Below are 47,324 nucleotides of genomic sequence, written 5' to 3'. Positions count from 1 at the left end.
GGACACCCGAGCGGGCACCGTCCGAACTCGCCGTCCCCAAGCTCCGGTCCCGGCAGTTACTTCCCGCACTGGCTGCTGGAACGCCGTCGGCGGGCGGGTTCGCAAACGGTCCACGCATTCCAAAGCCCCCGTCAGCCTTGGCGCCCGGGAGCCTGTGCGGCCTTCACGTCGGCCGCGTACCGGTCCACGTACTCCTGACCCGAGAGCCGCAGGATCGCGTACGTGATCTCGTCGGTGACGGCCCGCAGCACCGTCTCCTGGTACGTCGTCCTCGCAAAGCGCGCGAGAAGTCCAGAGGCTCCCCGAAACGGATCACGACCGGCGGGTGTCTCGGCCGGACACGTGCCCGGCCCCAGATCTGGTACGTCCCCACCGTTGCGGCCGGAATCACCGGAACGCGGGCGGCCAGAGCCATCACCGCCACCCCGACCTTGCCCCTGTACAGCCGGCCGTCGGGGGAGCGCGTGCCCTCCGGAAAGATCGCGAGCAGTTCTCCCTGCGCCAGTACCGCCTGCCCCTCGCTGAGGGCTGCCCGCCCTGCGGCCCTGCCCGACCTGTCCACCGGAATCTGCCCGGTACGGCGAAGGATCAGCGCGGTCAGCCGGCCCCTGAGGCCCGGCGTCGTGAAGTACTCCGCCTTGGCCAGGAACGTGATGCGCCGTTTCAGCACCGCGGCCATGAGGAGGGGGTCGGCGAAGGACAGGTGATTCCCGGCGACGATCGCCGCACCCTGCGCCGGAACATGCTCGAGACCCTCGACCCGCGGCCGCAACAGCAGCCTCAGCAACGGCCCGAGAAGGACGTACTTGAGCAGGTAATAGAACATCGGCTGCTTCTCACTGCCGAATCGGCTCCCGGACACGCCTGCACCGGGTCGGCGACTCGCATCCGCCTCCGGCCCGGGACCCGGGGAACGGTTCACGGCGCCTGGCGGCCTCGCGAATCCTCAGCAGCCACGCCCCTGTCTCCCCGGGCGGCCGGGCGGCGTGAAGAGGCCGGAGGCGGATGCGGCCACTCGCGAACAGGCCGTCCCGTACACCCATCGTACGAACGGCCACCCATGAAGATCGCCACCGGGCAGCATGTCCGTACGCCACACGAGTACGCCACACGAGGGAACCGACGCGTCGCGGGCGGCGCCATGGCACGACTGCCTGCGACGGGGATCGCCAGGTGGGCCGTGGGCGGACGCTCAGCCCCCTCGCGGCCTCCGGGGTCGGTCCTCCCAGCGCGTTTCCAGAAGTCCTGCGCGTCACGGCCAGGGGGCCGGTCCAGGCGTTCTCGAAGAGCATCGCCGGGCCGGCTCCTTACCGCGCGGCCCCGGGCAGGTTCGTGTCTCCCGGCCGGCTACCGGCAGAGCCTCCGGAAAGCCGCTCAGGTCTCAGAGCACGGTCATGGGAGACGATATGAGGGTGGAGGTGCACCGAGCCGACGACGGGGTGATCGCGGTCGAGGTGGTGGGGGACCCTGACGCGCCTGCGGTGCTGTTCTGCCACGGGTTCGCCGACTCCCGGCTGGCCGTGTACAGCCTCGCGGACGCGGCCCACGCGCTCGGCTTGCGCCTCATCGCCCCGGATCGCCCCGGCATTGGCGGCACGGACGCCCGTCGCCTGTCGCGGGTCGTGGACTGGGTTGCGGAGGCCACCCTGGTCCTGGACGCGTTGGACGTCGGCTCGGTGGCGCTGCTCGGTGTCTCGGGCGGCGGAGCGTTCGCGGCCGCGTGCGCGGCCGAGCTGCCTGACCGTGTCCGCAGCCTGATGCTCGTCGCGCCCCTCGGCCCGCCGGCCTGGCCCACCCGCGGGATGGCGGCCGGGCAACGCGTGTCCTTGCAGATCGCCCGGCATGCTCCGGCCTTCGGTGGCTGGTTCTTGGGCCGCCTGGCCACGCTGACGCGTCGGGCACCAGGGCTGTTCCTCCGCCTGGCGACCAGCGAGATGCCCGCCGGCGACCGGCAGGCTCTCGCCCAGCCGGACGCGCGAGCTGCCTTTCTGACCAACTACCTGCGAGCGTTCCACCGCGGGAGCGGTGGAGTCGGGCAGGATCTGCGCCTACTGACCCGACCCTGGGGTTTCGACCTCGCGTCGATCAGTGTGCCCACGTCGATCCACCACGGGGACGCGGACACCACCGTCCCGCTCCAGCACGCCCGCCGCTTCGCCGCGGCGATACCGGGCGCACGCCTTCACATCCATCCCGGCCAAGGCCACTACTCGATCCTCACCACACCCGAGCACACGCTCGCGCCACTCGCCCCGTAGCCGGTCGGTCACCGATCACGGCGAGGGCGCGTCCGGCGGACATCCGGGTCGCGTGGCGGCGGTGCACGACAACGCCCTCCGCCTCCGGCGGCCACCGTCCTGCGTTGAGCGCAGAACTTCTGGACACATGCTTCAGGGCAACCACGAGCCCGAATCGCCGGTCAGCGAAACCGGCGACGACGGGGAGTATTGATCACCCGTTCACCTGCGCGTGCGACGCGCCTGGTACGGCAACGGTGCTTGCCTCCGGCACCGAGTCGTCACCCGCAGATTTCGGGCGGGATCGCGCGCGCGTCGCGGTCAGCGGGGCTGGACCGGGAAGAGCATGCAGCTGCTGGTGGCGTGGGCCAGCAGCCGGTCCTCGGAGTCTCGGAGCTCCGCCTGCGCGAGGGCGGTGCGGCGCCCGGCGTTGAGGACGGTGCCGATGGCGCGGACCTTCCCGGTGTCGACGGTGACCGGGCGCAGGAACTTCAGGGTCAGATCGAGCGAGGTGTAACCCATGCCCTGCGGGAGCACGGTCTGCACCGCGCAGCCGGCCGCCGAGTCCAGGAGCGTGGCGTAGACGCCGCCGTGGACGCTGCCGATCGGGTTGTAGTGCTCCTCGCCCGGTACCAGTACGAAGACCGCGCGGCCGTGTTCGGCCTCCTCCAGGGTGAAGCCCAGGGTGGCGGCGATGGGCGGGGCGGGCAGCCGTCCGGCCAGGATCTCGCGGAGGAAGTCGAGACCGCTGTGGTGGGGGACGGCGTCGGCGGAGACCGTGGGATCTTCCCAGTCGACCGTCCGTGACCTGCGCATGCTCGCTCCCTGTCGCTCTGACTTCATATAGCGAAGCTAGATGGCCACGATCTGGCTGTCAACAGCGAAGCCAGCCTAGGATGGGCGCATGAGCTGGCTGGAGACGAGCACCGAGAACTGCACGGTCCAGCGGACGCTGGACCTGGTCGGCGAGAAGTGGTCGTTGCTGCTGCTTCGGGACGCCATGAACGGCGTCCGGCGCTTCGACGAATTCCGGCGGCACATCGGGCTCTCCGAGGCGGTACTGGCGGACCGGCTGCGCAAACTGGTGGCCGCCGGAATCCTGGAGACCGTCGCTTACCGCGAGCCGGGCAGCCGCACCCGGCGCGAGTACCGGCTCACACGCAAGGGCTGGGACCTGTGGCCGGCGATAATCGCGCTCAAGCAGTGGGGTGACCGGTACACCGCGGACCCCGAAGGCCCACCTCTGGAGGTTCTCCACGCGGACTGCGGCGAGCCGCTGCACGCAGTGATCGTCTGCGGGGACGACCACGGACCGCTGACGCCGCCGCAGGCCCGGACCCGCCCGGGTCCCTCGGCGCACCCTCACATCTGACCGGCGCGCCTCCTCCCGACGGCGCGCCGCCCGGCCCCGCCGGTCGCCCTCTCGGTCAGGGACTGTCCGGGCCGACGCGGACGAGACCCGGGCCGGCGTCGACGAACGATTCCTCGAACTGCACGTCGTGCCCCTCGTCGCAACGGAGCACGGCACGCACCTCGGCACCGCAGTCCTTGTGGCGCACCACGACCGGGGGCCCCTGCTCGTCGGAGGCCCAGGCATCGCCCCACTGCCGCAGCGCCACGAGCACCGGCAGGAAGTCGCGGCCCTTGTCGGTCAACTGATAGCCGTACCGGGTCCGCTGGCCGGGCTCCCGGTACGGGACGCGCTCCAGGAGTCCGGCGGCGGTCAGTTCCTTCAGGCGCGCCGCGGCAGCAGGGTCTCCGATGCCCACCCGCTTCGCGAAGTCGTCGAACCGGCGGGTGCCGAAGAACGCCTCGCGCATGATCAGCAGCGCCGTCCGGTTGCCGACGATCTCCAGAGTCCGGGCGATGGAGCAGTTGGTCATGGACCAGGTGTCCCGTTCCGACAGCAGATCGCTCATGTCTGCTCCCCCTCTCCCAGCTGACTTGCTTCAACCTTCGTCAGACTATACCGTCGAGCTGACTTAGAGAAACATAAGTCAGCCACTTCTTGTGCAAGCCGAAGGAGAAGTCATGAACATCAGCGCGGCAACCGCCCTGGTCACGGGCGCGAACCGGGGGCTCGGCAGGGCACTCGCCCAGGAACTGGCCGCACGGGGCGCCACCGTCTACGCGGCGGCCCGCCGGCCCGAGCACATCGATCTGCCCGGAGTGAAGGCGATCCAGCTGGACGTCACCGATCCCGCATCGATCGCCGCGGCCGCCGAGGCGGCGAACGACGTCAACCTGCTGATCAACAACGCGGGCAGCTCCACCGGGGCCGACCCGCTGAACGGCAGCTGGGACGCGCTCCAGCTGGAGATCGACACCCACTACCTGGGCACCCTGCGCGTGATCCGGTCCTTCGCCCCGGTGATGGAGGCACGGGGCGGCGGCTCGATCCTCAACATCCTGTCGGTGCTCTCGTGGATCAGCTTCCCGACCGTGGGCGCCTACTCCGCCGCCAAGTCCGCGGCCTGGAGCATGACCAACACCGTGCGCCAGCAGCTCGCGCCCCGCGGCATCACCGTGTCCGGGCTGCACGTCGGCTACATGGACACCGACATGGCCCGCCATGTCACCGAGCCCAAGACCGACCCGGCGGACGTCGCCCGTGCCGCCGTGGACGGCATCGCCGCCGGCACGCACGAGATCGTCGTCGACGACATCAGCCGCCACGTCCGGGCGAACCTCTCCGGCGGGGTCGCCGCCCTCTACCCGCAGCTCGGCTGAGGCGAGGACGCCGTGACCTCCACTCCCTCCCCCAGCGTCGTCCAGCGCGCGGGACGGTCGAACCCCACCGGCGGGCCGGCCGGCGATCACCCGCCTTCCCGGCTCACCGCGGCCGTCACGCTCACCGCGATGTGCCTGGGCGCCATGACGACCTTTCTGCTGATCACCGCGTCCGTGTCGGCGCTGTCGGCCATCCAGGACGACCTGCACGTCTCCCCGAGCGGGCTGGTCTGGATCCCCTCGGCCTACACGCTGCTCGTGGCCTGCCTGGTGATGTCCGCGGGCACGGTCGGCAACCTCTTCGGCCGCAAGCGCGTCTTCCTCACCGGCTCCGCGATCATGATCATCGGGTCGCTCACCGTCTACACCGCGACCTCGGTGACCGGCGTCATCGCCGGTCAGCTCGTCTCCGGCGTCGGCGGCGCGCTCATCCTGCCCAACAGTCTGGCCATCCTGGGGGCCGCCTTCCCCGACCCGCACCGGCGCACCGAAGTCGTCACCGCCTGGGCGGCCTCCTCCGGCATCGGACTCGCCGTCGGCCCCCTCATCGCGGGTGGACTGCTGGGCCACTTCCAGTGGCACACCGTCTTCCTGTCGACGGCCGTCCTGGCCGTGGTCACCATGGGCGTCGCCGCCTTCGTCGCCGAATCACGCAGCCCTGGCGGCAAGCTGGACATCCCCGGCCAGGTACTCGCCGTCGTGGGCATCGCCGCACTCGTCTACGCCCTCATCGAGGGCGGACACGCCGGCTACACCAGCCCCCGCATCCTCACCGCCTGGTTCGTCGCGGTCGCGGCGCTGACCGGCTTCGTCCTCGTCGAGCGCGCCGGCCGTACGCCCATGCTGGACATGACCCTGTTCCGCTCGAGATCCTTCAGCGCCGTCATGTTCATCGCGGCCGTCTCCCTCTTCGGGTTCACCGGCGTGGCCATCCTGTCGGTGCTCTTCTACGAGCGTGTCCAGCGGCTGTCCGCCCTGGACGTGGGGTGGCGCCTGCTGGCCCTCTTCGGCGTCTACGTCGTCGTCGCCTACGCGGCCGGCCGGCTGATCCGCCGCACCGGCTTCAAGCTCCCGCTGACGCTGGGCTTCCTCGTCGGAGCGGCCGCCGCCGCTGGGTTCCTCACCGTGGGACCCGACACCCCCTACTCCCAGGTGTGGTGGCTGTACGTCCTCTTCGGAGCCGCCTGCGGGATGGTGGCCGCGCCGAGCACCGCGGCGGCCCTGGTCAGCGTCTCCCACGAGCACGCCGGCATGGCCTCCGGAGCCGTCAACGCCTTCCGCCAGATCGGGTCCGTCACGGGCTCCTCGCTCCTCGGCGCGCTGCTCGCCAACCGGCTCCAGGCCCAGTTGCCGGCCCGGCTCGACGCCCACGATGTGCCCCGGGCGGCCTGGCCCGCCGTCGAGCACGCCGTCGCCACCGGCAGGGCCCACGGTGGCACTCCGCCGAGCGTGACGGCCGCGGTCGGCGACGCCTTCACCTCCGGGGTGCATGCGGGCATGGCCGTCGTCGCCGTCGTGTTCCTGTGCGCCGCACTGGCCTCCGCCCTTCTGGTGCACAACCGGCCGCACCACACGACCGCGACCGGCACGGTCCGGCCGTCACCGGTCGGCGCCGCCGGCCGCTGACGCCGGCACGGCGGCTCGGTCCGGTCCGGCCCTCGGGAGCAGCAGCCCATGGCGGTGCCCTCCCGCCGCTCACCACGGCGTGGGGTTCTTCGCGCCGCGGCGATCGGTCCGCCGCTTCCTGGCCGGCCGCCTTCCGGACCCGGCCACTTCGGCGGCACAGATGTGGGGCGCCGCCCGTCGGCTCCGTCCTTCTCCCGGGCAGCCAGCCCCCTTCATCCATAGAACAATCAATCACGAACCAGAGGTAATGCCATGACATCGAACAGCACTCTCAGGTACGAGGTCTTCGTCGCCGATCCGATCCCGCTGAACGTTCCCGAGCTCGTCCCCAACGGCGACCGGCGGATGTTCTCGCCCCTGTCGGTCACGCTGGTCCACGGCGAGCGCGACGCCGTGCTCGTCGACCCGCCGCTGACGTCCGCTCAGGCCGAGGCCGTCGGTGAGTGGATCGAGGCCACCGGCAAGAACCTCACCCACATCTTCGCCACGCACGGTCACGGCGACCACTGGTTCACGGCGGGCGTCCTGGCCGAGCGATTCGGCGCCCAGGTCGTCGCGAGCGCCGGCACGATCAAGCAGATGCACCACAACGTGGCCATCCGTGCGGGCTTCTGGGACATGTTCTTCCCCGGCCAGATCCCGGACGCGCCCGTCACGGCCGTCACCGTGCCCGACAACCGTTTCACGCTGGAGGGCCACGATCTGGTGATCGTCGAAGCCGGCCACAGCGACACCGACGACACAAGCGTCCTGCACGTCCCCGACCTCGACCTCGTGGTCGCGGGTGACGTGATCTACAACGGGGTGCACCAGTTCCTGGTCGAGGCCGGCAACGGCGGCCTGGACGCGTGGCGCCGAGCCATCGCCGTCGTCGAGGACCTCAGGCCCCGCCACATCGTCACCGGACACAAGAACAAGGAACTGGACGACGACGCCACCCGCTGCATCGACGAGACCCGCCAGTACCTCGACGCCGCCGAGGAGCTGCTCGCCCGGCACGACAACGCCCTCGACTTCTTCAACGCCATGCTGGAGCGGTTCCCCGAGCGCCTGAACCCGGGCGCCCTGTGGAACGGAGCCGCCGCGCTCTACTCCTGACCTCCGGAAAGGCCTCTCATGACTGACGAACACGCTGCGGCGCACGGCCCCACGCCCGCATCCGAGGGTGCGGCGGTCGCGACGGCCCACCCTCACTTCACCCCGGTCGAGCAGATCAAGGCGGGGCTGCTGGACGTCGGCTACGCCGAGCTGGGCCCCGCCCACGGCCCCGTCGTCATCCTGCTGCACGGCTGGCCCCACGACATTCACAGCTACGTCGATGTCGCGCCTGCCCTGGCGGCCGAGGGCTACCGCGTGATCGTGCCCTATCTGCGCGGCCACGGTACGACCCGGTTCCTCTCCTCCCGGACGTTCCGCAACGGCCAGCAGGCGGCGGTCGCTCTCGACATCATCGCGCTGATGGACGCCCTGGACATCGACCAGGCCGTTCTGGCCGGCTTCGACTGGGGCGCGCGAACCGCCGGTGTCATCGCGGCCCTGTGGCCCGACCGCTGCAGAGCCCTGGTCTCGGTGGGCGGATACCGCGTCACCGACCTGGAGGCCAACCGCCTCCAGCCCCTTCTTCCCGAGGTCGAGAGCAACTACTGGTACATGCTCTACTTCGGCACGGAGCGCGGACGGATCGCCATGGAGGACAGGACCCGACGCAAAGACCTGGCGCGGCACCTCTGGAACGTCATCTCGCCCACCTGGAACTTCGACGACGCCACTTTCGAACGCGCCGCCGCGGCCTTCGACAACCCCGACTACGCGTCCGTCGTGCTCCACTACTACCGCTGGCGGCTGGGCCTCGTCGACGGCGAGCGCCGCTATGACCGTTACGAGGAACAGCTTGCCGAGCGTCCGGTCATCACGGTTCCCACCATCGCCCTCGACGCCGGGAGCGACCCCTTCACGGAGCCCGGGTACGGCTCCTCGTACCGCGACCGGTTCACCGGCACGTACGCCTATCGCATGCTGGAGGGGGTCGGCCACAACCTGCCGCAAGAGGCTCCTGAGGCCTTCACGCAGGCCGTCATCGACGTCGACCGCTTCTGACGGAGTCCGGACTCTCCGGCCGGTCGCGTCCCGGAACACCAGCGGGGCGCGGCGACGCGACGCGGCGGCACCGGCGTTCACGCCGGCGCCGCCGCGCAGGACGCGTTCCGATCGGGAACGAGCTGCCTCGTCACCGTCGTCCACGACCGGTCCGACCGCGGCGACCACCTCACCCGGGCACCGCCCGGAGACTTCTCGGCACCGCCGCGGGCGGGTACGAAAAGTCGCGGGAGCGACGACCGCGCCGGTCGTCGTGGGCGGCCTCCAGGCGTACGGCCGGCGCGTGCGCGCTCAGAGGCCGCCGGGGGCGGCGAGGCCGGTCAGGGCGCCGACCGGGTCCAGGTCGGGGGTGCCCCGGGGCCACCAGTCGTCGCGGCCGGGCTCGGACTCGTACGCGTACCACAGACCGTCCCAGCCCAGGCGGAGCTGGAGGTGGCCGAGGGGATGGGTGAGCCGGTTGTGCGAGGGGCGGAAGGCCGGCAGGTCGGCGGCGAGGAGCAGCGGACGCGCCCGGTCGAAGCGGCCGGCCGGCGGGTCCCAGGGTTCCTCCAGGACGGCGAGTCCCTCCAGGCCGCCCTGCCGCCAGGCGGCCACCGCGCGCGCCAGGTCGGCAGCAGTGCGGCCGGTGACGGAGGCGAGGGAGGAGTACAGGGCGCGGGTGGCCGCGGTCAGCCCGGAGCCGGGGCGGGCCGCGGCGAGTCGTACCGCGTCCTCCCACAGCGTCAGACCGCCCACGGGATCCCGTCCGGTGGTGAGCAGCGCGTGGGCGCGCGCGGCGGCGTCGGTCGCGAGCTGGTCCAGGGCGAACGGGTCCGGGCCGCCCGGCGACGCCGGATACACCGGGGGCTGTTCGGGGTGCGGAGGCGGCGGCGGCGGAGGGGGCAGGGGCGGCAGCCGGCGGGGGGCGAGGGCGTCGACGGCGCGCACCCCCGGCAAGGGCTCCGGGGCGCGCTCGCGCGCGGCCCGGGCGGAGCGGGCGGCACTCAACCGGGAGAGGGCGTCCAGCAGTTCACGCTCGCCCCGGCCGCGGAGCAGGAGCAGGACGAACGGGTCGGCGTCCAGCAGCCGCGCGGTCTGGTAGCACAGGGCCGCCGCGTGTTTGCAGGGGTGGCCGCGGTCGGGGCAACTGCACTGCGGGTCGAGGTCGCCCGGGCCGGGGAGCAGCGGCACGCCGCAGTCCGCCAGGGACTGGGGCATCTCCTTGTCCAGAAGCGCCGCGATGTGCCCCGGACGTTCGGCGGCTGTGTCCAGGAACCGGTCCCAGTCGGCGTCGTCCAGCGTCCGCACCCGCACCTGGACCCGGTACGGCCGCGGGCGGCTTCCCCGTACGTATGCCAGGACGAGGCCGGGGGTCACGGTGATGGCGTCCACGTGCCCCCGTTCCGCGTAACCCCGCCCCCGGGCCAGCCGCGCCGCATCGAGCGCGCCCTTCTCCAGCGCGTCCAGCCACGCCTCGCCCCACCAGGTCTCGGCGAAGCCGGACTCGCCCGCCGTCCGGGCGGACAACGCGGGGAAGGTGCGCCGCACATCGCCGTCCCGCCGGGGCGAGGCCATGGTGCGGGGGACGGGGTGGGGCGCCGGCAGTGCGCTGGTGTCTCCGGAGAACTGTGCCGCCTCACCCTCCGGCCCATCGGTCCCGTTACCGGCACCACGCCGGGCGGAAGCCGCGGCACGCAGAGCCTCACGGGCCACATCACCCGGACGGTCACCGCTGCCACGGGTGGTGGTCGGCTGATCCAGCTGAGCGACGTCGACGGCCGGCCGTTCCGGCCGATCCGGCCCGCGGACCCCGCCGCCCTCGGGGACGGACGCGCCGGCCGCCCCGGAGGACTCCACCGCCCCGCCCTCCGACCCACCGGACCCGGAACCGACACCACGCCGGGCGGACACCGCAGCACGCAGAGCCTCACGAGCCACATCACCCGGACGGTCACCGCTGCCACGGGTGGTGGTCGGGTGGTCCGACGGGTCTCCGGCAACGGACGACCGGCCCGGCCCGCGGACCCCGCCGCCCTCAGGGTCGGACGCGCCGGCCGCCCCGGAAGACTCCACCGCCCCACCGACCCCGGAACCGAGACCACGCCGGGCCGAAACCGCAGCACGCAAAGCCTCACGAGCCACGTCACCCGGACGGTCACCGCCACCGCCGGTGCCCGCCTGCTCCGGCTGAGCGGCGTCAACGACCGGCCGTTCGGGGCCTTCGGGTCGTTCCGGTCGTTCGGTTCGTTCGGTCCGCTCCGGCGGGAGGGTTTCTCGTGGCTCGGCCTTGCGGGGAACCTCCGGGTCGGGCGTCGGGGCCGGCCGCTGTGGCCTGGCCGCCCGGAGAGCTCGGCGCGCCGCGTCGGCAGGTCGTGGGTTCATCGGCCCTCCCTCCGCAGCGACACCAGATCGGACAGTTCGCGGTCGGTCAGTTCGGTCAGCGCCGACTCGCCGGTGCCGAGGACCGCGTCGGCCAGGGCACGCTTGGCCGCGAGCATCTCGGCGATGCGGTCCTCCACGGTGCCCTCGGTGATCAGGCGGTGCACCTGGACGGGCTGGGTCTGGCCGATGCGGTAGGCGCGGTCGGTGGCCTGCTCCTCGACCGCCGGGTTCCACCAGCGGTCGAAGTGGACGACATGGCCCGCGCGGGTGAGGTTCAGGCCGGTTCCGGCCGCCTTCAGGGACAGGACGAGGACCGGGGCCGCGCCCTCCTGGAACCGGTCGACCATGCGCTCGCGCTCCTCGACCGGCGTACCACCGTGGAGGAGGTCGACGGGGACCGCACGGGCGGCGAGGTGGGCGGTGATCAGACGGGCCATGCCGACGTACTGGGTGAACACCAGGGCCGAGCCGTCCTCGGCGAGCAGGGTGTCGAGCAGTTCGTCCAGCAGGGCGAGCTTGCCCGAGCGGGCGGCCAGGCGGTCGCCGCCGCGCGGGTGCTCCTCCTTCAGGTAGAGCGCCGGGTGGTCGCAGATCTGCTTGAGCGAGGTCAGCAGCTTGAGCACCAGGCCCCGGCGGGCGATGCCCTCGGCGGTCTCGATGGCGAGCATCGACTCGCGCACGACCGCCTCGTACAGCGCGGCCTGTTCGCGGGTGAGCGGGACCGGGTGGTCGGTCTCGGTCTTGGGCGGCAGTTCGGGGACGATGCCGGGGTCGGACTTCCTGCGGCGCAGCAGGAAGGGCCGGACCAGGCGGGCCAGCCGCTCCACGGCTTGCTCGTCCTCGCCGTTCTCCACCGCGCGCGCGTGCCGGGCGCGGAAGGACTTCAGGGGGCCGAGCAGTCCGGGAGTGGTCCAGTCGAGCAGGGCCCACAGTTCGGAGAGGTTGTTCTCCACGGGGGTGCCGGTGAGGGCCACGCGCGCGGGGGACGGGATCGTGCGCAGGGCCTTGGCGGTCGCCGAGTACGGGTTCTTGACGTGCTGGGCCTCGTCCGCGACGACCATCCCCCAGTCCTGTTCGGCCAGCAGGGGCGCCGTGGACCGCATGGTGCCGTACGTGGTGAGCACGAAGCCACCGGACAGGCCGTCCAGGGTGCGGTCGGGGCCGTGGAAGCGGCGGACGGGGACGCCGGGCGCGAACCGGGTGATCTCCCGCTGCCAGTTGCCCAGCAGGGAGGCCGGGCAGACCACGAGGGTGGGTGCGCGGTGCGCCCGCTTCAGGTGCAGGGCGATGACGGTGACGGTCTTGCCGAGGCCCATGTCGTCGGCGAGGCAGCCGCCGAGGCCCAGGGAGGTCATGAGGTCGAGCCAGGCCAGGCCGCGCAGCTGGTAGTCGCGCAGGGTGGCGGCGAGTCCGGGCGGCGGCTCGGCCGGCCGCACGCCGCTCGTGATGCGGTCCCGCAGGGCCGCGAGCGCGCCCACAGGCACAGCTTCGACCGTCTCGCCGTCGACCTCGGCGGCGCCGGTGAGGGCGACGGAGAGCGCGTCGACCGGGTCGAGCAGGCCCAGGTCGCGCTTGCGGGCCTTGCGGACGAGGGCCGGGTCGACGAGCACCCAGCTGTCCCGCAGCCGTACGACCGGCCGGTGGGCCTCGGCGAGCACGTCCATCTCGGACTCGGTGAGCGGGTCCCCGCCGAGCGCCAGCTGCCAGCGGAAGCTCAGCAGGTGCTCGGACTCGAAGAAGCCGGTGCCGTCGGTCGCGGAGCCCGGCGCGGGTCGCACCACGGCGGTGGCGGCCAGGTCCTGGGCCAGGTCGCGCGGCCAGTGCACGGCGACACCGGCCGCCGTGAGCCGGGTCGCGGCCACGCCGAGGAGCTCGCTCACCTCGTCCTCGGACAGGGCGAGGACGTCGGGGACCTCCTGCTCGCCGAGCCGGTCGAGCGGCGGCCAGACGCGGGCCGCGCGGCGCACGGCGAGGGCGGTGTCGACCCGCGCGCGCGGACCGAAGGCCGCGTCGGCCTCCCCCGCCCACAGGGCCGCCGCGTCGGCGACGAGAGTGGGGTCGGCGAGGCTGTGCACCTGCACGATCGCCGCGCCCGCCCGGCGTGAGGTCCCGACTTCGTCGGCGTCGCCGTCGAACAGGTCGTGCGCCGACAAGTCCAGGCGCAGTGAGATCCGCACCCCGGCGTCCATGCCCGCGGCGACCTCGGCCGCCCAGTCGCGGGCGGCCGGCAGGTGCTGGGCCCGGCGGTCGGCGAAGGGCCTGCCGTAGGTGTGGGCCGCGGCGGGGGTCCGGGGCAGGGTGTCGGCGACGGCGTCGAGGAAGGCGCGCAGCAGCGCCTCGGGGTCGGGCAGCCGGAGCGGACCGGTGCCGGGCAGCGGCACGGCGTGGCCCTCGTACGGCAGGGCGGCGGCGATCGCGCGCAGGTGCGCGATGTCGTCCGGGTCGAGGGGGCCGGCGCGCCAGGCGTCGTGCCCGGTGGCGGTCAGGCCGGGCAGCAGCCGTCCGCGGGCGGTGAGTCGCAGCGCGTGCAGCGCGGCCGCGCCCCAGCACGCGGTGGCGGGGTGTGCCGTCGGGTCGTGCCGGGCGCGCGCGAGGTGGGGAAGGGCCGCCTCGACCGGCAGCACGAGGGCGGGTGCCGTCCTGCGGCGGACGCCTCGTCCGCGCGGTCCCACGACCGTGAGTTCCGCGCGCGCGGAAGGGGTGCCGGGCGGCCGGCCCTCGGGCCACACCTCGCCGGCCGGGTCCCAGAAGGCGACGCGGCCCTCGCGCGGGAGCGGTGCGGGCAGGAAGACGGCGGCCAGCCGCACGGACACGGTGTCCGCCGCGCCGGCCGTCTCGGCCACGGCCATGTCGCTCATCCGTCCTGTCACCTCCCCCTCACCGGTCGATGCGGTCGTCTTCGACTCTACGGGCGGGGTCTGACATTCGGCTCCGGCGACGTCTTCGGGGCCGCCGGCCCCGGTGTCAGGGGACGGTGCGGGAGACGACGTAGACCATCGGCAGGACCGGGTCGGAGAGGTTCACGACGACGTCCTGGGTGGGCGCGGGGTTCTTCTGGTGGTGGCTCAGGCCCCACCAGGGGCCGGGGTCGGTGAACTTCCAGCCGCTGATCTTCTGGTCGCGGGCGCTGATGGTGATGGCGCCCTTCTTCAGGTCGTTCCGGTGCACGCCCATGGCGTCGAGGTAGGTGTCGAGGCCGGCCTGGGTGGTGCGGAACTGGACGTAGAGACGGCTGGTCTTCCAGTTGTTCGTCTCGTAGGAGGCGACCCGGTCGGCCGGGTGCGGGATCGGCACCTGGTAGAGGCGGCGCTGCACCTTGGCGGGGTAGGTGGGGGTGAGGCCGGTCGCCGCGTACTTGGCCTCCTTGTCCTTGCCGCTGTCGCGGCTCTGGTTGGCGGAGATCACCAGATAGCCGGCCGGCACGCCGATCAGCAGCACGATGATCAGCAGGGTGAGGGCCCGGCGCCGGTCGCGGTGCCGGCGGTCCTCGGCCGGGCGGGGCGGTGGTGCGTCCGGGGGCGTCGCCTGGCGCGGCAGTGACATCGTCACAGTGCCTCCCGGGCCGCCCGCCGGGCCTCGGCGTACCGCTCGTAGCGCTCGTAGCGCTCCACGCGGCGGCGCTTGGCGCGCCGGAAGCGGCGGGCGACGAGCCGGGCGAGGTCGGCAGCGCCGACCATGCCGGCCTCGGGGCCGAGCTGGGCGCGCACGATGCGGGCCTCGGGGCGGTAGCCGCGGCCGGTGAGGTGGCGTTTGAAGGCGTCCCGGGCGGGACCGATCAGCAGGTCGTCGGCCGCGGAGACCCCGCCGCCGATGACGAAGCAGGACGGGTCGAGGGCGGCGGCCAGGTTGGCGATGCCGACGCCGAGCCACTGGCCGATGTCCTCCAGCAGCTCGATGCACATGGCGTCGCCCTCGCGGGCCAGCTCGGTGATCATCGGGCCGGTGATGTCGGAGATGGAGCCCTTGACGTGCTCGATGATCCCGTAGGCCACCGGAGAGTCGGCCGCGGCCAGTTCCCGCGCCTCGCGCACCAGGGCGTTGCCGGAGCTGTACTGCTCCCAGCAGCCCCGGTTGCCGCAGGGACAGCGGTGGCCGCCCGGCACGACCTGCATGTGCCCGAACTCGCCGGCGACGCCGTACTTGCCCCGTTTGACCTGGCCGTCCTCCAGGATCGCGCCGCCGATGCCGGTGCCCAGCGTGATCATGACGAGGTGGTCCTCGCCGCGGCCGGCGCCGAAGCGCCACTCGGCCCAGGCGGCGGCGTTGGCGTCGTTGTCGACCAGGACCGGCACCGACAGGCGTTCGGAGAGGCGGTCGCGCAGCGGCTCGTTGCGCCAGGACAGGTGGGGGGCGAAGAGCACGCGGTTGCGGTCGGCGTCGACCCAGCCGGCCGCGCCGATGCCGACGGCGTGCACGTCGTGCCGGTCGGAGAGGTCCAGGACGAGCTCGACGATGGTGTCCTCGACGACCTTCGGGCTCTTGGACTTGTCCGGGGTCTCCGTGCGGAGCCTCTCCAGGATGTTGCCGTCGGCGTCGACGACGCCCGCCATCACCTTGGTGCCGCCGATGTCGATCCCGACCGTGGGCACCCGGGGTGCGGTCAGGTGCGAGCGGCGCTCCCTGGTGCCGACCGTGCGCAGCACGGGGGCGCGGCGGGAGCCGATAGGGGCGGTGAGGTCGCGGTAGGTGCTCATCGGCCCCGATTCTGCCGCACCGCCGGTAAGCGTGTCGTAGGGGGACCGAGCGGCGGGCGCCCCGTACGGCCTCCACGCGCGTGCGCGCGGGCCGTACGGACGGACGCGCGCATCACCCTACGGAGTGCTCTTCTCCAGCTCGTGACGGAGGTCGTCGAGCTCGCTGCCGCCCGCCATCTGACGGGTCAGCTCCTCCAGGGTGATCTCGTCCCGCGTGTGCCGGCCCACCATCGTGCCCCGCTTCAGCAGCACGAAGCGGTCCCCCACGAGGTGGGCGTGGTGCGGGTTGTGCGTGATGAGAACGACACCGAGGCCCTGGTCCCGGGCCGCGGCCACGTACTTCAGGACCACGCCGGACTGCTTCACGCCGAGTGCCGCCGTCGGCTCGTCGAGGATCAGCACCTTCGCCCCGAAGTGGACCGCCCGCGCGATCGCCACGCACTGGCGTTCGCCGCCCGACAGGGTGCCGATGGGCTGGTCGACGTCCCTGAGGTCGATGCCCATACGGAGCAGTGCCTCGCGGGTGGTGCGGCGCATGAGGCCGGTGTCGAGGCGCTTGAACGGGCCCGCGCCCTTGCGGGGCTCGGAGCCGAGGAAGAAGTTGCGCCAGACCGGCATCAGGGGGACGACGGCCAGGTCCTGGTAGACCGTGGCGATACCGCGGTCCAGGGCGTCGCGCGGGGAGTCGAGGCGGGTCTCCTCCCCCTCGATGCGCAGGGTGCCGGCGTCGTGCCGGTGCAGCCCGGCGATCGTCTTGATCAGTGTCGACTTGCCGGCGCCGTTGTCGCCGAGGACGCAGGTGATCTCCCCCGCGTGGACCTCCATGGAGACGTTCCGCAGGGCGCGCACGGTGCCGTAGTGCTTGCTGACGTCGGTCAGCTCGATCAGCGGCGTGCGTCGCGGCGTTCCTGGTGTGCGCTCAAGGGATCCTGGAGCGCCGATGACGGCTCCCGGGGGGCGTCCTGCCGCCCCCGGCGTGCGCCCGGTGGTCTCGGTCATCTCGTCGTCGCCTCCGCGCGCTTGCGGACCCAGGCGTTCAGCAGGGTCGCGAGGAGCAGCATCGCTCCCAGGAAGAACTTGAACCAGTCGGGGTTCCACTCGGCGAAGACGATGCCCTTGCTGGTCATGCCGAACAGGAGCGCGCCGACCGCCGAGCCGACGGCGCTGCCGTGGCCGCCGGTGATCAGGCAGCCGCCGATGACGGCGGCGATGATGTAGATCAGTTCGTTGCCGACGCCCTCGCCGGACTGGACGGCGTCGAAGGAGAACAGCAGGTGCTGGCCGGAGATCCAGGCGCCCAGGGCCACGCCCATGTAGAGGCCGATCTTGGTCCTGGTGACCGGCACCCCGACCGCGCGGGCCGCGTCCTGGTTGCCGCCCACCGCGAAGATCCAGTTGCCGGCGCGGGTGCGCAGCAGGATCCAGGAGGCGAGGGCGACCAGGCCCAGCCACCACAGGATGGTGACCTTGACGTCGACATCGCCGAGCGTGAGGGTCGAGGCGAAGACGGCGTGGGCGCTCGGGAAGCCCTCCATGTCCGCGACGGTCTTGGTGGAGACCGTGCCGTCGATCAGCTTGGTGAAGCCGAGGTTCATGCCGGTCAGCATCAGGAAGGTGCCCAGCGTGATGATGAAGCTGGGCAGCTTGGTGCGGGCGAGCATGAAGCCGTTGAAGGCGCCGACGGCGAGGGTCAGCAGGAGCGAGACGCCCACGCCGACCCAGGTGTTCGCCGTCATCTGGTAGCTGAACATGGACGAGATCAGCGCCGAGGAGGTCACCATCACGCCCGCGGACAGGTCGAACTCGCCGCCGATCATCAGCAGGGCGACCGGGACCGCCATGATGCCGATCGTGGACGACGCGTACAGGACGGTGCTGAGGCTGGAGGCGCGCAGGAAGCCATCGGCGGCGAGGGCGAAGAAGGCGAAGACGGCGAGTGCGCCGACGATCGAGCCCAGCTCGGGGCGGGAGAGCAGCTTCCGCAGCGGAGAGCTCTGCAGAATCCTTTCGTCGGCCGTTCGTTCCATGGTCGCGCTCATCGGGTGCCCCGCTTCGTGTACTCCTCGAGCGCGGCGGCCTGGTCCTTGGTGACGATCTGCGGGCCGGTGAGCACCGGCCTGCCGCCGCCGAGGACGTCGCCGTTGTACTTGTACAGCCACAGCAGGTCGACGGCCTGGTAGCCCTGGAGGTACGGCTGCTGGTCGACGGCGAAGCCGAGCGTGCCGTCCTCGAGCTCGGCGGCGACCTTGGCGTTGAGGTCGAAGGTGTCGACCTCCGCCGTGCTGTCCGCGTCCGTCCTGGCCTTGACGGCGGTGTCCGCGTACGGCGCGCCGAGGGTGACGACCGCGTCGACGGACTTGTCGGCCTGGAGCTTGGCCTCGATCGCGGACTGCACGTCCGGCATGTTGGTGCCGTTGACGTAGAGGTTCTCGACCGTGCCGGAGAACGTCTTCGCCACGCCGGCGCAGCGCTGCTCGTGGCCGACGTTGCCCTGCTCGTGCAGGACGCACAGGGCCCTCTTCCTGCCGCGCCGGGTCAGCTCCTCGCCCACGGCCTGGCCGGCCACGGTCTCGTCCTGGCCGACGTGGGTGAGCGCGCCGAACGCCTTGGACCGGGCCGACCCGGAGTTCACCGTGATGACCGGGATGCCCGCCCTCTCGGCGCGCGCCAGCGCCGCCTTCAACGCGTCGGGTTTGGCCAGCGTGACGATGATGCCGTCGACCTTCTTGTCCACGGCCGCGTCGACGAGCTGCGCCTGCTGCTGGGCCTCGTCGTCGTGCGAGTACAGGAAGTTGATGTTGTCCTTGAGGGCGGCCTGCTTGGCACCGCTCTGCACGATGTCCCAGAAGGTGTCGCCGTCACCGGAGTGGGTGATCATCGCGAAGGTCCAGCGGGGGGTGTTCACCGCCGCCCTTCCCTGGGCCGCCGCGGCCTTGCGGGCGTCCTCCGCCCGTTTGCCGCCGGTGCTGCTGCATCCCGCGAGGGACAGCGACAGTGCCCCTGCCAGCGCGATGCCCACCCAGGTTGGAAAGCGTGCCACGAGGCCGTGCCCTTCTTGCCGTGTTCGAACGTAGGCACGGGGCTGACGGCGATCCCATCAGCCCCGAACGTCCCATTATCGGACACGGGTGCGACGGAACGGACGGGCGGGGGGCGAAGCGCGGACACATTGTCCGGACAACGCGACGAAGCCACGCACGCGAGAGGCGCGGAAACCACGCGGGCGCAGGGGGCCGGGCGGCGCCGCTCAGGACCGTACGAGCAGCTGGAACTCGAAGGAGTAGCGGGAGGGCCGGTAGGTGTGGCTGCCGAACTCCACGGCGCGGCCGGTGTCGTCGAACGTGGTGCGCTGCATGGTGAGCAGGGCGGCGCCCTCCTCCTCGCCGAGCCGCTCGGCCTCGTCGCGGGTGGCGGCGCGGGCGCCGATGGACTGGCGGGCGCTGTGGAGGGTGATCCCGGCGGAGCGCATCAGCCGGTACAGGCCGGTGGCCTCCAGCTGATTGGTGTCCAGGTCGAGCAGGCCGAGGGGGAGGTGGTTGACCAGGTATGCCATCGGCTCGCCGTGCGCGAGCCGGAGCCGCTCGATGCGGTGCACCTCGCCGCCCTCGGCCACCCCGAGGGCCGCGGCGACCTCGGCGGAGGCCGGGACGACCGTGTTGACCAGGACCGTGGTCGCCGGCCGCTGCCCGGCCGCCTCCAGATCGTCGTAGAGGCTGCTCAGCTCCAGTGGGCGCTTGACCTGGCTGTGCACGACCTGGGTGCCGACACCGCGGCGGCGCACCAGCAGGCCCTTGTCGACGAGCGACTGGATGGCCTGCCGGACGGTGGGTCGGGACAGGCCGAGCCGCGCGGCGAGCTCGATCTCGTTGCCCAGCAGGCTGCCGGGGGTGAGGGCGCCGTGCTCGATCGCCGCCTCCAGTTGCTGCGCCAGCTGGAAGTACAACGGCACCGGCGAGCTCCGGTCCACGCGGAGGTCGAGCGCGGCGGTGGGGTCCACGACTGGTTTCGGCACGGGCCGAGCGTAGCCCGGTGGCCGGTTGACGGGAAGTCGTGTAGTCAGATTGTCCGGACATGGAGATTGACAGGTGACCGGGTCCGCCCCCACCTTGTTTCCATGCGCATCGGGGTCATCGGTACGGGCCGCATCGGCGCCGTCCATGCGAACACGCTCAGCCGTCATCGCGACGTCGGCTCACTGATCCTCACGGACGCCGACCCGGCGCGGGCGCAGGCGCTGGCCCACCGGCTGGGCGAGACGGCGGCCCCCGGGGTCGACGAGATCTTCACCTGGGGCGTGGACGCCGTGGTGATCACCACCGCCACCTCGGCGCACGCCGAACTGATCGGCCGCGCGGCACGTTCGGGACTCCCGGTGTTCTGCGAGAAGCCGATCGCTCTGGACCTGCCGGGCACGCTGCACGCCCTCGCCGAGGTCGAGGCGGCCGGGACGATCCTCCAGATGGGTTTCCAGCGGCGCTTCGACGCGGGCTACGCCGGCGCCCGGGAGGCGGTGCGCTCGGGCCGGCTCGGCCGGCTGCACACCGTCCGCGCGCTGACCTCGGACCAGGCACCGCCGGCCGCGGCGTGGCTGCCGCTGTCCGGCGGCCTGTTCCGGGACACGCTGATCCATGACTTCGACGTCCTGCGCTGGGTGACGGGACGTGAGGTGGTGGACGTGTACGCGACCGGGTCCGACGCCGGGCCCGCGATGTTCCGGGAGGCCGGCGACGTCGACACCTGCGCGGCTTTGCTGACCCTCGACGACGGCACTCTCGCCACGGCCACGGCGACCCGGCTGAACGGCGCGGGCTACGACGTCCGCATGGAACTGGCCGGGGAGCTGGACCAGATCGTGGTCGGCCTCGACGACCGTACGCCCATCGCGTCCACCGAACCGACCGGGCCGCCGGCCGCGGACAAGCCGTGGACCGGGTTCCTGGAGCGCTTCGGCGCGGCCTACGAGGCCGAGCTGTACGCCTTCGTCGAACTGGTGCGCGGCGAACGGCCCAACCCGTGCGACGGACGCGAGGCCCTCCAGGCCCTGCGCATCGCCGAGGCCTGCGAACTGTCCCGCCACGAGCACCGCGCGGTCGGCCTCACGGAGATCGCCGGAGGGGCCCGGGCCTGGTCCGGGTAGCCGCCGCACCGCACGCCAGGACCTGTGGGCCACCGACACTCGGCGCCGGGCCGGCGCCCGACGACGGCCCGCGGGGACGACCGGCCGGCCGTGGCTACCAGCGGACCGGCAGGCTGCGCACGCCGCGGATCAGCATGCCCGGCAGCCACTCGCCCGGCGGGCCGTCGAGGGCGAGGCCGGGGGTGCGGTGCAGGAGGCTGCGCAGCGCGGTGCGGGCCTCCAGGCGAGCCAGGGGGGCGCCGAGGCAGTAGTGCATGCCGTGGCCGAAGGCGAGGTGGCCGCGGGTGTCACGGTGGATGTCGAAGCGGTCCGGGGCGGGGAAGCGGCTGCCGTCCCGGCCGGCCGCGGTGAGGCCGATCATCACGGGCTCGCCCCGCGCGATGGCGGTGCCGGCGATGTGCAGCGGCTCGGCCGCGTAGCGGAACGTGGCGTTCTCCACCGGTCCCTCGTGGCGCAGCGTCTCCTCGACGGCGCCGTCGACGAGATCGGCGTCGGCGCGCAGTGCGGCGAGCTGGTCGGGATGGGTGAGCAGGGCGTGCACGCTGTTGGTGATGAGGTTGACCGTGGTCTCGTGGCCCGCGATCAGCAGCAGGAAGGCCATGCCGCGCAGCTCCCCGGGGGAGAGCCGGTCACCGTCCTCGGCGGTGGTGCGGATCAGGTCGCTGAGCAGGTCGTCGGCCGGGCCGGCGCACCGCTTGTCCTCGATCAGCGCGCTGAGATAGGCGCCGAGCCGCTCCACGGCCCGCAGGTTCGCCTCCTCGCTGGTCGGCGCGACCACCTCGTTGGACATCTCGCGGAACGCGGCGCGGTCGATCTCCGGCACACCGAGCAGCTCGCAGATGACCGTGATCGGCAGCGGGTACGCGAAGGCCTCCACGAGGTCGGCGCGTCCGCGCGGCAGCATCGCCTCCAGCAGCTCGTCGGTGATCTGCTGCACCCGGGGCCGCAGCGCCTCGACCCGGCGGGCGGTGAACGCGCGCGTCACGAGCGAGCGCAGTCGCGTGTGCTGCGGCGGGTCGGTGATCAGCAGGTGCTTGCCGATCGCCTGCTCCTCGACCGCCGTCACGTCCACCCCGCCGACGTCCTTGGCCAGCCTCGGGTCGGCGAGTGCGGTGCGCGCCTCTTCGTGTCCGACGACGAGCCAGGTGTCGTAGCCCTCGGGCGGTGGCAGCCGTACCCAGTGGACGGGGCCGAGTTCGCGCAGTCGCGCGTAGACCGGGTGCGGGTCCTCGCGGAACCGCTGCCCGTACTCGGTCAGGTCGATCACGTCCGCCATGACCCCTCTCCTCCGGAGCACGAGCGGCTCCCCCCTGAGGAGCCAACGCACGGCACCGTCGCCGAGTGCCCGGGACCCGGGAGCACATCGTCCTCGACGCTCCCGGCCTGTGGGCGAGCAGCGCGCCGTCCACCCGTTCGCCCGGGTCGAGTTCGGCCGGGACGCACGAGACCCGGCCGATCCGCCGACAGGCCGGCTCGCCGCCCCCCGACGCACCGCCCGTCGGCGTGGGCCGCGCACCCGCCCGACCGGTGGGACAATGATCGATCATGCGTGCCGCGTACATCGAGCGACTGGGTCCACCCGACGTCATCCGCTGGGGAGAGCTGCCCGCACCCGTGCCGGGCCCCGGAGAAGTGCTGGTGGACGTGCTGGTGACCACGGTCGATCCGGTGGACGCCCTCGTCCGCTCCGGGGTGTTCCGTACGCCGGTGCCGATGCCCTTCGTCATCGGGCGCGATCTCGTGGGCACCGTCGCCTCACCGGGGTGCGGCTTCGCCGCGGGCGAGACGGTGTGGTGCGACAGTCTCGGCCACGACGGCCGGCAGGGCGCGACCGCCGAGCAGGCCGTGGTGCCCGCCGACCGCCTCTACCGGCTGCCGGCCGGGGTACGCCCGGAGGAGGCGGTGGCCGTGTTCCATCCCGCCGCCACCGCCCATCTGGCGCTCCACACGCACGGCGGGCTGCGCCCGGGCGAGACGGTGCTCGTCGGCGGCGCGGGCGGCAACGTGGGCGGTGCGCTGGTGGAGCTCGCGGCGCGGGCGGGGGCGCGGGTGCTCGCGACGGCCGCGCCACGTGACCACGACCACGTACGGTCCCTCGGGGCGGCCGAGGTGGTGGACTACCGCGACTCCGGACTGACCGAGCGGCTGGCGGCGCTGGCGCCCGACGGCGTGGACGTCCATGTCGACACCTCCGGCCACCACGACCTCAGGGCCGCCGTCGGCCTGCTCGCGCGACGCGGGCGGATCGTCCTCATGGCCGGCCCCGGGGCCGAGCCGGTGCTGCCGGTCGGCCCGCTGTACATGAAGGACGGGTCGCTGCGCGGCTTCGTCATCTCCCACGCGACGGTCGCGGAACTCGCCGAGGCCGCGGCGGCGATCGACGAGTTGCTGACGGCGGGCGGCCTGCGCCCCCGGTCGGTCGAGCACCGCCCCATGCGCGAGGCGGCGGACGTCCACCGCCGTCTGGAGCGGGGAGAGCTGCACGGCCGACGCGTGGTCCTTCATCCCTGACGGTTCCCGGCTGCCCGTCCGCTGCCGCCTGCCTTGCCGAGGGCGACGAAGCCGGTGAGGACGAGCTTGCCGACGTCGGTGTCCGTCCGCCGCCAGTGTCCGCGCCGCCCCGCCGCTGGGATGGGGGCATGACTTCTTCAGCGCGGACGAACGGCACAGTGGCTCTTGTGACCGGCGGCAGCCGTGGCATCGGCGCGGCGACGGCGGTACGCCTCGCACGCGAGGGCCACGACGTGGCCATCACCTACGTGAACGGAAAGGAGGCGGCGGAGGACGTCGTACGGGCCATGGAGCGGCTCGGACGGAGGGCCGCGGCCCTGCGGGCGGACGCGGCCGATCCCCGGGAGGCGGCGGGGGCCGTGGGCCGTACGGTGGACGAACTGGGCGGGCTGGACGTGCTGGTGAACAACGCGGGCATCGGCCTGCTCGGGCCGGTGGAGTCACTGACGGTCGCCGACGTCGACCGGGTGCTCGCCGTCAATGTGCGCGCGGTGTTCCTGGCCTGCCAGGCGGCCGCCTCCCGCATGGGGCGCGGCGGCCGGATCGTCACCATCGGCACCTGCATGACCCAGCGCGTCCCCGGGCCCGGCGGAACCCTCTACGCCACCAGCAAGGCGGCCCTGATCGGTCTGACCAAGGCGCTCGCCCGTGAACTCGGGCCGCGCGGGATCACGGCGAACCTCGTGCACCCCGGTCCGATCGACACCGGCATGAACCCCGCCGACGGCCCCCACGCCCCCGGCCAGGCGCAGATGACGGCACTGGGCCGCTTCGGCACCACCGCCGAGGTGGCGTCCACGGTGGCGTACCTCGCGAGCGCCGAGGCCGCCTACGTCACCGGAGCCGAGTTCGCGGTGGACGGCGGCCACGCTGCCTGACCGGACGGCAGGCATCGCGGGGCACACCGGTGCTGTCAGGCCGGTGCGCCCCGCGAGTCCGGACGGACCGCATGGACCTGCGCGGGCGGGAGGTCAGCCGCCCAGTTCCTGGTGGCGGGCCTCGAGGTGGGCCGCGCCCTCCTGGGTGAGGGTGCCGAAGAGGCGCAGGCGGGAGATGCCTCCGTCCGGGAAGATGTCCACGCGCGCGTGCGTGCCGACGGCCGGCGCGGGCAGCACGAAGCGGTGGTCGGTGTCGGGCTGGAGGCGGGTGCGCGGGAGGATCTCCGCCCACTCGCCGTTCTCGCCGTCCTTCACGGAGACCGACGCCCAGCCCGCGCTGTTGCCCTTGAGGTAGGCGGTGTCGATCTCGACGGCACGGATCTCCGACCGGGCGGCCAGCCGGTAGCGGATCCAGTCGTTGCCCCGGTCGCGCCGGCGCCGGGTCTCCCAGCCGTCGTCCATCTTGCGGGAGCGGCCGGGCTGGATGGTGTTGGTGGCCGGCGAGTAGAAGAGGTTGGAGGCGTCCTCGACCCGGCCGCCGTTCTCCAGGGCGACCACGTCGAAGGTGCCGAGCGCCGCCAGCCACTTCGGGTCCGGGACCACCTCGCCGTGCACCCGCAGCCGGGCGATACCCCCGTCGGGGTGCTGCTTGAGGCGCAGATGGGTGAAGCGCCGTTCGACATCGACCGCGAAGCCGTTGGCCGCGTGGCCGCCGACGGCGGTGCGCGGCACCAGAGTCGTCCACTTGACGTCGTCGGACAGCAGTTCCTCCGGCGACGGGGAGCCTGCCATCGAGGTGCCCTCGACGGACACCGCCTCCGGGTAGTTGCCGCGGAAGTGGGCCGTGTCGACGACGATGCCGCGCACGACGCCCGGCGCGCCGAGCCGGATCAGCGCCCAGTCGTGGTCGTCCTCGGTGGGCCAGGGGCGGTCGGCGGAGGCACCGCGCCGCCGCCGGGTCTCCCAGCCGTCCATGATCTTGCCCTTGTGCCCGAAATGCTCGGGGTCGAACTCGGCGCGTTCGGGCACCAGCAGGTTCTCGCGCTGGGCGAAGAACTCGTCGTTGGCTGCGATGACACCGGCGCCGAGCCGCCGGTCGGCGAGGTCGGCGTGCCGGGTGAAGGGGAAGTCGGCGGTGCGGTAGTCCGCGTACGGGTCACCGCCTCCGTAGGGGTTCGCGTCGCCGGTGAACCTCGCCCAACTGGATTGATGCAGCGCCGTCACGGTGATCAGGTCTTCCTTTCGGTTCGGTGGGGGCCGGTGCGGAGAGGAGGCCGGGAGGCGTGGATGTCCGGCCAGGTCCGGGCAGGCCCGTCGGCCCGGACGGGCCTCGTCCGGGCCGGGCGGGGTCCCTCAGCTCCAGGCTCTCCCGTGAAGCCGGGCAGGTTCCGTCAGGGCCGGTCGAGGAGGCGGCCCTTCGGCTCGGTGAACTCGCCGTCCGCCCAGATCCGCTCGCCGCGCAGCCAGGTGGACCGCACGACTCCGCCGAGCGTCCTGCCCGCGTAGGCCGTGATGCGGTTGCGGTGCTGGAGGGCCGCCGGATCCACGGTGAAGGTCGCCTCGGGCGCGAGGACCGCGAAGTCGGCGTCGCGGCCGGGTGCGATGGCGCCCTTGCGGGCGTCGAGGCCCGCCAGTCGTGCGGTCCGCTCCGACATCCAGCGCACCACGTCCTCCAGGCCGTGGCCGCGTCGGCGGGCCTCGGTCCAGACGGCGGACAGGCTGAGTTGGAGCGAGGAGATGCCGCCCCAGGCGGTGGCGAAGTCGTCGGTCTTCAGGTCGGCGGTGGAGGGCGAGTGGTCGGTGACCACGCAGTCGATGGTGCCGTCGGCCAGCGCCTGCCAGAGCAGGTCCCGGTTGGCGGCCTCGCGGATGGGCGGGCAGCACTTGAACTCGCTGGCCCCGTCCGGGACCTCCTCGGCGCTCAGGGTCAGGTAGTGCGGGCAGGTCTCGACCGTGATCCGCACGCCCTGTGCCCTGGCCTCGGCGATCAGCGGCAACGCGTCACCGGAGGAGAGGTGCAGCACGTGGACGCGTGCGTTCAACCGTCCGGCCTCGGCGATCAGGGCGGCGATGGCGCTGTCCTCGGCGTCGCGCGGGCGGGAGGCGAGGAAGTCGGTGTACCGGGGGCCGCCGTGCTGTGGGGCGGCCGCGAGGTGGTGCGGGTCCTCGGCGTGCACGATCAGCAGACCGCCGAAACCGGATATCTCGGCGAGCGAGCAGGCCAGCTGGTCCTGGCCGAGGTGCGGGAACTCGTCCACGCCCGAGGGCGAGAGGAACGCCTTGAAGCCGAAGACGCCGGCGTCGTGCAGCGGACGCAGGTCCTTGACGTTGCCGGGCAGGGCTCCGCCCCAGAAGCCGACGTCGATGTGGGCCTTGTCGCGGGCCACGTCCCTCTTGACGCGCAGGTTGTCCACCGTGGTGGTGGGCGGCAGGGAGTTGAGCGGCATGTCGATGAGGGTGGTGATGCCGCCGGCCGCCGCCGCCCGCGTGGCGGTCCAGAAGCCCTCCCACTCGGTGCGGCCCGGGTCGTTGACGTGCACATGGGTGTCGACCAGGCCGGGCAGCAGGGCGTCGTCGCCGAAGTCCTCCAGGCGGCCCCCCGCGGGTACGTCCACGTCGTGGGGCAGTACGGCCGTGATGGTGCCGTCGGCGACCGCGACCGAGGCGGCGCGCGTCCCGTCGGGCGTGACGACGCGCGTCGAGCGCAGCACCAGTTCAGCGTCGGACACCCGGACCCCTCTCTGCGACTGTTTGCACTTCCGCGCAACGGAAACTGGATGTACGAGGATGGAACCCCACGTCATGGACTTCAACGTTCTGTTGAAGGAGTCTTCGCTCCCGCCGCGACCCCGTCAAGGGGCACACTGCCGAACGGCGGCTCGCCGGGCACGGTCTGGACGTTTCCACAAAGCGGAATTAGAATTCCGACTGACAGAACGTAGTTCCGTACAGGCGGGGAGCCAACCGGGCCCCGGGTAGGCTTTGGCCCTTCCTGCCAGCCTCGAAAGGAACGCGCCGTGCCGACGTCCAGCGCCAGCACCTCCGACTCCGCCAAGTCCTCCGCCAGCGGCGGCGTCCAGTCCCTCGAGCGCGCCTTCGATCTGCTGGAGCGGATGGCCGACTCGGGCGGCGAGGTCGGTCTCAGTGAGCTCTCCGCGAGCAGCGGACTGCCGCTGCCCACCATCCACCGCCTGATGCGGACCCTCGTCGCCTGCGGATACGTCCGCCAGCAGCCGAACCGGCGGTACGCGCTCGGCCCCCGGCTGATCCGCCTGGGCGAATCCGCCTCCCGGCTGCTGGGCACCTGGGCCCGCCCCTACCTCGCCCGCCTGGTCGACGAGACCGGCGAGACGGCGAACATGGCCCTGCTGGACGGCGACGAGATCGTGTACGTGGCACAGGTGCCGTCCAAACACTCGATGCGCATGTTCACCGAGGTCGGCCGGCGCGTGCTGCCGCACTCCACGGGGGTGGGCAAGGCGCTGCTCGCCAACACCCCGGCCGACGAGGTGCGCGCCCTGCTCGCCCGTACGGGCATGCCCGCCGCCACCGAGAAGACGATCACCACTCCGGACGACTTCCTGGCGGCACTGGAGGACGTACGGCGGCTCGGTTACGCCATGGACGACAACGAGCAGGAGATAGGAGTCCGGTGCATCGCGGTCACCGTCCCCGACTCCCCCACATCCGCGGCGATCTCCATCTCCGGCCCGGCGGGCCGTGTCACCGAGGCCGCGAAGGAGCGGATCGTCCCGGTGCTCCAGCAGGTGGCGAAGGAACTCTCCCAGTCCCTGGCCAGCTCCGGTCCGACGAGCTGAGCCGGCCGGGCGGCGGCCTTTCCGCCTGGGCCCGTCCGGGGCGGTAGGCCGTGAAGGGCGCGGGCGTCGACCGCCCGGCACCCGGCCGTGGGCACGGGCGCCTGCCGCCCGTGCCGGCCTCGAGAGCGCGTGGGCACCGGCTGTCCCGAAACAGGCCCTGAAAGCGCGGGCGCTGTCCGCGTGCCGGTGCGTGCGGTCAGTCCCGCGGCGGCTGCCCGAACAGGTCCACCGCCGCCCGGACCTCCGACAGGCCACGAGCCAGGGCGCTGACCGAACCGATCGATCCGGCGATCAGCAGCAGGGAGCGGCGCAGCCGGGGAAGCTCGGGGATGCCGTGGGCGGCCATCGCGGCGAGGGCGGCGAGTTCGTCCTCGGCTATGGCGCGGTCGGGGAACTCGACGGGATGGGCGGCCAGTTCACGCCGTAAGCGGGACACGGCGGCACGCAGCTCCGCCACTCTCGGGTCTTCACCGCTGCCGGTCACCGGCGTCTGTTCCAAGCTCCGCAACACAGTCCTCCCCCTCGCACACCGTCGTGCGCAGTCCCCGGACCCGGGCCAGTAAACGCCACCCGGGGCGCAGTGCGCCAGCGCGCGGACCGAAATTCAGCCCTCGTCGGACGGTACGGCCGACGATCCGTCAGGTATGCAGGACCCATGACACGTACGGATGACGAGGTCGCCGGTCTGGTGCTGGCCGCCGGCGGCGGGCGGCGGCTCGGCGGCCGGCCCAAGGCACTGCTGGTCCACCGGGGCCGGCCCCTGGTGGAGCACGCGGTCGAGGTTCTGCGCTCGGCCGGGTGCGCGCGCGTCCATGTGGTCCTCGGCGCGGGGGCGGACGACGTACGGCGGCGGGCCCGGTTCGGCGGCTGCGTCCTGGTGGACAACCCGGACTGGGAACAGGGCATGGGCTCCTCGCTCCGGGCCGGACTGGAGTCCCTCTCGGGTACGGGCGCCCGGGCGGCGCTGGTCTCGCTCGTCGACCAGCCGGGGATCACGGCGGAAGCGGCGGCGCGGATCCTGGCCGCGTACCGGGGCGGGACGTCGCTTGCCTCCGGGGCGTACGACGGTGTGCGCGGCCATCCCGTCCTGCTCGGCGCGGATCACTGGGCGGGCATCGCGGCGAGTGCCACCGGGGACCGGGGGGCACGCGCCTACCTCAAGGAGCACGCGGACGCGCTCACCCTGGTGGAGTGCGGGGACGTGGCGCGGCCGTACGACATCGACACCGAAGCGGATCTGGGGCACCTCCAGTGAGCACGGTGGCACCGAGCGCCACCTTGCCTCGACCCGGAGATTCTCGACATCAACAAACCATTGAACTTCCACCATGAGGAAACTAGTATCCACTGTTCAGAAGCGCCTGGTCGATCCGCGGGCGCCGTACACCCCATTCGTGCCGATTGGCATCCAGTGCCACGGCATGGTGGTGCTGCACGTCGTTCGCTGAAGAAGTTCCTCCGAAGGAAGTGACAGCTCATGTCCGCTCCAGCGCCGTCCTCGCTGGCCATCGTCGATGCCGAGCCCCTGCCCCGGCAGGAAGAGGTCCTTTCCGACGCGGCGCTCGCCTTCGTGGCGGAGCTGCACCGGCGGTTCACGCCGCGACGCGACGAGCTCCTCGCCCGCCGTGCCGAGCGCCGCGCCGAGATCGCCCGCACCTCCACCCTCGACTTCCTCTCCGAGACCGCCGCGATCCGCGCGGACGACTCCTGGAGGGTCGCGCCGGCCCCGGCGGCTCTGAACGACCGGCGGGTCGAGATCACCGGTCCCACCGACCGCAAGATGACCATCAACGCGCTCAACTCGGGCGCGCGGGTCTGGCTCGCCGACTTCGAGGACGCCTCCGCCCCGACCTGGGAGAACGTCGTCCTCGGCCAGCTGAATCTGATCGACGCCTACACCCGGAACATCGACTTCACCGACCCCGCGTCGGGGAAGTCCTACGCCCTGCGCCCGGCCGAGGAGCTCGCCACGGTCGTCATGCGCCCGCGCGGCTGGCACCTGAACGAGCGCCATCTGGTCGACGCCGACGGCAAGCAGGTTCCCGGCGCCCTCGTCGACTTCGGCCTGTACTTCTTCCACAACGCCCAGCGCCTGCTGGACCTCGGCAAGGGTCCGTACTTCTATCTGCCGAAGACGGAGTCGCACCTGGAGGCCCGGCTCTGGAACGAGATCTTCGTCTTCGCCCAGGACCACGTCGGCGTCCCCCAGGGCACGATCCGCGCCACCGTCCTGATCGAGACGATCACGGCCGCGTACGAGATGGAGGAGATCCTCTACGAACTGCGCGACCACGCCTCCGGCCTGAACGCCGGCCGCTGGGACTACCTGTTCTCCATCGTCAAGAACTTCCGTGACGGCGGGGAGAAGTTCGTGCTGCCGGACCGCAACGCCGTCACGATGACCGCCCCCTTCATGCGCGCGTACACCGAACTCCTGGTGCGCACCTGCCACAAGCGCGGCGCGCACGCGATCGGCGGCATGGCGGCCTTCATCCCCTCCCGCCGCGACGCCGAGGTCAACAAGGTGGCCTTCGAGAAGGTCCGTGCCGACAAGGACCGCGAGGCGAACGACGGTTTCGACGGCTCCTGGGTCGCCCACCCCGACCTGGTGCCCCTCGCCATGGAGTCCTTCGACAGGGTGCTCGGCGACAAGCCGAACCAGAAGGACCGGCTGCGCGAGGACGTGCACGTCCGGGCCGAGGACCTCATCGCGATCGACTCGCTGGACGCCAAGCCCACCTACGGCGGCCTGGTCAACGCCGTCCAGGTCGGCATCCGTTACATCGAGGCCTGGCTGCGCGGCCTGGGCGCGGTCGCCATCTTCAACCTCATGGAGGACGCGGCCACCGCCGAGATCTCCCGCTCGCAGATCTGGCAGTGGATCAACGCCGGCGTCGAGTTCGAGAACGGCGAGAAGGCCACTCCCGAGCTGGCCCGGAAGGTCGCCGCCGGGGAGCTGGTGAACATCCGCGCGGAGATCGGCGAGGAGGCCTTCGCGGCCGGGCACTGGCAGCAGGCCCACGACCTGCTGCTGAAAGTGTCGCTCGACGAGGACTACGCCGACTTCCTGACGTTGCCGGCGTACGAGCAGCTCCAGGGGTGAGGCCCGCGCACCTTCGGGTGGCCCCGGCGACGTCCGGGGCCACCCACGCGTCCCGGCCCCACGCGTCAGGACTGCTGTGACCCCAGGTGTGCCGACCAGTCCTGTTCGGCGGGCGGTCTGCCGTGCAGGTCCGGGACCCGCTTGAGCCAGTTCGGCCGGCCACGCCGCGTCTTCGCCGCGCGCGACGCCTCCTCCGCGGCCAGCTCCTCACGGCTGGGGAAGTCGGTGGGCAGCCAGGCCGCCGAGGCCGCCACCCGCGCGGCGAGATAGTCGGCGTAGGCGGCTCTGGCCTCGCCCGGGCATGCGAAGGCGGGTTCCTCGGCGAGCCAGGCGTCCGGCACCTCCGCGAGGATCTCCTCCAGCAACTCGCGCGTCACCCTGGGCGCCAGTTCGGCGTCGGCCGCACGGACGTCCGGGGCGTAACGGCCGAGGGCGTGGTGCCGGAAGTCGTACGCCTTCTCCGGCGCCGAGGTGTCCCAGCGGTGGTGGAAGACCAGGGCCGCGCCGTGGTCGATCAGCCACAGACGCGGGGGCGCGACGCCGAGGATGGGCCAGACCATCAGGTTCGAGCTGTGCACGGTCCGGTCCACGTTCACCGTCAGCGCGTCCAGCCAGACGATCCGGCCGGCCTCCAGCGGATCCACCGGGAAGGTCTCCGCCACCTCCGGGGTGAAGTCGCGGGCGCCCGGCAGATAGTCCATGCCGAGGTTGACGCCGTGGCTGGCGTCGAGCAGGGCGCGCACCTCGTGGTGCGGTTCGTGCGCGGCGAGCGCCGGGTCGAAGTGGATCAGGACCAGTTCGGGGAAGCGCAGTCCGAGAGCACGCGCCAGCTCCCCCACGATCACCTCGGCGACCAGCGCCTTGCGGCCCTGCGCGGAGCCGGTGAACTTGACGACGTAGGTACCGAGGTCGTCGGCCTCGACGACTCCGGGCACGGAGCCTCCGGAGTGCAGCGCGGCGACATAGCGGGAGGCAGTCACCTCCCGCAACATCTTGCCAGGTCGGCGCGTCCTCAGCGCCTTATTCCCCACGATCGCCCCCACACCGGTGCAGCCCAGGAATCCGTATCCGGTCAGCCCCGGGCAGCATCTGGGGAGTTCCGACCAGCATGCCGCTCACTCCCTTTCGAGCACCCCGTCGGTGTGCGGTTGCGCCGTGCCTTCGGGCACCGGCTTGAAGCGAGCATAGTCACCGCGTACGGCAGCCCACGGAGCGCCCGTGCCACGGGGGCCGCCTCCGCACTCGGTGCCGGTCCGCAGCGGCACAGCGAGGAGTCGGCCTCCTCGGCTCGGCTGGGCCGTCAGGGCGCGCAGTAGGCAATGGCGGTGATGGGGTACGACTGTGTGGCAGAGGTGTTGTGGAAGTTGACGGTCCAGCTGTCGTCGGGGGTCACGGTCGTGCTCTGGTAGTTGTTCACCGGGATGACCTCGTCGCCTCCGAACCAACCGCCCGCGACCGCGGTCTGCCCGGCCGGGCAGACCGCGACCAAGGCGGATGTCTGCCCCGGCGTCAGCGTGCCGTCCACGACCACCGGAGTGGTGTCGCTGGAGCCTGCGGGGCCCTGTGGCCCGGCGGGGCCGCTGTCGCCCTGCGGCCCGCTGGCCCCCGTCGCACCCTGCGGCCCGGCGGGACCCGTGGTCCCCTGGGGCCCCTCAGCCCCTTGAGGACCCATAGCCCCGGTCTCGCCCTGCGGACCCGTGGCGCCCGTCGCACCGGTTTCACCCTGCGGACCCGTGGCGCCCGTCACACCCTGCGGACCCGTGGCGCCCGTCACACCCTGCGGACCCGTGGCACCGGTCTCGCCCTGCGACCCGGCGGCGCCCGTCGCACCCTGCGGCCCCGCAGGAGCGGTCGCACCGGCCTCACCCTGGGGCCCCACGACACCCTGCGGACCCACAGCGCCCGTCTCCCCCTGAGGACCTGCAGGACCCGTCTCACCCTGCGGCCCCGGGATTCCAGGATCTCCCTGAAGCCCAGTCGCGCCCGTCTGACCCTGCGGACCGGTGGCACCAGTAGCGCCCTGAGGGCCGGCAGGGCCCGTCGCACCGGTCTCACCCTGCGGCCCCGCAGGACCGGTCTGACCCTGAGGACCTGTAGCACCGGTGGCACCTTGCGGACCGGCAGCACCCAACTGACCCTGAGGACCCGCAGACCCCGTAGCGCCCGTCTCACCCTGCGGCCCCGCAGGACCCGCCGACCCCTGAGGACCCTCAGGACCCGTGGCACCCTGCGGACCCGCGGGACCGGCCGGACCCTGGGGGCCCGGGATCCCCGGCTCCCCGCACAGACGCACGTGGTCCAGCACCTTGACGTAGCGAGCCGCCACCCACCCCGAGCGGTTCGCGAGCCTGTACCACGGAGTGCCGATGTCCGCGCTCTCGCCCGGCGACTCGCACAGGATGCTGATCCGCGCACCCCGGCGATACGTCCCCAACTCGGCGGACTTCGTGGTCGGCCGAGCACGGATGATCAAACCCGTTCTCGCCGTGACGACCCCGGAAACCGCCGCCCCCAACGCATCGCTCTTCGCGTCGGTGGAGACGGCGCCCTCCACGTGCGCCGTCTCCACCGACGCCGGCACCGCCGCCACCGCCCCTTGCAGCTCACACGCCAGGCCGAGACTCACCGCCCCGAGGACGAGTGACGAGAACATCATCCTGCGCACCGACAACCACCACACCTTCCGCTCTTCGCCTGCCAAGGGAGACATGGAGAGGACACCGCATATGCCATCTGCGACGACGCCGTGACACGCGCAATCGAAATTAGGCGGACTCTCACACGATCACGGAAATCTCCCTGATGGGCGGCACCGTGACGGGTCTGCCGGGTCAGATGGCGGGGCCTGCGACCCGGGTGTAGGTGAGTCCGTTGCTGACTCCGGCAGGAGTGGTGACCGTGACAGTGACCGGCCCGGCGGCGCCTGCGGGCGCGACAACGGTGATCGTCGTCGGGGACAGCACGGTGCAGGGGGCGGGGGTGGAGCCGAACTGAACGCCGGTGGCGGCGGCGAGGTCGGTTCCGGTCAGAGTGACGACGGTTCCCCCGTACGTCGGTCCCTGGGCAGGGGTCAGGGAGGTCAGCGTCGGGGCGTCGAGGTACACGTAGCTCCCGGGGTTGCTGGTGCCGCCGGGCGTGGTCACCGCGACCGCCGCGGCACCTGCCGCGTGAGCAGGGGTCACGGCGGTGATCCGGGTCGCGGAGACGACGGTGAACGACGGTGCCGCCGTCCCGTCGAAGCGCACCGCCGTCGCGTTGACGAATCCGTCACCGGTGAGCGTCACGAGGGCGCCGCCCGCCGCGGGTCCCGACGGCGGTGCGACGCCGGTCAGCGACGGCGGTGGAGCGTAGTAGAAGAAGGCACCGGGGTCGTCGGGGGTGCTGGTGCCGCCGGGCGTGGTCACGGTGACCGCCGCGGCGCCTGCCGCGTGAGCGGGGGCCACGGCGATGACCCTCGTGGGGGAAAGAATCGTGAACCCCGCCGCCGTGCCGTCGAAGCCCACCGCGGACGTACCGGAGAGGTTGGTGCCCGTCAGCGTCACCGTGGTCCCCCCGGAGACCGGGCCCTGGCTGGGCACCAGGCTCGACACCGAGGGCGCGGGCACAAAGGTGTAGGTGACCGTCTGCGCGCTGGTGCCCTGGCCGGTGGTGACGGTGACATTGACCGGGCCCGCGCCGGAGGCAGTCACCGCCGTGATCTGTGTGCTGCTGAGGACGGTGAAGGAGGTGGCCGCGATGCCGCCGAACCGGACCGCTGTCGCGTCCGTGAAGCCGGTACCGATCACGGTGACGGTGGTCCCGCCGGAGGCCGGTCCCTGGTCAGGGCTGATCGACGAGACGACGGGGGCAGCCATGGCCGTACTCCTTCGCGTGACGCTGCGGAGGGATCCGCATGCGGGCCGGCTCGGACGCAGATGGTCGGTGCGGGGGACGCCCGTCCGAGCGGAGCAGGAGACTGCCGCTCGGACGGGTGCAGGTGTCGCGCGCCTCCTCCCCGAGGCGTCGACTCAGATCCCGGGGCCGGCGACGTAGGTGAAGCCGTCGGTCTCGGTGGCGGTCCCGGAGGGGTTGGTGACCACGACGTCGACGGCGCCGGCCGCGCCGGGCGGGGTGACCACCGACAGAGTGGTGGCGCTGGTGACGGCGAACGGTGCGGCCGTGCCGTCGAAGGTCACCGAACTGGTGCTGTCGAGGTTCGTTCCCGTGATCGTCACGGCCGTTCCGCCGGACGTCGGCCCCGAGGTCGGATTGACGGTCACGATCGTGGGGGTGTCGACGTAGGTGTAGGACAGACCGTTGTTGGTGCCGCCCGCGGTCGTCACGCTGACCCCGACCGGTCCGGCCGCCGCGCCCGCGGGCACGACCACGCTGAGAGAGCTGTCGGAGTTCACCGTGGGGGCGGCGCTGACTCCGCCGAAGGACACATTGGTGGCCGTCGACAGACCGGTGCCGTTGACCGTGATGGTGTTGCCGCCGGCCAGGGGCCCGGAGTCGGCGCTCAGGGAGGACTTGAACGGGGCGCCGACGTAGAAGAACGGCACCGGGTTGCTCGTCCCGCCCGGAGTCGTCACGGTCACCCCGACCGTGCCCGCGCCCGAGGGAGAGACCGCGGTGACCTGAGTGGGCGAGACATTGATGACGTTCGTGGCCGACTTGGTGCCGAACTTGACCTCGGTCGTGCCGGAGAGGTTGGTGCCGGTGACGGTCACCAGTGTTCCTCCACCGGTGGAACCCTGGTTCGGAGAGATGGGCATGCCGATACTCCTTCTTCTGCCATGGGGACATGCGACGCGCCGGTGGCGGGACCCGTCACCCGTTCGTCGCTGCACAGAGGTGGAGAACGTCGTCGGCAGGCCGGCGCCATCAGCCTTTTCGGCCGCTTGGACGCGGAAGGATGCGGCTCAGGAGCACAGCTGGACGGACGGTGGGCGAACAGACGTCCGCTCCTGCGTGTACGGCCGGGCACCCCGCGAACTGTGCCGTCTCCCGCAGCATGGAAAAAACCGGCAGCCGCTGCCTGTCTCGACGTTCCCCCGGCAAGGGGATGGGCGGCCCGCCGGTTTCACACACTCAGTGACCCATACATCCGATCGGGTGACAAGGGGCCGTCGACCCCATCACCTGAATGGAGTAAGCACCCATGTCACGTGGGGGATCTCGGCAGGTGGAACGGCGGGAGCAGGTGACGCGATCGCGCTCCGCTGATCGAGTGACGCATCCGGAAACTCCTTGCCGGTCTCCCGTTCCGGAAGATTGGATTGTGCATGTCCAACCGGTGGGCTGCCCATCCTCTCCGGGGGATGTGGCGGTCAGTCAGCGTGCGGCTCCCGGGAGACATGCGTGCGGTGCCGACCTGCCACGATGGGCACCCCCGCAGAGGGAGTTGGATCCGATCAGCCGGTGCCCTCCAGGCACCGGCTGACACGGCGGCAGGCCTCGGGAGAGCCCCGCGGGGACCCACCGGCCTACGCCCCGGCCAGGGGATTCGGCACCGGACGGTACCGGGCGTCGGCTCCGTCCGCCCCGGTCCAGCGCAGCAGCAGGTTCGTCTTGCCGGGCAGGGTCGGCGAGGTGAGCAGCGCGGCGGCCTCGGGCACGTCGTGGCGGGCCAGTTCGCGGCGGACGGCCGGCCACGGGTCGAGGTCCGGGTGCCGTTCCACCAGGGCGGCGGCGATCTCGCCGAGATGGTTGACGAACAGGCAGTACACCAGCCGCTCCCAGCCGGCCGCCCGCGACACCTCCGGCAGCAGCTTGACCCCCTCGGCGTCCCGGAACAGCGCCTGCACGGGAAGGCCGGCGGCGTCCGACGCGACCAGCGAGTTCTGCAGATGGGCCTCCAGGACGACGCCGTGCCGGGCGAAGGCGGTCAGGGCCGGTGACAGGACCTGACGCAGATACGCCGCCCACCACGCGGCCGGATCCACCGGGCCGTCCAGCGGGTTGCCGTCGAAGCCCTCGGCCAGGGCGGCGGCGAGCAGCGGGGTCGCGCCGGGCAGCAGATGCCCGCGCAGCCCGTCGCGGACGATCACGGCCAGTTCCTCGAAGGCGAAGCCCGCGGTGCGGTAGCCGCGGTCGGAGAGCCAGGCCGCCGGGCCGCCGAGAGCGGCGAAGGCCGCCGCGACGGCCCTGTCCGTGCGGCGCAGCTTCAGCAGGTCGTGCCGCCACAGCCGCCGTACGTCGTTGGTGACGCGCACGTCGAGGCTGAACTTCAGGAAGAGGTCGGCGTCCGGCGCGCTCACGGTGCGGATGGCCGCCGTGGGCCAGACGTCGAAAGGGGTCGTGCCGAGCCGGATCAGCCGGCCGTCGGCGAAGGCCTCGGCGAGGTCGCCGCCCACCAGCTGAAGCTGCCAGGGGTGGGCGGGCAGGAGCCGGTAGCCGGGCGGCGCCTGGCCGAGGGCGTCGAGCGCCGAGGTGTCGCCGTCCTCCACGACCGTGTCCGCGCGCACCCCGAGCAGCACCAGCGGGAAGCGGGCGTACGCCTCGGGCGCGTACGGCAGCCAGGAGGCGACCGGGGCGCCGCCGCGTGCCTTGGGCGCCGGGTGGTGGGGGTGCCCCGTGACGAGGGACTGCTCGGAGCGCAGGTACGGGTCGCCGGGCGGTGTCGCCCGGTCGCGGGCGGCGAGCAGCGCCGCCACCGCCTCCCGGCTGTCGATCATCTCGGCGGGCAGTTCGTCGTTGGGCAGGCCGGTGTGCCGGCGCAGCTCCTCGGCCACGAGTTTGACCAGTTCGCTGTGGTCCACGCGCCGCCAGCGGCCCGCCGCGTACACCTCGGGTTCCGCGGGCCGTCGCCCGTCGCGGACCCGCAGCAGCCGCCCCCCGCCGGGCAGCCGGTACACCCGCCGTCCGTCCTGGCCCGCGCACGGCTGCGCCACCTCGCGGATCAGGCAGTTCAGCAGGGGCGCGGACGCGTAGGCGTCGGCGCGCGGTCCGACGTCGTCGGTGGCGGGCATGGGCTCCACGGGTTCCATTCGTTCCCTACGTCCACACGGGTGCGAAGGTGATCAGTATGTCCCTCCGGCGCGCGCTACCGTGGCGCCCGCGCCCGACCCGTACCCGAGGAGCCCGACCGTGCACCGACTTCCGAGCGCCGAGGCCGAGATCGGCGAGGAACTGGCCGCGGCGCGTCCCGACCTCGTCTCACGGTACGCGGACGAGCTGGGCGGTGCGCGGGCGTCCGTGCTGACCCGCTTGTGGCGGGCGCTGGCGCACGAGCCGCTGCCGTGGGTCGCGGGACGGGAGCGGGTACGGGACGGGCTGGTGCTGCGCCTCGCCGACGGCCGTGCGCTGCACGGGCCGCCGGCCGATCCGTACGCCACGGCCGCCCGGGTGGCCGCCGTACGGCTCGACGGCAGGTCCTACGAGGATCCGGCGCGCCTGATGACCGCGCTGGCCGTGCCGCACGGCGAGGCCTTCGCCGTCGAACTCCAGGGCAGCGCGGCTTCGTTGGCGCTGTCGCGGGCCGGTCAGCCGCCGGGCCCCGAGGCCCCGCCGTCGGGGACCGCGCCGGACTGGGAGTGGGAGCAGCGGGTGGTCGACGGTCATCCCTTTCACCCCAACTGCCGTTCCCGGCCGGGCTTTTCAGTGGCTGAGCAGCTGGCCTACGGCCCCGAGCACCGGCCGCTGGTCGAGCTGTGCCTGCTGCCGGTCGCGGCTCGGGAGTGCCTGGTGACCGGGGTGTGGCCGCGGGAACTGCGGGACGGCGGGCGTCTGTTGGTCCCGGTGCACCCCTGGCAGGCGGAGCATGTGCTCAAGCGGCCCGGTGAGGGCGGCCGACTGGCCGCGCACCCGCTGATGTCGCTGCGCACCCTGGCCCTGCCGGACGGGCCGCACGTCAAGACCGCGCTCTCGGCCCGTCTGACCTCGTCGGTGCGGGACATCTCGGTCGGCTCGGTGGCCGCCTCTGCCGTCCTGTCGGCCTTCGCCGAGGACCTGGCTCCCCGCATGGAGGGCCTGCTGCACTTCACCCGCACCCTCGGCGCCGCCACCGCTCACTCCCCCGACCTGGCCGCCCTGTGGCGCGAGTCGCCGCGTTCGTACACGGCACCCGGCGAGCGGGTGCTGCCGGTGGCGGCCCTGCCCTTCACCGGTCTTGCGGACTCCCCGGCGTGGCTGGCCGGCTTCGCGCGGCTCGCGCTCACGGCCGGGTCGCGTCTGCTGGAGCTGGGGGTGGCCCTGGAGGCGCACGGCCAGAACCTGCTGGTGGTGCTGTCCGGTTCGGGCGTCCCGCTGCGTCTGGTCTACCGGGATCTCGCCGACATCCGGGTCAGCCCCGCGCGGCTGGCCCGGCACGGCATCGCCGTCCCGGGGCTGCCCGCCCGCAACCTCAGCGACGACCCCGACGCCCTGCGCCAAAAGCTTTTCGGCTCCCTGGTGGCGGGCGCCCTGGCAGGAGCCGCGGGTTCGCGCGAGGCCCTGCGGGCGGCCCTGGAGGCGGCCGTGAGCGACCTTCCGGGTACGGAGGACGTACGGGCGCTGCGGGAGGAGCCGCTGCCCGCGAAGGCGTTGACGTTGATGCGCCTGTCGCCCGGGACGCCGGGCGACCAGTGGACCACCCTGCCCAACCCGCTCGTTTTGGATCCGGACGCCTCTGATCAATAAGATCCGCCGATGATCACAAGACAACGGCTGGCGGCAGGAGTCTGTGCTCTGCTCGCCGCCCTGACGGCCGGGATCGCCTTCCCCGGCGGCGCGGTCGCCGACGAACCGGACGGCCGGCCCGCGCCGAAGGTCGAACTCGTCCTGGACGTCAGCGGTTCCATGCGCACCCGGGACATCGACGGCGGAACGCGGATGGCCGCGGCGAAGCAGGCGTTCAACGAGGTCCTGGACGCCACGCCCGAGGAGGTCCGGCTGGGCATCCGCACCCTCGGCGCCGACTACCGCGGCGACGACCGGAAGACGGGCTGCAAGGACACCGCCCAGCTCTACCCGGTCGGCCCGCTGGACCGCACCGAGGCCAAGACCGCGGTGGCCACGCTGCAGCCGACGGGCTGGACGCCGATCGGGCCGGCGCTGCTGAAGGCGGCGGACGATCTGAACGGCGGTGACGGCACCCGCCGCATCGTCCTGATCAGCGACGGCGAGGACACCTGTCAGCCGCTGGACCCGTGCGAGGTGGCCCGCGAGATCGCGGCCAAGGGCATCGGGCTGACCATCGACACCCTCGGCCTGGTGCCGGACGCCAAGACCCGCGACCAGCTCAGCTGCATCGCGGACGCGACCGGCGGCACCTACACCTCGGTGCGGCACAAGGAAGAACTCTCCGACCGGGTCGGCCAGTTGGTCGACCGGGCGGCCGACCCGGTGGTGACACCGGTCGCCACCCAGGGTGCCGGGGACTGCGCCGAGGCACCGGAGCTCAAGTCCGGCCTGTACACCGATCGTGAGGAGTTCGGGCAGCAGCGCTGGTACCGGGTGGCCGTCGACCCGGGCCAGGAGCTGCGGGCCTCGGTGAGCGTGGCCGACGACCGCGCCGTGAAGCCGGACTACGGCCTGCTGTTGCGGGCCGTGACGGTGCACGGCCGGGAGATCGTGCGCGGCGAGGCGGCCGGCACCGGCCGAACGGACGTGATATCGACGGGACTTCGCTACCCGAGGCCCGAGTCCGACGACGAGAACGCCCCGGCCGAGACGGTGTGCCTCCAGGTCACCAACTCCTTCTCACCGGCCTCCGGTGTGAAGACGACGCCGGGTCTGCCGCTGGAACTGACCGTCGACGTCGTGGACGGTCCGGACAAGGCCGATGACGTGGCCGCCTTCGGTCTGGGACGCGGCTGGTGGCTGCTCGGCCTGCTGGTGCTGGTCGGCTTCCTGGCCGGGCTGGTGTGGGGCTGGCTGTCGCGCTGGCGGCTCGCGGTGTGGAGGACGAACTGATGCGTATCACTCGTGTGCTGGGCGCCGCGCTGCTGGCGCTCGGGCTGGCGGCCGGGCCGGCCGCGGCCGACTCCTCGCCCTCCCCGAGCGCCTCCGACGGCGGCAGGGCACCCACTCAGGCGGGCACCTCCTTCCGTACGGCCACCGAGATCGAGCAGGGGCAGCGGGCCACCGCGAACGGCTCCACCGGCGACTACCTCTACTGGTCGTTCCCGGCGGACACCGGGCAGCGCCCCACCGTCGAGGCGACGGTGAAGCTCCCCGAGACGCACGGCTCGCAGACCTGGCAGCTCGACGTGTACGACGGGCTGCGGCGCCGCCAGTCCTGCCAGTACGGCGCCCAGACCCGCACCGCCGCGCAGGGCACCTCCTCGGTCGAGCTGGCCTGCGTGCTGCGGACGGTGCGCGGCTGGTCGGAGCCGTGGGCGAACGATCCGCTGCCGGGCACGTACTACATCCGGCTGACGGTGGTGAACCTCGGTGCGGCCGACCTCGGTCTGCCGGTCGACGCTGAAGTGCACGTCGGCTCCAAGGACATCGGCGGCGCGGCGGCGGTGGACGGCTCGCTGGCCGAGCCGCTGGTCCCCGGGATCGCCGTCACGTCCGGGGAGGAGGAGAAGGACGGTGCCGAGCCGGTGCTGTCCAGCTTCGGCTCGGGCGACGGCTGGTCCTCGGGCTGGTGGTCCGACCGGTGGGTGTGGACCGGGATCGGTGCGGTCCTGGCCGCTCTCGCGGGCATCGGCGGGTACGCGCTGACGCGTGGTTCGGGGCGGCCCTCGCGGGTGCCGCCGGGGATCTGACACGGCGTCGACAGACGCGTGCCGCAGGGCCCGTCCCTCGGGGGCGGGCCCTCTGTCATGCCTGCCGCAGCGCTTTGGCCGGGACACCGTCCCCGGTGACGTCGGCCCGGCCGTCGCGTACCGCCTCGGCCAGGTCCAGCTCGCCGCGGGCCAGGGCCGTGCAGGTGGCGGAGTCCAGTGCCAGCACGGCGTCGGCCGCTCGCGGGGCGGGTCCGTCGCCGTACACAGGGCCGTTCTCCGGCTGGTGGCCCTCGCCCGCGTACAGGTGGAAGACGCCCTCCTCCAGCCGCACTTCCACGATCCCCTCGCCGGCCCCGGCTTCCCGCAGCGCCCGCAGCAGCGGCAGCGCGAACCAGTGGGCGCGCAGGGCGTCCGTCGGCCGCGGCTCGCCCAGTTCCGGCTGCCCCCACTCCCCCAGCGCCTGGAGGACCGGCAGCAGCGCCCGGCCGCGCGGGGTGAGTTCGTAGACGTAGGCGGCGCCCGGCGGCGGCAGCCGGCGGCGGGCGGCCAGTCCGTCCCGCTCCATGTCCTTCAGCCGGGAGGCCAGCATGTCCGTGCTGACGCCCGGCAGATCCGCGTGCAGGTCGGTGTAGCGCCGCGGCCCGGCCAGCAACTCCCGGACGATCAGCAGGGTCCAGCGGTCACCCACGGCGTCGAGCGCGCGGGCGGTGGAGCAGTACTGGTCATAGCTACGACGAGTGCGGGGTGACATGCGACGCAGTCTAGACATGTTGTTGGACTTTCCAAGCCGCCACTTGGTAAAACCAAGCAACACCAGTTTCCGGAGGGGCGCATGGAGTTCCGGCAGTCGAGCAAGCTCAGCGAGGTCTGTTACGAGATCCGCGGTCCGGTGATCGAGCACGCCGACGCGCTGGAGGAGGCCGGCCACAGCGTCCTGCGCCTGAACACGGGCAATCCCGCGCTCTTCGGTTTCGAGGCGCCGGAGGAGATCCTCCAGGACATGATCCGGATGCTCCCCCGGGCGCACGGCTACACCGACTCGCGCGGCATCCTCTCCGCCCGCCGGGCGGTCGCCCAGCGCTATCAGGAGCGGGGCCTGGAGGTCGGGGTCGACGACGTCTTCCTCGGCAACGGCGTCTCGGAACTGGTGTCGATGGCCGTGCAGGCGCTGGTGGAGGACGGCGACGAGATCCTCGTCCCCGCACCGGACTTCCCCCTGTGGACGGCGGTGACGACGCTCGCCGGCGGCAAGGCGGTCCACTATCTGTGCGACGAACAGGCCGACTGGTACCCGGACCTGGACGACATGGCCTCGAAGATCACGGACCGCACCAAGGCGGTGGTGATCATCAACCCGAACAACCCCACGGGCGCCGTCTACCCCGAGGAGATCCTCAAGGGCATCCTCGATCTCGCCCGCCGGCACGGCCTGATGGTCTTCGCCGACGAGATCTACGACCAGATCCTCTACGACGACGCCGTGCACCACTCGACCGCCGCGCTCGCCCCCGACCTGGTGGTCCTCACCTTCTGCGGCCTGTCGAAGACCTACCGCGTGGCGGGCTTCCGCTCGGGCTGGCTGGTGGTGACGGGCCCGAAGCAGCACGCGAAGGACTACCTGGAGGGCCTGACCATGCTGGCCTCCATGCGCCTGTGCGCCAACGCCCCCGCCCAGTACGCCATCCAGGCCGCGCTCGGCGGCCGCCAGTCCATCCGCGAACTGACCGCGCCCGGCGGCCGGCTGCACGAACAGCGCGATGTGGCCTGGGAGAAGCTGAACGAGATCCCCGGCGTGTCCTGCGTGAAGCCCAGGGGCGCCCTGTACGCCTTCGCCCGCCTCGACCCCCGGGTCCACAAGATCCACGACGACGAGAAGTTCGTCCTGGACCTCCTCCTGCGCGAGAAGATCCAGGTCGTCCAGGGCACCGGCTTCAACTGGCCGTCCCCCGACCACTTCCGCATTCTCACCCTGCCGCACGCCGACGTGCTGGAGACGGCGATCGGACGGATCGGACGGTTCCTGAGCGGGTACCGGCAGTAGACGGGCCGGCGGCGGTCGGTGCACGCCGGTCGCCCGCCCGCCCGGACCGCTCAGCCGCGCGTGGCCTCCCCGGGCGAGGGCGCCGGCGGGTCGTCGGCCGTGATGCGGGCCAGCAGCGCGCCGGCCTCCCTGATCCGGGAGTGGTCCGGGTGCAGGAACCGCTCGCAGTCGTCCAGGGCCTCGCGGGCCGCCGCCTCGGCTTCCGTCCTGCGCCCCAGGCCGTGCAGAGCGACCGCGGTGCCCATGCCCAGGCGCCCGCTCAGACTGCGGTCCCGGCGCGGGACGAACCGGCGGGCCTCCGTCAGGGCCTCCTGGTACCGACCCTGCCCGTTCAGGCTGATCACCAGGCCGCAGTGCAGAGCGGCGAGCGTACCGCCCTCGGCCCGGGGCAGATTTCCCCGGGCGACGGCCTCGGCCTCCTCGTGACGGTCCTGTCCGCACAGGGCGTCGACCAGGTTGTCCAGCACGCACAACTCGATGTGCGACACGGAGGTCAGATGCTTGATGCGGGTCAGACCGCGCAGTATGTCCAGCCCCTCGGCCTCCGCCTCGGCGTAGCGACGCTCACTGTTGAGGACCAGCATGCGGTTGCTCCGGACCATCATCAGGAGCGCCCGTCCGGACCCGGACATCCGCTCCTCCAGCTCCGCCGTGAGGGACTCGAGCTCGGCCAGCACCTGCGTCCCGCGCCCCTGGGCACAGGCCGCCGCCGTGGCCAGACTCCTGGCGCCCCACCCGACCGCCAGACGCCAGGCCCGCCGGCGCAGACGCCCCGCTCGGGCCGCGATCGCCCTGGCGCCGGCCTCCGCCTCTTCGTACCGGCCGTCCTTGAACAGCTCCTCGAGTCGCTCCAAGGCGGCCACTTCTCGTGGGCGGCGCCGTATCACGCGTGCGATCTTCACAGGCCGTGAGGTTACGTGAGGCCGCCCGCTCGCGGAACTCCGTGTTCAGGAGCGGCGGACCGGCCGGCCGGGGGCGGAAGGACCGGCGGCGGGAATGTCCGGCCGTGCGCCTTCGTTGCCTGACGCAGCGGATGATCAACGAGCAGAGGGACTCGCATGACGGTCGGCATCCAGACGACGCCGGCCGACGGCGGGAGCGGCCGTCTGGCCCAGTCCGTTCTGTGGGCCGCCGCGGCCCTGTGACATCGTACTGACGTTGACCAGGAAGGAACGGCGGACGTGGGTGATCTCCTTCTCGTGCGGCACGGGGAGACCGAATGGTCGCGGTCCGGGCGGCACACCGGGTGGACGGACGTACCGCTCACCGAGCACGGCCGGGACGAGGCGCGGCGGCTGGCGCCGCTCCTGCGGTCGTACCGGATCGGCGCGGCGTTCGTCAGCCCCTCGCAGCGGGCCCGGGAGACGGCCGAGCTGATCGGGGTGCACGACGCGCGGGTGGACGCGGACCTGCGGGAGTGGGACTACGGCGGGTACGAGGGCGTCACGACCGCGGAGATCCAGCGGACCCGGCCCGACTGGTTCCTCTTCAGGGACGGAGTGGCACCGGGACCGCCGGACCGTCCCGGGGAGAGCGTGGAGCAGGTCGGCGAGCGGGCCGACCGGATGCTGGCCGAGGTCGACGCCGCGTCGGCCGACGCCGAGGGGGACGTGCTGCTGGTGGCGCACGGTCACTTCCTGCGGGTGCTCACCGCGCGACGGCTGGGACTGCCGCCGTCGGCGGGGGCGCTGTTCCAGCTGGCCACGGGCACGTTGTGCCGCCTGGGCACGGAGCACGACCGGCCGGTGATCGCGGGCTGGAACCTCCGGGCGGCCGAGCCGCCCCGGTGACGGCGGCGCCGGAGCCGTTGTCAGACCCGGGTCGTAGGCTTCGAGCGGGTGGAAGAACCGTCCGAGGACGGTGTCGGAGCCTTCGGAGGACGGGGAGGGAGGAGGCCGTGACACGACCGCCGACCGCCGCGCAGCGCCGTGTCATCGACGCCGCCGACCCCGTCACGGGGCGGCTCAGGGGTACGGAGGCCCAGCTGGCGGCCCTGGTCGCGCGCGGGCTGGCCTTCCGTCATCCGCGTCCGCCGCACGACTGCTTCCTGACACCCGCGGGACACCGGATACGCGAGGCGGGACCGGAGGCGGACGCCGCCGGCCGTCCCGCCTCCGGGCCGGAGCGGGCACCCTCCCCCGACGGTGCGTTCGCCGCCCGCGTCGGCGGCGAGGAGGACTCGGCGGCGTACGAGGGCCCCTCGCGGGTGCGGGAGGTGCACAGCGCCTGGCAGGGGCTGCTGGAGCTGCGCCGGATGACCAATCCGGACGGAGCCACCGACCGGCCGTGCGGCTGGGAGCGTACGCATCTGGTGCGGTCCGCGGCGCTCGCCCTGGAGGCGGCCGGGCATCCACCGGCCGGCCCGGGCGGCGACGGCTACCGGGTGCGGGCGACGCCGCAGCCGGAGGCGGTCGCGGTGTACGGGCCGCCGGGTCCCGGGGCGCTGCGGGACCTCGCGGCCACGCTGGAGCGGGCCGGGTGGCAGGCCGGGGAGTACACCGAGCCGCGGACCAGGACGCGGTATCTGCTGGCGTCCCCGCGCCGGGTGTGAGACCGGTGCCATGATCGACGGGTCGGAGTGTGCGGTGCGAGAGAGACGAGAAGGGGACGCGGTGAGCGAGCCGTTTTCCGTGCGGGTGACCGTCCGCGGATACGAGACCGATGTGCAGGGCCACCTCAACCAGGCGGTGTACCTCAACTACGCCGAGCACGCCCGCTGGTCGCTGCTGCGGGCGGCCGGGATCAGCCAGGCGGGCCTCATCGCCGGGGGCGTCGGCCCGGTGGCGCTGGAGACGACCGTCCGCTACCGGCGGGAGCTGCTCGCCGGCGACGAGGTCGACGTGTCCTGTGCCTTCGAGTGGGGCGGGGGCAAGACGTTCCGGATCGAGCAGACGATACGCAAGCCGGACGGCACGGTGGCGGCCGAGATCACGGCGGTCGCCGGGCTGATGGACCTGACGGCGCGCAGGCTGGTCGCCGACCCTCAGGAGCGGTTCAAGGAACTCGCCGCGGATCCGGCGCTGTTCGGACCGTGACCTGCCCCAGGCCGGGGGTACGGCGGCGCGGGTGCCGTACCCCCGGGGCGGTCGGGCGGGTCAGTGTGCCGGTGCCGTCTGCACCGATTCCGCGATCTCCTCGCCTGCCTCCGTCGGATGGGTGACCTCCTCGGCGTCGCGGTCCTTGCCGAGGTGGTTGAAGATCAGGTTCAGCAGGACCGCCACGACGCAGCCGGTGGAGATGCCGGAGTCGAGGACGATCCGCGCCGTCTCGGGGAAGGCGTGGTAGAAGTCCGGGGCCGTGATCGGGATGATGCCGAGGGGTCCTTGGCAGGGCCCGCCAGGGGGGCGAACGGAGACCGTTCCGGGGCGCGCGTCCCCGCGCGCCCCGGATCCGGCGGGGGGGGGGCCCCGCGCGCGGGGGCGCCCCCGCCGCGGCGCGGGCCGCCCCCCCCCCGCGC

At 72.7% G+C, this 47,324-nt stretch carries 41 protein-coding genes and 4 pseudogenes; 22 read left to right on the top strand and 23 right to left on the bottom strand.

Going from position 1 to position 47,324, the window contains the following annotated elements:
- Positions 1-96: pseudogene (locus ACWDUZ_RS35250) on the top strand (transposase); the annotation flags it as partial.
- A 35-nt stretch (positions 97-131) separates the two neighbouring features.
- On the opposite strand, the pseudogene ACWDUZ_RS35245 reads toward ACWDUZ_RS35250, so the two are convergent.
- Positions 132-826, bottom strand: a pseudogene (locus ACWDUZ_RS35245) (lysophospholipid acyltransferase family protein).
- Between the two features lie 568 nt (positions 827-1,394).
- Here ACWDUZ_RS35245 and ACWDUZ_RS35240 point away from each other — a divergent pair.
- Positions 1,395-2,258, top strand: coding sequence for an alpha/beta fold hydrolase (locus ACWDUZ_RS35240; RefSeq protein WP_451635903.1), 864 nt, complete (start codon positions 1,395-1,397; stop codon positions 2,256-2,258).
- Between the two features lie 300 nt (positions 2,259-2,558).
- Here the strand turns inward: ACWDUZ_RS35240 and ACWDUZ_RS35235 are convergent, their stop codons facing one another.
- Positions 2,559-3,053, bottom strand: coding sequence for a PaaI family thioesterase (locus ACWDUZ_RS35235; protein ID WP_451635902.1), 495 nt, complete (start codon positions 3,051-3,053; stop codon positions 2,559-2,561).
- Positions 3,054-3,141: 88 nt separating this feature from the next.
- Between ACWDUZ_RS35235 and ACWDUZ_RS35230 the strand changes: the two genes are divergently transcribed.
- Positions 3,142-3,609, top strand: coding sequence for a winged helix-turn-helix transcriptional regulator (locus ACWDUZ_RS35230; protein ID WP_451635901.1), 468 nt, complete (start codon positions 3,142-3,144; stop codon positions 3,607-3,609).
- 55 nt (positions 3,610-3,664) lie between these two features.
- Here ACWDUZ_RS35230 and ACWDUZ_RS35225 read toward each other — a convergent pair whose 3' ends face one another.
- Positions 3,665-4,156, bottom strand: coding sequence for a winged helix-turn-helix transcriptional regulator (locus ACWDUZ_RS35225; protein WP_451635900.1), 492 nt, complete (start codon positions 4,154-4,156; stop codon positions 3,665-3,667).
- Positions 4,157-4,268: 112 nt separating this feature from the next.
- On the opposite strand from ACWDUZ_RS35225, the gene ACWDUZ_RS35220 reads away from it, so the two are divergent.
- The 5 genes and pseudogenes from ACWDUZ_RS35220 to ACWDUZ_RS35200 all read left to right on the top strand — a co-directional run.
- Positions 4,269-4,967 (top strand): SDR family oxidoreductase, encoded by a 699-nt coding sequence (locus ACWDUZ_RS35220; protein WP_451635899.1) that lies wholly within the window; start codon positions 4,269-4,271, stop codon positions 4,965-4,967.
- A gap of 12 nt (positions 4,968-4,979) precedes the next feature.
- A complete protein-coding gene (locus ACWDUZ_RS35215; RefSeq protein WP_451635898.1) occupies positions 4,980-6,593 on the top strand; it encodes an MFS transporter in 1,614 nt (537 codons plus the stop codon).
- 252 nt (positions 6,594-6,845) lie between these two features.
- Positions 6,846-7,691: an MBL fold metallo-hydrolase gene (locus tag ACWDUZ_RS35210; protein WP_451635897.1), complete on the top strand. Its 846-nt coding sequence runs from the start codon at positions 6,846-6,848 to the stop codon at positions 7,689-7,691.
- 18 nt (positions 7,692-7,709) lie between these two features.
- On the top strand, positions 7,710-8,690 hold the full coding sequence (locus ACWDUZ_RS35205; RefSeq protein WP_451635896.1) for an alpha/beta fold hydrolase: 981 nt from the start codon (positions 7,710-7,712) through the stop codon (positions 8,688-8,690).
- An 84-nt stretch (positions 8,691-8,774) separates the two neighbouring features.
- Positions 8,775-8,900 (top strand): annotated as a pseudogene (locus ACWDUZ_RS35200) (arabinofuranosidase catalytic domain-containing protein); the annotation flags it as partial.
- A gap of 81 nt (positions 8,901-8,981) precedes the next feature.
- On the opposite strand, the gene ACWDUZ_RS35195 reads toward ACWDUZ_RS35200, so the two are convergent.
- The 8 genes from ACWDUZ_RS35195 to ACWDUZ_RS35160 all read right to left on the bottom strand — a co-directional run bounded on the left by ACWDUZ_RS35195 (position 8,982) and on the right by ACWDUZ_RS35160 (position 19,742).
- A complete protein-coding gene (locus tag ACWDUZ_RS35195) occupies positions 8,982-11,051 on the bottom strand; it encodes an SWIM zinc finger family protein (protein WP_451635895.1) in 2,070 nt (689 codons plus the stop codon).
- A complete protein-coding gene (locus ACWDUZ_RS35190; protein WP_451635894.1) occupies positions 11,048-13,909 on the bottom strand; it encodes a DEAD/DEAH box helicase in 2,862 nt (953 codons plus the stop codon). Before ACWDUZ_RS35190 ends, ACWDUZ_RS35195 begins: the two co-directional genes overlap by 4 nt.
- 106 nt (positions 13,910-14,015) lie before the next feature.
- Positions 14,016-14,600, bottom strand: a complete 585-nt coding sequence (locus tag ACWDUZ_RS35185) for a sugar kinase (RefSeq protein ID WP_451635893.1) — start codon at positions 14,598-14,600, stop codon at positions 14,016-14,018.
- Positions 14,597-15,745, bottom strand: a complete 1,149-nt coding sequence (locus ACWDUZ_RS35180; protein ID WP_451635892.1) for an ROK family glucokinase — start codon at positions 15,743-15,745, stop codon at positions 14,597-14,599. The genes ACWDUZ_RS35185 and ACWDUZ_RS35180 overlap by 4 nt, the downstream gene beginning before the upstream one ends.
- A gap of 117 nt (positions 15,746-15,862) precedes the next feature.
- Positions 15,863-16,744 (bottom strand): ATP-binding cassette domain-containing protein, encoded by an 882-nt coding sequence (locus ACWDUZ_RS35175; protein WP_451635891.1) that lies wholly within the window; start codon positions 16,742-16,744, stop codon positions 15,863-15,865.
- Positions 16,741-17,772, bottom strand: coding sequence for an ABC transporter permease (locus tag ACWDUZ_RS35170; RefSeq protein ID WP_451635890.1), 1,032 nt, complete (start codon positions 17,770-17,772; stop codon positions 16,741-16,743). The genes ACWDUZ_RS35175 and ACWDUZ_RS35170 overlap by 4 nt, the downstream gene beginning before the upstream one ends.
- An 8-nt stretch (positions 17,773-17,780) precedes the next feature.
- On the bottom strand, positions 17,781-18,785 hold the full coding sequence (locus ACWDUZ_RS35165; RefSeq protein WP_451635889.1) for a sugar ABC transporter substrate-binding protein: 1,005 nt from the start codon (positions 18,783-18,785) through the stop codon (positions 17,781-17,783).
- Positions 18,786-18,992: 207 nt separating this feature from the next.
- Positions 18,993-19,742 (bottom strand): GntR family transcriptional regulator, encoded by a 750-nt coding sequence (locus ACWDUZ_RS35160; RefSeq protein ID WP_451635906.1) that lies wholly within the window; start codon positions 19,740-19,742, stop codon positions 18,993-18,995.
- Positions 19,743-19,859: 117 nt separating this feature from the next.
- Between ACWDUZ_RS35160 and ACWDUZ_RS35155 the strand changes: the two genes are divergently transcribed.
- Positions 19,860-20,882 carry a Gfo/Idh/MocA family protein gene (locus tag ACWDUZ_RS35155; protein WP_451635888.1) on the top strand — a complete coding sequence of 341 codons (1,023 nt, stop codon included), beginning with the start codon at positions 19,860-19,862 and terminating at the stop codon, positions 20,880-20,882.
- Positions 20,883-20,976: 94 nt separating this feature from the next.
- Here ACWDUZ_RS35155 and ACWDUZ_RS35150 read toward each other — a convergent pair whose 3' ends face one another.
- Positions 20,977-22,158 carry a cytochrome P450 family protein gene (locus tag ACWDUZ_RS35150; RefSeq protein ID WP_451635887.1) on the bottom strand — a complete coding sequence of 394 codons (1,182 nt, stop codon included), beginning with the start codon at positions 22,156-22,158 and terminating at the stop codon, positions 20,977-20,979.
- 269 nt (positions 22,159-22,427) lie between these two features.
- Between ACWDUZ_RS35150 and ACWDUZ_RS35145 the strand changes: the two genes are divergently transcribed.
- Together ACWDUZ_RS35145 and ACWDUZ_RS35140 are read left to right on the top strand one after the other, a co-directional pair.
- A complete protein-coding gene (locus tag ACWDUZ_RS35145) occupies positions 22,428-23,393 on the top strand; it encodes an NADPH:quinone reductase (protein WP_451635886.1) in 966 nt (321 codons plus the stop codon).
- A gap of 128 nt (positions 23,394-23,521) precedes the next feature.
- Entirely contained in the window at positions 23,522-24,271 is a 750-nt protein-coding gene (locus ACWDUZ_RS35140; protein WP_451635885.1) for an SDR family oxidoreductase, read from the top strand.
- A gap of 93 nt (positions 24,272-24,364) precedes the next feature.
- On the opposite strand, the gene alc is transcribed toward ACWDUZ_RS35140, so the two are convergent.
- Positions 24,365-25,504 (bottom strand): allantoicase, encoded by a 1,140-nt coding sequence (gene alc, locus ACWDUZ_RS35135; RefSeq protein ID WP_451635905.1) that lies wholly within the window; start codon positions 25,502-25,504, stop codon positions 24,365-24,367.
- A 158-nt stretch (positions 25,505-25,662) separates the two neighbouring features.
- On the bottom strand, positions 25,663-27,000 hold the full coding sequence (gene allB / locus ACWDUZ_RS35130; RefSeq protein WP_451635884.1) for an allantoinase AllB: 1,338 nt from the start codon (positions 26,998-27,000) through the stop codon (positions 25,663-25,665).
- Between the two features lie 288 nt (positions 27,001-27,288).
- Between allB and ACWDUZ_RS35125 the strand changes: the two genes are divergently transcribed.
- A complete protein-coding gene (locus ACWDUZ_RS35125; RefSeq protein WP_451635883.1) occupies positions 27,289-28,089 on the top strand; it encodes an IclR family transcriptional regulator in 801 nt (266 codons plus the stop codon).
- A gap of 196 nt (positions 28,090-28,285) precedes the next feature.
- Here ACWDUZ_RS35125 and ACWDUZ_RS35120 read toward each other — a convergent pair whose 3' ends face one another.
- Positions 28,286-28,600: a DUF5955 family protein gene (locus ACWDUZ_RS35120; RefSeq protein WP_451635882.1), complete on the bottom strand. Its 315-nt coding sequence runs from the start codon at positions 28,598-28,600 to the stop codon at positions 28,286-28,288.
- A 144-nt stretch (positions 28,601-28,744) separates the two neighbouring features.
- Here ACWDUZ_RS35120 and ACWDUZ_RS35115 point away from each other — a divergent pair, with 144 nt between their 5' ends.
- The gene (locus ACWDUZ_RS35115) at positions 28,745-29,344 is read left to right on the top strand and encodes a nucleotidyltransferase family protein (protein WP_451635881.1); all 600 of its coding nucleotides are present in this window, start codon (positions 28,745-28,747) and stop codon (positions 29,342-29,344) included.
- 222 nt (positions 29,345-29,566) lie between these two features.
- Positions 29,567-31,192: a malate synthase A gene (aceB, locus tag ACWDUZ_RS35110; protein WP_451635880.1), complete on the top strand. Its 1,626-nt coding sequence runs from the start codon at positions 29,567-29,569 to the stop codon at positions 31,190-31,192.
- Positions 31,193-31,257: 65 nt separating this feature from the next.
- Here the strand turns inward: aceB and ACWDUZ_RS35105 are convergent, their stop codons facing one another.
- The gene (locus ACWDUZ_RS35105) at positions 31,258-32,184 is read right to left on the bottom strand and encodes a HipA family kinase (protein ID WP_451635879.1); all 927 of its coding nucleotides are present in this window, start codon (positions 32,182-32,184) and stop codon (positions 31,258-31,260) included.
- A gap of 308 nt (positions 32,185-32,492) precedes the next feature.
- Positions 32,493-33,626 carry a hypothetical protein gene (locus tag ACWDUZ_RS35100; protein WP_451635904.1) on the bottom strand — a complete coding sequence of 378 codons (1,134 nt, stop codon included), beginning with the start codon at positions 33,624-33,626 and terminating at the stop codon, positions 32,493-32,495.
- Between ACWDUZ_RS35100 and ACWDUZ_RS35095 the strand changes: the two genes are divergently transcribed.
- The gene (locus tag ACWDUZ_RS35095) at positions 33,559-33,942 is read left to right on the top strand and encodes a hypothetical protein (RefSeq protein ID WP_451635907.1); all 384 of its coding nucleotides are present in this window, start codon (positions 33,559-33,561) and stop codon (positions 33,940-33,942) included. The two genes, ACWDUZ_RS35100 and ACWDUZ_RS35095, sit on opposite strands and share 68 nt — an antisense overlap.
- 81 nt (positions 33,943-34,023) lie before the next feature.
- Here ACWDUZ_RS35095 and ACWDUZ_RS35090 read toward each other — a convergent pair whose 3' ends face one another.
- The 3 genes from ACWDUZ_RS35090 to ACWDUZ_RS35080 form a co-directional block, all read right to left on the bottom strand.
- Entirely contained in the window at positions 34,024-35,046 is a 1,023-nt protein-coding gene (locus ACWDUZ_RS35090; RefSeq protein ID WP_451635878.1) for an IPT/TIG domain-containing protein, read from the bottom strand.
- Positions 35,047-35,199: 153 nt separating this feature from the next.
- Positions 35,200-35,946, bottom strand: a complete 747-nt coding sequence (locus ACWDUZ_RS35085) for an IPT/TIG domain-containing protein (RefSeq protein ID WP_451635877.1) — start codon at positions 35,944-35,946, stop codon at positions 35,200-35,202.
- A gap of 711 nt (positions 35,947-36,657) precedes the next feature.
- A complete protein-coding gene (locus ACWDUZ_RS35080; RefSeq protein ID WP_451635876.1) occupies positions 36,658-38,142 on the bottom strand; it encodes an IucA/IucC family protein in 1,485 nt (494 codons plus the stop codon).
- Between the two features lie 118 nt (positions 38,143-38,260).
- On the opposite strand from ACWDUZ_RS35080, the gene ACWDUZ_RS35075 reads away from it, so the two are divergent.
- The 3 genes from ACWDUZ_RS35075 to ACWDUZ_RS35065 are packed head-to-tail and all read left to right on the top strand — an operon-like array spanning position 38,261 to position 41,865.
- Positions 38,261-39,790, top strand: a complete 1,530-nt coding sequence (locus ACWDUZ_RS35075; RefSeq protein ID WP_451635875.1) for an IucA/IucC family protein — start codon at positions 38,261-38,263, stop codon at positions 39,788-39,790.
- 9 nt (positions 39,791-39,799) lie between these two features.
- Complete coding sequence (locus ACWDUZ_RS35070; protein ID WP_451635874.1) at positions 39,800-41,065, top strand: VWA domain-containing protein; 1,266 nt, start codon at positions 39,800-39,802, stop codon at positions 41,063-41,065.
- Positions 41,065-41,865 carry a hypothetical protein gene (locus ACWDUZ_RS35065; protein WP_451635873.1) on the top strand — a complete coding sequence of 267 codons (801 nt, stop codon included), beginning with the start codon at positions 41,065-41,067 and terminating at the stop codon, positions 41,863-41,865. Before ACWDUZ_RS35070 ends, ACWDUZ_RS35065 begins: the two co-directional genes overlap by 1 nt.
- A 55-nt stretch (positions 41,866-41,920) precedes the next feature.
- Here the strand turns inward: ACWDUZ_RS35065 and ACWDUZ_RS35060 are convergent, their stop codons facing one another.
- Complete coding sequence (locus tag ACWDUZ_RS35060; RefSeq protein ID WP_451635872.1) at positions 41,921-42,577, bottom strand: winged helix-turn-helix transcriptional regulator; 657 nt, start codon at positions 42,575-42,577, stop codon at positions 41,921-41,923.
- Positions 42,578-42,658: 81 nt separating this feature from the next.
- Here ACWDUZ_RS35060 and ACWDUZ_RS35055 point away from each other — a divergent pair, with 81 nt between their 5' ends.
- A complete protein-coding gene (locus ACWDUZ_RS35055) occupies positions 42,659-43,867 on the top strand; it encodes a pyridoxal phosphate-dependent aminotransferase (RefSeq protein ID WP_451635871.1) in 1,209 nt (402 codons plus the stop codon).
- Positions 43,868-43,917: 50 nt separating this feature from the next.
- Here the strand turns inward: ACWDUZ_RS35055 and ACWDUZ_RS35050 are convergent, their stop codons facing one another.
- Positions 43,918-44,721 carry a tetratricopeptide repeat protein gene (locus tag ACWDUZ_RS35050; RefSeq protein ID WP_451635870.1) on the bottom strand — a complete coding sequence of 268 codons (804 nt, stop codon included), beginning with the start codon at positions 44,719-44,721 and terminating at the stop codon, positions 43,918-43,920.
- Between the two features lie 327 nt (positions 44,722-45,048).
- Between ACWDUZ_RS35050 and ACWDUZ_RS35045 the strand changes: the two genes are divergently transcribed.
- From ACWDUZ_RS35045 to ACWDUZ_RS35035, 3 genes are all read left to right on the top strand, one after another.
- On the top strand, positions 45,049-45,657 hold the full coding sequence (locus tag ACWDUZ_RS35045) for a histidine phosphatase family protein (RefSeq protein ID WP_451635869.1): 609 nt from the start codon (positions 45,049-45,051) through the stop codon (positions 45,655-45,657).
- A 107-nt stretch (positions 45,658-45,764) separates the two neighbouring features.
- Positions 45,765-46,418: a hypothetical protein gene (locus ACWDUZ_RS35040; RefSeq protein ID WP_451635868.1), complete on the top strand. Its 654-nt coding sequence runs from the start codon at positions 45,765-45,767 to the stop codon at positions 46,416-46,418.
- Between the two features lie 61 nt (positions 46,419-46,479).
- Positions 46,480-46,902, top strand: coding sequence for an acyl-CoA thioesterase (locus ACWDUZ_RS35035; protein WP_451635867.1), 423 nt, complete (start codon positions 46,480-46,482; stop codon positions 46,900-46,902).
- A 60-nt stretch (positions 46,903-46,962) separates the two neighbouring features.
- On the opposite strand, the pseudogene ACWDUZ_RS35030 reads toward ACWDUZ_RS35035, so the two are convergent.
- Positions 46,963-47,324 (bottom strand): annotated as a pseudogene (locus ACWDUZ_RS35030) (hypothetical protein); the annotation flags it as partial.

It is taken from the genome of Streptomyces sp. NPDC003393, assembly GCF_053589015.1.
Note: the sequence above shows the minus strand (reverse complement) of the source record. Positions and strands in the feature narration are given on the sequence as shown.

What these genes read in the sequence shown, in the direction of transcription:
- ACWDUZ_RS35210 (WP_451635897.1), top strand. Translation starts at nt 6,846, where the DNA reads ATGACATCGAACAGCACTCTCAGGTACGAGGTCTTCGTCGCCGATCCG.
- ACWDUZ_RS35225 (WP_451635900.1), bottom strand. Translation starts at nt 4,156, where the DNA reads ATGAGCGATCTGCTGTCGGAACGGGACACCTGGTCCATGACCAACTGC.
- ACWDUZ_RS35060 (WP_451635872.1), bottom strand. Translation starts at nt 42,577, where the DNA reads ATGTCACCCCGCACTCGTCGTAGCTATGACCAGTACTGCTCCACCGCC.
- ACWDUZ_RS35080 (WP_451635876.1), bottom strand. Translation starts at nt 38,142, where the DNA reads ATGCCCGCCACCGACGACGTCGGACCGCGCGCCGACGCCTACGCGTCC.
- ACWDUZ_RS35140 (WP_451635885.1), top strand. Translation starts at nt 23,522, where the DNA reads ATGACTTCTTCAGCGCGGACGAACGGCACAGTGGCTCTTGTGACCGGC.
- ACWDUZ_RS35240 (WP_451635903.1), top strand. Translation starts at nt 1,395, where the DNA reads ATGGGAGACGATATGAGGGTGGAGGTGCACCGAGCCGACGACGGGGTG.
- aceB (WP_451635880.1), top strand. Translation starts at nt 29,567, where the DNA reads ATGTCCGCTCCAGCGCCGTCCTCGCTGGCCATCGTCGATGCCGAGCCC.
- ACWDUZ_RS35155 (WP_451635888.1), top strand. Translation starts at nt 19,860, where the DNA reads ATGCGCATCGGGGTCATCGGTACGGGCCGCATCGGCGCCGTCCATGCG.
- ACWDUZ_RS35195 (WP_451635895.1), bottom strand. Translation starts at nt 11,051, where the DNA reads ATGAACCCACGACCTGCCGACGCGGCGCGCCGAGCTCTCCGGGCGGCC.
- ACWDUZ_RS35170 (WP_451635890.1), bottom strand. Translation starts at nt 17,772, where the DNA reads ATGGAACGAACGGCCGACGAAAGGATTCTGCAGAGCTCTCCGCTGCGG.
- ACWDUZ_RS35145 (WP_451635886.1), top strand. Translation starts at nt 22,428, where the DNA reads ATGCGTGCCGCGTACATCGAGCGACTGGGTCCACCCGACGTCATCCGC.
- ACWDUZ_RS35105 (WP_451635879.1), bottom strand. Translation starts at nt 32,184, where the DNA reads ATGTTGCGGGAGGTGACTGCCTCCCGCTATGTCGCCGCGCTGCACTCC.
- ACWDUZ_RS35090 (WP_451635878.1), bottom strand. Translation starts at nt 35,046, where the DNA reads ATGGCTGCCCCCGTCGTCTCGTCGATCAGCCCTGACCAGGGACCGGCC.
- ACWDUZ_RS35190 (WP_451635894.1), bottom strand. Translation starts at nt 13,909, where the DNA reads ATGAGCGACATGGCCGTGGCCGAGACGGCCGGCGCGGCGGACACCGTG.
- ACWDUZ_RS35230 (WP_451635901.1), top strand. Translation starts at nt 3,142, where the DNA reads ATGAGCTGGCTGGAGACGAGCACCGAGAACTGCACGGTCCAGCGGACG.
- ACWDUZ_RS35175 (WP_451635891.1), bottom strand. Translation starts at nt 16,744, where the DNA reads ATGACCGAGACCACCGGGCGCACGCCGGGGGCGGCAGGACGCCCCCCG.
- ACWDUZ_RS35150 (WP_451635887.1), bottom strand. Translation starts at nt 22,158, where the DNA reads ATGGCGGACGTGATCGACCTGACCGAGTACGGGCAGCGGTTCCGCGAG.
- ACWDUZ_RS35070 (WP_451635874.1), top strand. Translation starts at nt 39,800, where the DNA reads ATGATCACAAGACAACGGCTGGCGGCAGGAGTCTGTGCTCTGCTCGCC.
- ACWDUZ_RS35065 (WP_451635873.1), top strand. Translation starts at nt 41,065, where the DNA reads ATGCGTATCACTCGTGTGCTGGGCGCCGCGCTGCTGGCGCTCGGGCTG.
- ACWDUZ_RS35235 (WP_451635902.1), bottom strand. Translation starts at nt 3,053, where the DNA reads ATGCGCAGGTCACGGACGGTCGACTGGGAAGATCCCACGGTCTCCGCC.
- ACWDUZ_RS35220 (WP_451635899.1), top strand. Translation starts at nt 4,269, where the DNA reads ATGAACATCAGCGCGGCAACCGCCCTGGTCACGGGCGCGAACCGGGGG.
- ACWDUZ_RS35055 (WP_451635871.1), top strand. Translation starts at nt 42,659, where the DNA reads ATGGAGTTCCGGCAGTCGAGCAAGCTCAGCGAGGTCTGTTACGAGATC.
- ACWDUZ_RS35205 (WP_451635896.1), top strand. Translation starts at nt 7,710, where the DNA reads ATGACTGACGAACACGCTGCGGCGCACGGCCCCACGCCCGCATCCGAG.
- ACWDUZ_RS35085 (WP_451635877.1), bottom strand. Translation starts at nt 35,946, where the DNA reads ATGCCCATCTCTCCGAACCAGGGTTCCACCGGTGGAGGAACACTGGTG.
- ACWDUZ_RS35095 (WP_451635907.1), top strand. Translation starts at nt 33,559, where the DNA reads ATGTCCGCGCTCTCGCCCGGCGACTCGCACAGGATGCTGATCCGCGCA.
- ACWDUZ_RS35115 (WP_451635881.1), top strand. Translation starts at nt 28,745, where the DNA reads ATGACACGTACGGATGACGAGGTCGCCGGTCTGGTGCTGGCCGCCGGC.
- ACWDUZ_RS35180 (WP_451635892.1), bottom strand. Translation starts at nt 15,745, where the DNA reads ATGAGCACCTACCGCGACCTCACCGCCCCTATCGGCTCCCGCCGCGCC.